This is a genomic window from Nocardia beijingensis NBRC 16342 (assembly GCF_001612785.1).
In the GTDB taxonomy this organism is placed as follows: Bacteria; Actinomycetota; Actinomycetes; order Mycobacteriales; family Mycobacteriaceae; genus Nocardia; species Nocardia beijingensis.
The window spans coordinates 1-57,209 of record NZ_BDBC01000045.1 but is presented as its reverse complement, the minus strand read 5'-3'; the positions used below and the strand labels follow the sequence as shown (position 1 = coordinate 57,209).

At 69.6% G+C, this 57,209-nt stretch carries 52 protein-coding genes and 1 pseudogene (1 of these 53 running past the window's edge); 27 read left to right on the top strand and 26 right to left on the bottom strand.

Annotation, left to right across the window (positions count from 1 at the left end; genetic code table 11):
• Positions 1 to 24, bottom strand: partial view of a helix-turn-helix transcriptional regulator gene (locus NB3_RS23755; RefSeq protein ID WP_067807610.1) — the 5' portion only. It extends 240 nt beyond the left edge of the window; the window shows 24 of its 264 coding nt (coding positions 1–24); its start codon is at positions 22 to 24; the stop codon falls past the left edge of the window.
• A gap of 103 nt (positions 25 to 127) precedes the next feature.
• Here NB3_RS23755 and map point away from each other — a divergent pair, with 103 nt between their 5' ends.
• Positions 128 to 892: a type I methionyl aminopeptidase gene (map, locus tag NB3_RS23750; RefSeq protein ID WP_067807606.1), complete on the top strand. Its 765-nt coding sequence runs from the start codon at positions 128 to 130 to the stop codon at positions 890 to 892.
• Between the two features lie 9 nt (positions 893 to 901).
• Here map and NB3_RS23745 read toward each other — a convergent pair whose 3' ends face one another.
• Entirely contained in the window at positions 902 to 1,618 is a 717-nt protein-coding gene (locus tag NB3_RS23745) for a DUF8817 family protein (protein WP_067807602.1), read from the bottom strand.
• Positions 1,619 to 1,732: 114 nt separating this feature from the next.
• Between NB3_RS23745 and NB3_RS23740 the strand changes: the two genes are divergently transcribed.
• Both NB3_RS23740 and NB3_RS23735 read left to right on the top strand, forming a co-directional pair.
• Entirely contained in the window at positions 1,733 to 2,281 is a 549-nt protein-coding gene (locus NB3_RS23740) for a PadR family transcriptional regulator (RefSeq protein ID WP_067807599.1), read from the top strand.
• 71 nt (positions 2,282 to 2,352) lie between these two features.
• Complete coding sequence (locus NB3_RS23735) at positions 2,353 to 2,736, top strand: PPOX class F420-dependent oxidoreductase (RefSeq protein WP_067807596.1); 384 nt, start codon at positions 2,353 to 2,355, stop codon at positions 2,734 to 2,736.
• Between the two features lie 12 nt (positions 2,737 to 2,748).
• On the opposite strand, the gene NB3_RS23730 is transcribed toward NB3_RS23735, so the two are convergent.
• Both NB3_RS23730 and NB3_RS23725 read right to left on the bottom strand, forming a co-directional pair.
• On the bottom strand, positions 2,749 to 4,065 hold the full coding sequence (locus tag NB3_RS23730) for a metallopeptidase TldD-related protein (RefSeq protein WP_067807823.1): 1,317 nt from the start codon (positions 4,063 to 4,065) through the stop codon (positions 2,749 to 2,751).
• Between the two features lie 68 nt (positions 4,066 to 4,133).
• Positions 4,134 to 5,663, bottom strand: a complete 1,530-nt coding sequence (locus NB3_RS23725; protein WP_067807594.1) for a TldD/PmbA family protein — start codon at positions 5,661 to 5,663, stop codon at positions 4,134 to 4,136.
• A 165-nt stretch (positions 5,664 to 5,828) separates the two neighbouring features.
• On the opposite strand from NB3_RS23725, the gene NB3_RS23720 reads away from it, so the two are divergent.
• Positions 5,829 to 6,476 carry a TetR/AcrR family transcriptional regulator gene (locus tag NB3_RS23720; RefSeq protein WP_244892046.1) on the top strand — a complete coding sequence of 216 codons (648 nt, stop codon included), beginning with the start codon at positions 5,829 to 5,831 and terminating at the stop codon, positions 6,474 to 6,476.
• On the opposite strand, the gene NB3_RS23715 is transcribed toward NB3_RS23720, so the two are convergent.
• Positions 6,477 to 7,244, bottom strand: coding sequence for a TSUP family transporter (locus NB3_RS23715; protein ID WP_067807591.1), 768 nt, complete (start codon positions 7,242 to 7,244; stop codon positions 6,477 to 6,479).
• Positions 7,245 to 7,341: 97 nt separating this feature from the next.
• Between NB3_RS23715 and NB3_RS23710 the strand changes: the two genes are divergently transcribed.
• From NB3_RS23710 to NB3_RS23670, 9 genes are all read left to right on the top strand, one after another.
• Entirely contained in the window at positions 7,342 to 8,514 is a 1,173-nt protein-coding gene (locus tag NB3_RS23710; RefSeq protein ID WP_067807588.1) for a sensor histidine kinase, read from the top strand.
• Between the two features lie 133 nt (positions 8,515 to 8,647).
• Positions 8,648 to 9,307 (top strand): response regulator, encoded by a 660-nt coding sequence (locus NB3_RS23705; protein WP_067807586.1) that lies wholly within the window; start codon positions 8,648 to 8,650, stop codon positions 9,305 to 9,307.
• A 92-nt stretch (positions 9,308 to 9,399) separates the two neighbouring features.
• Entirely contained in the window at positions 9,400 to 9,882 is a 483-nt protein-coding gene (locus NB3_RS23700; protein WP_067807584.1) for an FxsA family protein, read from the top strand.
• 55 nt (positions 9,883 to 9,937) lie between these two features.
• Positions 9,938 to 10,192, top strand: a complete 255-nt coding sequence (locus tag NB3_RS23695; protein WP_067807582.1) for a ribbon-helix-helix protein, CopG family — start codon at positions 9,938 to 9,940, stop codon at positions 10,190 to 10,192.
• 40 nt (positions 10,193 to 10,232) lie between these two features.
• Complete coding sequence (locus NB3_RS23690; protein ID WP_067807580.1) at positions 10,233 to 11,831, top strand: amidohydrolase; 1,599 nt, start codon at positions 10,233 to 10,235, stop codon at positions 11,829 to 11,831.
• 894 nt (positions 11,832 to 12,725) lie between these two features.
• Positions 12,726 to 14,408, top strand: a complete 1,683-nt coding sequence (gene lnt / locus NB3_RS23685; protein WP_067807818.1) for an apolipoprotein N-acyltransferase — start codon at positions 12,726 to 12,728, stop codon at positions 14,406 to 14,408.
• A 375-nt stretch (positions 14,409 to 14,783) separates the two neighbouring features.
• Positions 14,784 to 28,421 (top strand): non-ribosomal peptide synthetase, encoded by a 13,638-nt coding sequence (locus tag NB3_RS23680; protein ID WP_084823608.1) that lies wholly within the window; start codon positions 14,784 to 14,786, stop codon positions 28,419 to 28,421.
• Positions 28,418 to 29,410 carry an ATP-binding cassette domain-containing protein gene (locus NB3_RS23675; RefSeq protein WP_067807576.1) on the top strand — a complete coding sequence of 331 codons (993 nt, stop codon included), beginning with the start codon at positions 28,418 to 28,420 and terminating at the stop codon, positions 29,408 to 29,410. The genes NB3_RS23680 and NB3_RS23675 overlap by 4 nt, the downstream gene beginning before the upstream one ends.
• An 89-nt stretch (positions 29,411 to 29,499) precedes the next feature.
• Positions 29,500 to 30,282 (top strand): ABC transporter permease, encoded by a 783-nt coding sequence (locus NB3_RS23670; protein ID WP_067807812.1) that lies wholly within the window; start codon positions 29,500 to 29,502, stop codon positions 30,280 to 30,282.
• Positions 30,283 to 30,357: 75 nt separating this feature from the next.
• On the opposite strand, the gene NB3_RS23665 is transcribed toward NB3_RS23670, so the two are convergent.
• Positions 30,358 to 30,693, bottom strand: coding sequence for an RNA polymerase-binding protein RbpA (locus NB3_RS23665; RefSeq protein WP_039801823.1), 336 nt, complete (start codon positions 30,691 to 30,693; stop codon positions 30,358 to 30,360).
• 243 nt (positions 30,694 to 30,936) lie between these two features.
• On the opposite strand from NB3_RS23665, the gene NB3_RS23660 reads away from it, so the two are divergent.
• Entirely contained in the window at positions 30,937 to 31,257 is a 321-nt protein-coding gene (locus tag NB3_RS23660) for a hypothetical protein (protein WP_067807572.1), read from the top strand.
• On the opposite strand, the gene NB3_RS23655 is transcribed toward NB3_RS23660, so the two are convergent.
• Positions 31,229 to 32,287, bottom strand: coding sequence for a hypothetical protein (locus NB3_RS23655; protein ID WP_084823607.1), 1,059 nt, complete (start codon positions 32,285 to 32,287; stop codon positions 31,229 to 31,231). The two genes, NB3_RS23660 and NB3_RS23655, sit on opposite strands and share 29 nt — an antisense overlap.
• A 338-nt stretch (positions 32,288 to 32,625) precedes the next feature.
• Positions 32,626 to 33,339: a M23 family metallopeptidase gene (locus NB3_RS23650; protein ID WP_067807567.1), complete on the bottom strand. Its 714-nt coding sequence runs from the start codon at positions 33,337 to 33,339 to the stop codon at positions 32,626 to 32,628.
• Between the two features lie 183 nt (positions 33,340 to 33,522).
• On the opposite strand from NB3_RS23650, the gene NB3_RS23645 reads away from it, so the two are divergent.
• Positions 33,523 to 33,843, top strand: coding sequence for an ArsR/SmtB family transcription factor (locus tag NB3_RS23645; protein WP_067807564.1), 321 nt, complete (start codon positions 33,523 to 33,525; stop codon positions 33,841 to 33,843).
• Between the two features lie 58 nt (positions 33,844 to 33,901).
• On the opposite strand, the gene NB3_RS23640 is transcribed toward NB3_RS23645, so the two are convergent.
• Complete coding sequence (locus NB3_RS23640; protein WP_067807561.1) at positions 33,902 to 34,888, bottom strand: glycosyltransferase family 9 protein; 987 nt, start codon at positions 34,886 to 34,888, stop codon at positions 33,902 to 33,904.
• Positions 34,889 to 35,101: 213 nt separating this feature from the next.
• On the opposite strand from NB3_RS23640, the gene NB3_RS23635 reads away from it, so the two are divergent.
• Together NB3_RS23635 and NB3_RS23630 are read left to right on the top strand one after the other, a co-directional pair.
• Positions 35,102 to 35,665, top strand: a complete 564-nt coding sequence (locus NB3_RS23635) for an HdeD family acid-resistance protein (RefSeq protein WP_067807558.1) — start codon at positions 35,102 to 35,104, stop codon at positions 35,663 to 35,665.
• Between the two features lie 105 nt (positions 35,666 to 35,770).
• Positions 35,771 to 36,076: a hypothetical protein gene (locus NB3_RS23630; RefSeq protein ID WP_040871783.1), complete on the top strand. Its 306-nt coding sequence runs from the start codon at positions 35,771 to 35,773 to the stop codon at positions 36,074 to 36,076.
• Positions 36,077 to 36,189: 113 nt separating this feature from the next.
• On the opposite strand, the gene NB3_RS35260 is transcribed toward NB3_RS23630, so the two are convergent.
• Positions 36,190 to 36,366 carry a hypothetical protein gene (locus NB3_RS35260; RefSeq protein WP_157111977.1) on the bottom strand — a complete coding sequence of 59 codons (177 nt, stop codon included), beginning with the start codon at positions 36,364 to 36,366 and terminating at the stop codon, positions 36,190 to 36,192.
• A 916-nt stretch (positions 36,367 to 37,282) separates the two neighbouring features.
• Here NB3_RS35260 and NB3_RS23625 point away from each other — a divergent pair.
• Entirely contained in the window at positions 37,283 to 37,768 is a 486-nt protein-coding gene (locus NB3_RS23625; protein WP_067807554.1) for a DUF4383 domain-containing protein, read from the top strand.
• Positions 37,769 to 38,061: 293 nt separating this feature from the next.
• Positions 38,062 to 38,388 carry a hypothetical protein gene (locus NB3_RS23620; protein WP_067807551.1) on the top strand — a complete coding sequence of 109 codons (327 nt, stop codon included), beginning with the start codon at positions 38,062 to 38,064 and terminating at the stop codon, positions 38,386 to 38,388.
• A gap of 31 nt (positions 38,389 to 38,419) precedes the next feature.
• Here NB3_RS23620 and NB3_RS34465 read toward each other — a convergent pair whose 3' ends face one another.
• Positions 38,420 to 38,587, bottom strand: coding sequence for a DUF4236 domain-containing protein (locus tag NB3_RS34465; RefSeq protein ID WP_084823606.1), 168 nt, complete (start codon positions 38,585 to 38,587; stop codon positions 38,420 to 38,422).
• A 266-nt stretch (positions 38,588 to 38,853) separates the two neighbouring features.
• Between NB3_RS34465 and NB3_RS23615 the strand changes: the two genes are divergently transcribed.
• Positions 38,854 to 39,696: a patatin-like phospholipase family protein gene (locus NB3_RS23615; protein ID WP_084823605.1), complete on the top strand. Its 843-nt coding sequence runs from the start codon at positions 38,854 to 38,856 to the stop codon at positions 39,694 to 39,696.
• Between the two features lie 139 nt (positions 39,697 to 39,835).
• Here the strand turns inward: NB3_RS23615 and bfr are convergent, their stop codons facing one another.
• The 3 genes from bfr to NB3_RS23605 all read right to left on the bottom strand — a co-directional run bounded on the left by bfr (position 39,836) and on the right by NB3_RS23605 (position 41,207).
• Positions 39,836 to 40,315 carry a bacterioferritin gene (gene bfr / locus NB3_RS23610; protein ID WP_067807548.1) on the bottom strand — a complete coding sequence of 160 codons (480 nt, stop codon included), beginning with the start codon at positions 40,313 to 40,315 and terminating at the stop codon, positions 39,836 to 39,838.
• Between the two features lie 58 nt (positions 40,316 to 40,373).
• Complete coding sequence (locus tag NB3_RS34460) at positions 40,374 to 40,565, bottom strand: (2Fe-2S)-binding protein (RefSeq protein WP_084823604.1); 192 nt, start codon at positions 40,563 to 40,565, stop codon at positions 40,374 to 40,376.
• A gap of 177 nt (positions 40,566 to 40,742) precedes the next feature.
• Complete coding sequence (locus NB3_RS23605) at positions 40,743 to 41,207, bottom strand: winged helix-turn-helix transcriptional regulator (RefSeq protein WP_067807545.1); 465 nt, start codon at positions 41,205 to 41,207, stop codon at positions 40,743 to 40,745.
• On the opposite strand from NB3_RS23605, the gene NB3_RS23600 reads away from it, so the two are divergent.
• Complete coding sequence (locus tag NB3_RS23600) at positions 41,206 to 42,507, top strand: MFS transporter (RefSeq protein WP_244892044.1); 1,302 nt, start codon at positions 41,206 to 41,208, stop codon at positions 42,505 to 42,507. The genes NB3_RS23605 and NB3_RS23600 overlap by 2 nt on opposite strands.
• A gap of 73 nt (positions 42,508 to 42,580) precedes the next feature.
• On the opposite strand, the gene NB3_RS23595 is transcribed toward NB3_RS23600, so the two are convergent.
• Positions 42,581 to 43,033 carry a MaoC family dehydratase gene (locus NB3_RS23595; protein WP_067807540.1) on the bottom strand — a complete coding sequence of 151 codons (453 nt, stop codon included), beginning with the start codon at positions 43,031 to 43,033 and terminating at the stop codon, positions 42,581 to 42,583.
• 244 nt (positions 43,034 to 43,277) lie between these two features.
• Between NB3_RS23595 and NB3_RS23590 the strand changes: the two genes are divergently transcribed.
• Positions 43,278 to 44,873, top strand: a complete 1,596-nt coding sequence (locus NB3_RS23590; protein ID WP_084823603.1) for a GMC oxidoreductase — start codon at positions 43,278 to 43,280, stop codon at positions 44,871 to 44,873.
• Positions 44,874 to 44,900: 27 nt separating this feature from the next.
• Here NB3_RS23590 and NB3_RS23585 read toward each other — a convergent pair whose 3' ends face one another.
• The 3 genes from NB3_RS23585 to NB3_RS23580 all read right to left on the bottom strand — a co-directional run bounded on the left by NB3_RS23585 (position 44,901) and on the right by NB3_RS23580 (position 45,961).
• Positions 44,901 to 45,158 (bottom strand): cold-shock protein, encoded by a 258-nt coding sequence (locus NB3_RS23585; RefSeq protein WP_067807538.1) that lies wholly within the window; start codon positions 45,156 to 45,158, stop codon positions 44,901 to 44,903.
• Positions 45,159 to 45,180: 22 nt separating this feature from the next.
• Positions 45,181 to 45,339: a hypothetical protein gene (locus NB3_RS35255; RefSeq protein WP_157111976.1), complete on the bottom strand. Its 159-nt coding sequence runs from the start codon at positions 45,337 to 45,339 to the stop codon at positions 45,181 to 45,183.
• 202 nt (positions 45,340 to 45,541) lie between these two features.
• A complete protein-coding gene (locus NB3_RS23580; protein WP_067807801.1) occupies positions 45,542 to 45,961 on the bottom strand; it encodes an Hsp20/alpha crystallin family protein in 420 nt (139 codons plus the stop codon).
• A 145-nt stretch (positions 45,962 to 46,106) separates the two neighbouring features.
• Between NB3_RS23580 and NB3_RS23575 the strand changes: the two genes are divergently transcribed.
• Positions 46,107 to 46,484, top strand: coding sequence for a MerR family transcriptional regulator (locus tag NB3_RS23575; protein ID WP_067807535.1), 378 nt, complete (start codon positions 46,107 to 46,109; stop codon positions 46,482 to 46,484).
• 11 nt (positions 46,485 to 46,495) lie between these two features.
• On the opposite strand, the gene NB3_RS23570 is transcribed toward NB3_RS23575, so the two are convergent.
• The 7 genes from NB3_RS23570 to NB3_RS23545 form a co-directional block, all read right to left on the bottom strand.
• Positions 46,496 to 46,915, bottom strand: a complete 420-nt coding sequence (locus NB3_RS23570; RefSeq protein ID WP_067807532.1) for an ATP-binding protein — start codon at positions 46,913 to 46,915, stop codon at positions 46,496 to 46,498.
• 328 nt (positions 46,916 to 47,243) lie between these two features.
• Positions 47,244 to 47,690: a response regulator gene (locus NB3_RS23565; RefSeq protein ID WP_067807529.1), complete on the bottom strand. Its 447-nt coding sequence runs from the start codon at positions 47,688 to 47,690 to the stop codon at positions 47,244 to 47,246.
• Positions 47,687 to 49,312, bottom strand: a complete 1,626-nt coding sequence (locus tag NB3_RS23560) for a sensor histidine kinase (protein WP_067807526.1) — start codon at positions 49,310 to 49,312, stop codon at positions 47,687 to 47,689. The genes NB3_RS23565 and NB3_RS23560 overlap by 4 nt, the downstream gene beginning before the upstream one ends.
• Positions 49,309 to 50,550 (bottom strand): PP2C family protein-serine/threonine phosphatase, encoded by a 1,242-nt coding sequence (locus NB3_RS23555; RefSeq protein ID WP_371855934.1) that lies wholly within the window; start codon positions 50,548 to 50,550, stop codon positions 49,309 to 49,311. Before NB3_RS23555 ends, NB3_RS23560 begins: the two co-directional genes overlap by 4 nt.
• Positions 50,551 to 50,793: 243 nt before the next feature.
• The gene (locus tag NB3_RS35250; RefSeq protein ID WP_157111975.1) at positions 50,794 to 50,958 is read right to left on the bottom strand and encodes a hypothetical protein; all 165 of its coding nucleotides are present in this window, start codon (positions 50,956 to 50,958) and stop codon (positions 50,794 to 50,796) included.
• A 162-nt stretch (positions 50,959 to 51,120) separates the two neighbouring features.
• Positions 51,121 to 52,173: a fused (3R)-hydroxyacyl-ACP dehydratase subunits HadA/HadB gene (locus tag NB3_RS23550; RefSeq protein ID WP_067807523.1), complete on the bottom strand. Its 1,053-nt coding sequence runs from the start codon at positions 52,171 to 52,173 to the stop codon at positions 51,121 to 51,123.
• Positions 52,174 to 52,286: 113 nt separating this feature from the next.
• Entirely contained in the window at positions 52,287 to 52,604 is a 318-nt protein-coding gene (locus NB3_RS23545) for a DUF732 domain-containing protein (protein ID WP_067807520.1), read from the bottom strand.
• Positions 52,605 to 53,021: 417 nt separating this feature from the next.
• Here NB3_RS23545 and NB3_RS23540 point away from each other — a divergent pair, with 417 nt between their 5' ends.
• Positions 53,022 to 53,309, top strand: a complete 288-nt coding sequence (locus tag NB3_RS23540) for a hypothetical protein (RefSeq protein ID WP_067807518.1) — start codon at positions 53,022 to 53,024, stop codon at positions 53,307 to 53,309.
• 50 nt (positions 53,310 to 53,359) lie between these two features.
• Here the strand turns inward: NB3_RS23540 and NB3_RS23535 are convergent, their stop codons facing one another.
• Positions 53,360 to 54,727 (bottom strand): hypothetical protein, encoded by a 1,368-nt coding sequence (locus tag NB3_RS23535; protein ID WP_067807516.1) that lies wholly within the window; start codon positions 54,725 to 54,727, stop codon positions 53,360 to 53,362.
• Between the two features lie 111 nt (positions 54,728 to 54,838).
• Here NB3_RS23535 and NB3_RS36365 point away from each other — a divergent pair.
• The 3 genes and pseudogenes from NB3_RS36365 to NB3_RS34450 all read left to right on the top strand — a co-directional run.
• Positions 54,839 to 55,039, top strand: a pseudogene (locus NB3_RS36365) (transcriptional regulator); the annotation flags it as partial.
• Positions 55,040 to 55,104: 65 nt separating this feature from the next.
• Positions 55,105 to 56,649: a recombinase family protein gene (locus NB3_RS23530; protein WP_067807513.1), complete on the top strand. Its 1,545-nt coding sequence runs from the start codon at positions 55,105 to 55,107 to the stop codon at positions 56,647 to 56,649.
• Between the two features lie 233 nt (positions 56,650 to 56,882).
• Positions 56,883 to 57,209 (top strand): helix-turn-helix domain-containing protein (locus NB3_RS34450; protein WP_157111973.1); only part of this gene is annotated, 327 nt, incomplete at its 3' end.

The following is a 57,209-nucleotide window of genomic DNA, read 5'->3' as shown; positions in this document are numbered from 1 at the left end:
GGGAGTCAACGGAAGGCGGACCATGCGCTCAGGCTACGGACGGCGGTTCGGCGTCGCAAGACCGGATTGGTATTAAAATACCGTCGCCGCTAGGGTGGTATAAAAATACCGGCGTACTGGAGGAACGATGGTCGAGTTGAAAAGCCCCGCGGAGATCGAGCGGATGCGAGTGGCGGGGCGCTTCGTCGCCGACGTGCTCGCCGAGTTGCGCGAGCGGGCGCGGGTGGGGGTGAACCTGCTCGACCTGGAAGCCCACGTCCGCGAGCGCATCAGCGAGCGCGGCGCCCAGTCCTGCTACTGGGACTACGCGCCCTCGTTCGGGCGCGGACCGTTTCGCAACACCGTCTGCCTGTCGGTGAACGACGCTGTGTTGCACGGGCTTCCGTTCGACTACGCGCTGTGCGACGGCGACGTGCTGAGCATGGATCTCGCGGTGGGCATCGAGGGCTGGGTCGCGGACGCGGCGACCACGGTCGTGGTCGGCTCGGCTGCGGCGGAGGACGTGCGGCTGGTGCGGGCCACCGAGGAGGCGCTGACCGCGGCGATCGCGGTGGCGTTGCCCGGCAACCACATCGGCGACATCTCCGCCGCCATCGCCGAGGTGGCGCGTGCGTATGGCTATCCGGTGAACACCGAATTCGGCGGTCACGGCCTCGGCCGCACCATGCACGAGGACCCGCACGTGCCCAACGACGGCCGCCCGGGGCGCGGCTACCGGTTGCGCCCCGGGCTCACCATCGCGATCGAACCGTGGTTCGCGCGCACGACCGACCGCATCGTCACCGATCCCGACGGCTGGACCATCCGTTCGGCGGACGGCTCCCGCACCGCGCACTCCGAGCACACCGTCGCGATCACGCCGGACGGCCCGCGGGTGCTGACGGCGGCCTGACTCGCCGCGTTATGCCTCCGACAGCCAGGTCGACAGGTCGTCGGAGGCGCGCAATTCGTCGGCGATGGACGCGCGCTCGTCGGCCGACAATTCCATGTCGCGCAACCGCGTCCGGAATCGGCCGGCGCCGTCCGGGTCGCCGGTCGCGACGGACAGTTCCGCGAGTGCCGCCAGGGCGCGCGCCACGTCGAGCCGGGGCGCCTCGGCGCGGAACCGGCCGAGGCCGACCTCGAGCACGTGGAACGCGGCCTTGTCGTCGTTCTTGAAATCGCGCAGGATGCGGGCGTTGTCCAGCACTCTGGCCAGCCCGTTCAAGTCCTTCGATCCGCCGTAGTCAACCTCGGGGGGTTCGTCGCGCTGGATGTAGATCACCTGGTTGCCCGCCGGATCGGTGACGGTGAACCGGGACTGCCCCTCCCGGAACCGGGTGATCCGCGGCAGTCCCTTGGCGGGCACCTTGCCGTAGCGGCTGCGCAGCGCCGCGGTGAAGGCCTGATGCCTGCTCGCGACGTCGTCGACCATCACGATGCAGCCCGCGCGTTCGGCCGGGACGTCCGCGTCCTTCGGCGCCGGCACGAAGTGCAGGGCGCAGCCGTGGTCTTCCACCGCGCCGTAGACGTAGGGGCGGGTCTGCTCGTGGGTCACCGTGTAGCCCAGTGTCCGGTAGAAGTCCAGCGTGCCGGTCAGGTCACCGGTCCAGAGTTGCGGCACCGCCGTGTCGGCCATGAAAAGCTCCCGATCGCCCGTGGTAGTCAAATTTGATTAGCTACAAACTAGGGCTGGTCAGCGCGGGAAGTCAAACTTGACTACTATGCGATCGCGGAGTGAGAGGAGTGCGCGATGTCGGTGGTTCGCCTGCTCGTGCTGGGGGTGATGCGCCTGCGTCAGCCGGTGCACGGCTACGCGGTGCGCCAGGAACTGTTGTCCTGGCGAGCCGAAACGTGGACGAACGTCAAGCCCGGCTCGATCTATCACGCCCTCAAGCAGCTCACGCGCGAAGGCAAGTTGAGCGCGTTCGCCACCCAGACCAGCGACCAGGGCCCGGGGCGCACGCTGTTCGAGCTGACCGAGGCGGGCGAGGCCGAGTTCCGCCTGCTCATGGACGAGGCGCTGGTCAGCATCGACATGGAGGAGCTGGGCGCTGCCATCGCCTTCATGGACGCGCTGCCGCGGGCCCACGTCATCGCGAAGTTGCGCGAACAGCGCCGCCGCAGCGCGGAGGTGCGCGCCGACCTGCTGGCCATGATCCCGGACTACCCAGGGCGCTACGAAGCGCCGCACGCGACCGACCTGCTGGAGCTGTGGAGCGGGGTGTTCGAGAACCTGTCGAATTGGACCGACGGAGTGCTGGCCCGTCTGGAAGCGGGGGAGTACCGGATGCCGGAGTGAACATCCGGCGAACGAAGCGGCCGCCTTTCCCGCGTCGCTCACCGCGCCGTGATGCGGGATACGCTGCCCGCATGACGAATTCGCTGGACGCCGTCGCCGGGGCCGACTACGTGCTGCTGACCACCTTCCGCAAGGACGGGACGCCCGTCGGCACCGCCGTGTGGGCGGTGTCCGAGAACGGCAAACTGTATGTCTGGACCGTGACCGACAGCTGGAAGGTCAAGCGTCTGCGCCGCAATCCGGCGGTCACCGTGCAACCGTGCAGCGCGACCGGCAAGCCGCACGGTGCGGTGATCGAGGGAACCGGGCGCATCCTCGATGCCGAGGGCACCGAGCGGGTGCGCAAGCTGCTGCGGCGCAAGTACTGGCTCACCGGTCCCCTGGTCATCCTCGGCAGCAACCTGCGGCGCGGCAAGGCGGGGACCATCGGCATCGAGATCAGCCCCGCCGCCTGAGCCGGGCCGCGCTCAGGTCGCCTGGCTGACCGAGGACATGTGGAAGTCCGGAATCCGCAAGGGCGGCATGGCGGTCCGGGTGAACCAGTCCTTCCATTCCCGCGGCAGCGTGAGCTCGGTCGCGCCCGCCTCGCTCACCCGCCGGAGCAGATCCAACGGGCTCTCGTTGAAGCGGAAGTTGTTCACCGCGGCGGTGACCTCGCCGTTCTCCACGAGATACACCCCGTCCCTGGTGAGGCCGGTGAGCAGCAGCGTCGCCGGATCGACCTCACGGATGTACCACAGGGTGGTCAACAGCAAGCCGCGCTCGGTACGCGCGATCATGTCGTCGATGGTGGCCTGCGAACCGCCGGTGAGCAGCAGGTTGTCGCCGGGAACCGTGGCGGGCGCGCCGAACTCGGCGGCGGTGGCCCGCGGGTAGATCAGCGCGGAGATCACGCCGTCGCGCAGCCAGTCGACGCGTTCGGCGGTCAGGCCGTTGTCGAACACCGACATCGATTCCGACGACGCGGTCGTCGCGACGAAGGGCTGGTATTCCAGCCCTGGCGCGTGCGGATCCGAGTAGAGCGTGAGGGGGATCTCGCTCAGGCGCTCGCCGACCCGGGTCCCGCCACCACGGGCGAACGCGGTATGACCTTCGTGCGCGCCCCTGCCCTCCATCGACCAGGCCAGGTAGATCATAAGATCGGCCACGGCGGAGGGCGGCAGCAGCGTCTCGTAACGGCCCGCGGGCAGCTCGATCTTCCGTTTGGCCCAGTCGAGGCGGCGCGACAGGTCCGCGAGCAGGCCGGAGACGTCGACGTCGGTGAAGTCCGCGGTACCCACCCCGACCCACGCGCTGGCCAGGTCCGCGCCCTCACCGCGTTTGCCGTTGATCTCCACCGAACCGGTGGGTTGCACGAAGCGGCGCCGGATGCCGGTGGACGTGCCGAGCCAGGTGGTGTGCATCTGATGGTGGGCGAAGCCGTAGAGGCGGTCGGCGCTGTCGAATCCGGCGGATAAGCCCTCGGCCAGATCGGTGAACACCTCGATGCCGGTGCCGTCCGCTGGGGCGCTCCAGTCGTCGTCGACGGCGTCGGGCTCCAGCAGCGGCATCGCGTCCCGCGCGGGTTCGGCGCCGCGCGCGGCCTCCTCGCTGGCGCGCACGACGGCCTCGATGTCGTCGGGGTCGACGCTGGTCGAGGCGATGGTGCCGACGCGGGCCAGGGTGGGGCCGTCGCGGAACACCGAGATCACCGCCCATTTGCGGGACACCGACGACCCGTTGGTGGTCATGGAGTTGCCCGCCCAGCGCAGCGACGCCTCGTGCTCGTCGCGGACGATCACCATCGCCTCGTCGGCGCGGGAGAGGGCCAGTGCGCGCTCCACGGTCACGCCTGCGGGGAACAGATCGTCGCTCACTGGCCTGCCTCCGTCCGGGTGTTGAGGATGTTGACGCCGCGCACCAGGATCGACGGGCAGCCGTGGCTGACCGCGGCGACTTGGCCCGGCTGCGCTTTCCCGCAGTTGAACGCGCCGCCGAGCTGCCAGGTGGACGGGCCGCCGACCGCTTCCATCGCGCCCCAGAAATCCGTGGTGGTGGCCTGATAGGCGACGTCGCGCACTTGGCCGTCGAGCTTGCCGCCGCGGATGCGGAAGAATCGCTGGCCGGTGAACTGGAAGTTGTAGCGCTGCATGTCGATCGACCACGACCGGTCGCCGACGATGTAGAGACCGTCGTCCACGCGGGAGATGAGTTCCTCGGTGCTGGTGTCGCGGTCGGGGTCCGGTTGCAGCGACACATTCGCCATCCGCTGGATCGGCACGTGATGCGCCGAGTCGGCGTACGAGCAGCCGTTGGACCGCTCCAGGCCGAGGCGCGGCGCGAACACCCGGTCCAGTTGATAGCCGACCAGGACGCCGTCGCGGACCAGGTCCCAGCGCTGCCCGGCCACGCCCTCGTCGTCGTAGCCGACCGTGGCGAGCCCGTGCGCCTGGGTGCGGTCGCCGGTCACGTGCATGATCGGCGTGCCGTAGCGCAGCGACCCGAGCTGATCCGGGGTGGCGAAAGAGGTTCCCGCGTAGGCGGATTCGTAGCCGATGGCGCGGTCGTACTCCGTGGCGTGGCCGATGGATTCGTGGATGGTCAGCCACAGGTTGGTCGGATCGATGACGAGGTCGGTCGGCCCCGCCTGCACGCTGGGCGCTTTCACCTTCTCGGCCAGCCACTCCGGGATCCGCGCGAGTTCGCCGTCCCAGTCCCACACCCCGTCGGCCCCGGTGACGTACTCCCATCCGCGGCCGACCGGTGCGGCCAGCGTGCGCATGGTCTCGAACACCCCGGCCGAAGCGTCCACCGTGATCGCCTCGAGGCTCGGGTGCAGCCGCACCCGTTGCTGCGTGATCGAGGACCCCGCGGTGTCGGCGTAGAAGGTCTGCTCCTTGACCTGCAACACGCTCGCGGTGACGTGATCCACCCCGTCGGCGTGCGACAGGCGCTCCGAGTAGTCCTGCAGCAGCGCGACTTTCTCGCCGGTCGGCACGGCGAACGGGTCGATGTCGTAGGCCGACACCCAGCGCGCGTCGGCGTAACGCGGCTCGTCGGCCAATTCGACGCGTTCGCGATTGAGTGCCCGCAGCGTGGTCGCGACGGTGACGGCGGTGCGCGCCACTTCGGCGGCGGTAGCGGGAGTGAGCGCGGCATGCGATGCGAAACCCCAGGTGCCGTCCACGATCACCCGGACGGCGAAACCGAGTTCGGTGCTGTCGGTGACGGCCTCGACCCGCCCGTCGCGCAACCGGATCGATTGCGTCACCAGGCGATGCACCCGCAGGTCGGCGTGCTCGGCGCCGGCTGCCGTCGCCGCGGCCAAGGCGGCGTCGGCGAGCGCGGCCAGCGGCAGGTCGAGGAACTCGGCGTCCACGTCTCTGGAAGTCGCGATGCTCACCCGCACCAACCTAGTCGGTCCCGCCGCCCGTGCGCGGTGAGCACACGCCGTGCGCAGGCGCATCGCATGCGGATTTGCACGGGCTGCCTGATGGCACGGTGTGAACGGCGCGCGCGACACTCGTGCTTACCGCGTGTTGCTCGCCGGATGCCGTACTGTGCCCGCGTGCCGCCATCCGCCCTCCGTGACCGTAAACGCGAACGTACCCGCCGAGCCATCCTGGAAGCCGCAGCCGAGCTGTTCGAGACGAACGGCTACGAGGAGACCACGGTGGCCGACATCGCCGCGGCGGCGGACGTCGGCACGCGCACGTTCTTCAACTACTTCGCCAGCAAGGAGGAGCTGCTCTTCCCGGAATCCGACGAGCGGGTGCGCGCCGCGGTGGCGGCGATCGCCAGCAGGCGTCCTGGCGAACGGCCGGTGGAGGTCATGCTGCGCGCCTTGCGCGCCGCCGGTGACAATCCCGGCGAGCATCTCGTCGACGATCTCCACGCCAGGATCGGCGCGCTGCGCGCCCAGGTATCGCGGACCGTGCCCGCGGTGAGCGGTCGCGCCGCGCACGCGCAACTGGTCACCCAGCGCGAGATCGCCAGGCAGTTGCACAAGGCGTTCCCCGCCGAACTCGACGAGGTCGGCGCCGCCGCGCTGGTCGGCGCGGTCGTCGGCGCCGTGTCCGGCGCGCTGACGGTCCTGTTCCAGCGGCCGGTGGCGGGTGCGGAGGACGGCGAGCGCTTGCAGCGCGAGATCCACGAGACCGCCTCGCGGGTGCTGCAACCGTGGCTGTCCACCCATCACGCGCAACCGGTGGGCTGATCAGCCGAACTGCTGCCAGCCCAACCGGAGCACCATCCCGATCACCACCACCAGCAGCACGACGCGGACGAACTCGGCGCCCTTGCGCAGCGCCATGCGCGCGCCGACCACGGCGCCGACGACATTCGCGACGGCCATCCCGGCGCCGAGCGCGAAGAGGATGTGCCCGGTCGCGCCGAAGAAGACCAGAGCGCCGAGGTTGGAACCGCAGTTGATCACCTTGGCCATGGCGGCGGCCCGGACGAACTCGGTGCCGAGCAGGGTCGCGAAGGTAATGATCAGGAACGTTCCGGTGCCGGGCCCGAGCAGGCCGTCGTAGCAGCCGATCAACCCCGCCGCCAGCGCCACCGTGAGCACGACCTTCCGTCGGCTCGGTGGCCGCGTGGCCAGGGTGACCCCGATCGAGGGACGCAGCGTGACGAACACCGCGACGCCGACCAGCACCACCATGACGATCGGAATGAACAGTTCGCGGTCGATCAGCGAGACCGCGGCCGCGCCGAGCGCCGCGGCCACCGCGGCGATCCCGGCCGCGGGCAGCAGGAGCCGCCAGCGCATCGGCACCTTGCGGGCGAAGGTGAGCACCGAGGCGCTCGTCCCGGCGACCGCGGCGAGCTTGTTGGTGCCGAGCGCGGTCTGCGGCGCGATCCCGGGAGCGACCACGAACAGGGTCGGCAGCACGATCAGCCCGCCGCCGCCCACCACCGCGTCCACCCAGCCCGCGGCCGTCGCCGCCGTCAACAAAACCGCCCAGTCTCCGATCTGCACCCGGCCAGACAACCAGATCCCCGGTCCGGAGCTCGCCCGCCCGGGTGTCCACGGGGGAGAACCGTCGGCCCACCGGGGCGCACCTACCCTGATCCCCGTGCGTCGTTTCAGTCTGTGGCTCCGAGGCAAGCCCGTCGTGGCCGATTCGGTGCTGGCGGCGATCTTCGTGCTGCTCGAGATCATCGGTGTCGGCAACGCGCACAACAAGCTCGCCTATCTGGCCGTCGGTGTGCTGCTGCCGCTGCCGCTGGCCCTGCGGCGGGTGTACCCCAGGGCCATGGCCGCGACCACCTTGGCGTTGTCGCTGACGCAGACGCTGGTGGCCTTCCTGTTCCAGGACGACGCCGACCACATCGGGCAGCTGGCGCACGGCATCATGCTCTACACCCTGGTCGCCTACGTCGGCAGGCGGGACGGCCTGTGGTACGCGCTCGGCCTGGTGGTGGACCTGGTGCTCTCGATCGTCGCGATCGGGAAGCCCGCCGGGTCCGACAGCGTGTTCACCGCCATGTTCTACGCCTTGTGCTGGACGCTCGCGGAGTTCATCGGCGCGCGGCACGCCTACGACGCCGAAGTGGCGGCCCGGCTCGCGGTCGCCGACTACGACAGGGAGCGTCGCGCGCACGACGCCGTCGCGGCCGAGCGCACCCGCATCGCGCGGGAACTGCACGATGTGGTGGCGCACGCGGTGAGCGTGATCATCGTGCAGGCCGACGGGGCGAAGTACGCGCTGCGCCGCGACCCGGACGCGGCCGAGCAGGCGCTCACCACCATCGCGAGCACCGGCCGGGAGGCTTTGCGCGAACTGCGCCGAACCGTGGCCCTGCTGCGGACCGAGCACGCGCCCGACCAGCTGCCCCAGCACGGCACGGCCGGTATCGCCAGGGTCGTGGAGATGATGCGCGGCACCGGTCTGGCCGTCGAGCTGGAATTGACCGGCGAACTCGACGACATCGCGCCGGAGGTCAGTCTCGGCGTGCATCGCATCGTGCAGGAGTCGCTGACCAACACGCTGCGGCATGCCGGGCCGCACCCGAAGGCGTGGGTGCGGGTGCGCCGCACCGATGCCGATGTGCTGATCGACGTCACCGACACCGGCGGCGCCCCACTGCCCGAGCCCGGCGCGCGCATCCAGGGCAGCGGACTCGGCCTGGTCGGGATGCGCGAACGCGTCGCCGTGCTCGGCGGCAGCCTGGACGCGGGCCGCGACGCGGACGGAGCCTGGCGGGTGCACGCCAGCATCCCGCTGCGATCCGAACCAGGGGACTGAGCCGGTCGTCGGTCAGGCGTGGCACGAAATGTATTGTGCCACAGAAATATCGAGATCAAATCCGCCGAATGGACGTGGCCGGGGCCGCCCACGCCGCCCGGCGCGTCGAAGCGGCCACGTTACATTGGGGAACGTGCCGATCACCGTGCTCGTCGTCGATGACCAGGAACTCATGCGGATGGGATTGAAGATGGTGCTCGGCGCGCACCCCGACATCGAAGTGATCGGCGAGGCGGCCAACGGCGCCGCCGCGGTAACCACGGCCGCCGAACTGCGCCCCGATGTGGTGCTGATGGACGTGCGCATGCCCGTGGTGGACGGGGTCGTCGCCACCACCCGCATCGTGGAGGCAGGCCACGGCAGCCGGGTTCTCGTCATGACGACCTTCGACCTCGACGAGCACGCGCTCGGCGCGCTGCGGGCGGGGGCGAGCGGATTCCTGTTGAAGGACACCCCGCCGGAGGACCTCGTCTCGGCCATCCGCAGCGTCGCCGCCGGTGACGCGGTGGTCTCCCCGAAGGTCACCAAACGCCTGCTCGACCGGCTCATCGCGGAGGACCCGGCGCGCACCCGCGATCCCGGCGTGCTCGACGTGCTCACCGCCCGTGAGCGTGAAGTGCTCGAGCAGATCGCCGCCGGGCGCTCCAACGCGGAGATCGCCGAGCAGCTGTACCTCTCGGAGGCCACGGTCAAGACGCACGTGGGCCGGGTGCTCACCAAACTCGGCCTGCGCGACCGGGTTCAGGCGGTGGTGCTGGCGTACGAGACCGGGCTGGTGCGGCCCGGCGGCTGACGGCGACAGCGCTCACAGCGACCTGTCAGCGCGGCCGGGAGAAAAATCCGGGCGCGGGACGTTGACCGGGTAGATCGTCCGAAAGGATCGCCATGCCCGCCTTGTTCTTCGTGCTGTACCTCGTCGTGGAAGTCACCGCGCTGGTCGCGGTCGGCCAGCTGATCGGCGCACTGCCTGCCGTTCTGCTGCTGATCGCCGGATCGGGCGCGGGCATGCTGCTGGTCGGTGCGCAAGGGCGGCGGGTGTTCGAGCAGTTCCGCCGGGCCGCGCGCGGGGAAGTCGCGCCGGGGACCGCCGTGGCGGACGGCGCCATGGTCGCGGCGGGCGGTGTGCTGATGTTCGTGCCCGGCCTGGTCACCTCGCTGTTCGGTCTGCTCCTGCTGCTGCCGCCCACGCGGTTGCTGGCGCGTCCGGTGCTCGCGGCCTTCGCCGCGCGGCGCTTCCGCAGGCTGGTGGCGGCCGCGCCTTACCGCGGGGTGGTCGTCGACGGTGGCCACGTGGTCGACGGTGTCGTCGTGGAGCAGTGGTACGACGACGGCCAGGGCAACGCGCGCCGCTCGATCACCTCGGCCTGAACCGAACCCGCCGTACCCGGTTCCGCGCGACGCCGCGAAGGGCTATCGTGACGCGATGGCCACCGAGCAACTCACCGTGACGGTGAGCGAAGAGCTGGCCGCCGCGGTGAAACGAGCGGCGGCGGCTGCGGGACAGTCGATTTCCGGATTCACGGCCGCGGCGCTGCGGCTGGAGCTGATCGCCGTCGAAGCGGGTTGCCTGCCCGCCCCGGCCGGGGCGACCGGTGGTGCGCCGCCGGAATACGCGGAGGTGATGGCCGTGCTGGCGCAGCCGGAAGACCTGGCTCACCATCCCGTACTGAACGGCTGACCGGAACCGCCGAATCGGGCATGGGGCAGACTGGTGCCTCGTGAGTACCCAGTTGCTGATCGGCGGCCGTTTCTACAGTGCCAGTTCACCCGACGCCACGGCGATGGCGGTGAGCGACGGGACCGTCGTGTGGCTGGGCGCCGAGCAACCGGGCCGGGCGCTGCATCCGGACGCCGAGATCGTCGATCTCGACGGCGCCTTCGTCGCGCCTGCGTTCGTCGATCCGCACGTGCACGTCACCGCGCTGGGCTTGAAGCTGACCGGGCTCGACCTGTCGGCCGCCCGGTCGCTCGAGCACTGCCTGCGGCTACTGCGCGAGTTCGCCGCGGCGCACTCCGACGGCGCGGTACTCGGCGACGGCTGGGACGAGACCGCATGGCCGGAGGGACGGCCGCCCACCGTCGAGGAGATCGACGCGGCGGCCGGGGCGGGCAGGCACGTCTACCTCTCGCGCGTGGACGCCCACTCCGCGGTGGCGTCCTCGGCGCTGCTGGACGCGTTGCCCGAGCTGGCGGCGACCGATGGCTTCACCCGCGGCGAGCCCGTGCGCGCCGCCGCCCATCACATGGTGCGCGCCGCCGCGCTCGCGGCACTGTCCCGCGCGCAACGGGATCGAGCGCGCGCCGCGGCGCTGGACCACGCCGCCGCGCGTGGTGTCGTCGCGGTCCACGAATGCGCAGGCCCCGAGATCGCGGGCCGCGCCGACGTCCGCGAACTGCTCGAATTCGAGCACGGCGTCCAGGTGCGGGCCTACTGGGGTGAGGCCGTGCGCAGCGCCGAGCAGGCCCGCGCCCTGATCGACGAACTCGGCGTGCACGCCCTCGGCGGCGACCTGTTCGTCGACGGCTCCTTCGGATCGCGCACCGCCTGGCTGCGCGCGCCCTACGCCGACGCAACCGGCTGCGGCCGAAGCTATCTCGATGCCGACGCGATCGCGGATCACGTTCGCGCCTGCACCGTCGCGGGCATCCAGGCCGGTTTCCATGTGATCGGCGACGCCGCGATGGACGCCGTGGTGGCCGGGATCGAACGGGTGGTCGCCGAACTCGGCGGCCCCGCCGTCGCGGCGCTCGGGCATCGGGTCGAACACGCCGAACTCGTCGACGGCGAGCACATCGCCCGCTTGGCTCGCTGGGGTGTGATCGCCAGCGTGCAGCCGGGCTTCGACGCGGCGTGGGGCGGACCCGACGGCATGTACGCGGCGCGGCTCGGCGCCGAGCGCGCTGCGGCGCTGAATCCGTTCGCCGCCATGGCCTCCGCGGGCGTGGCGCTGGCGATCGGTTCCGACGCCCCGGTCACCGCCCTCGATCCGTGGGCGGCGGTGCGTGCCGCCGCCGAGCACCGCACCCCCGGCCACGGCCTGTCGCCGCGAGCCGCCTTCGCCGCCGCCACGCGCGGCGCCTGGCGGGCGGGCGGAGTTCGCGACGGTGTGGCGGGCACCCTGGTGCCAGGGGCGCCGGCTTCCTACGCGGTCTGGGATGCGGGCGAGCTCGTGGTCGCCGCGGCCGCCGACTCGGTGCAGCGCTGGTCGACCGACCCCCGGTCACGCGTCCCCGGATTGCCCGCGCTGGAATCGGGCGCACCACTACCCACCTGCCTGCGCACCGTGCACCGGGGAGTGACCATCTATGCGAAATGAGCGGGCGATGACGGAGTCCGCTGCGGCTGCCGCGCGCCCCGCGGCGGCTCGGCGGGTCGCGCGTCGGCACCGGGACAGCTGGAGGTCCACCGCGGGGGCTGCCGTGGCCGGATATCACTCTCGCAACGGCCGGGTCCGCGGTGCGGTGCCCGCGGAGCGGTTGATAACCGGGTTTCTCTCGCGTGAGCGGCACCGAGAACAATGCGGATCTGAATCGACGTTGGGCGGGTGGTGCGCGTCGGGTGGGCGACCTGGGCACGCGACAGGCCGCGTGCCGGATGCGCGCTATTTGCCGGGATTTCTCACATTTTCGCGCGAGGCGAACGACATACGGAATGGAGCGTCTTCCGCCTGTCGATGGTCGTGCGGCGTGGCACTGCGTGCCAGGTTTCGTGCTTCTCCGTTTGCCGGACGGATTCCCGGCAACCCCGGACTTGGCGAGAATCCGCGGCAGCGCCCGACCTGGCACATTGCTCGGGCGGCGGGTTCGCGGATCGCCGATTCGCGTGAAACGGCTGGAAGGAATCGGTTCGTTCGACGCGGCGCGCCCGGAAAAACGATATCCGGCGTCCGGCGGTTAACGATCCGGCGGCGTCCGGCGATGAACGAATGGACACCCGGTAACTCGGCGGTCCGCGGTTTCGCATGCCGCGTCTCCGTCCGGTCGGCCGTGCGGTGCGGATTCGCCGCAGGGTCGATGCGGGTCGGCTGGCGCGACGCGTTTCGTGTGCTCAGTCGGTGCATGGCGGACTTCATATTTCGTGTGACAAATATCACGGCTGCGACGTGGCCGGACTTCGTTGTGCCACGTCTTCCGGCGGCGGGCCGATCGGCGATCGCGTGGCCGACGGCCGATTGGCGGTGGCCGGTGCGATGGCGGACAGTGGCCGAGTGATGGTGCGGGAACAGGTGCTCGGGTCGGTGCGGCAGGTGCCCGCGGTGGTACGCCGTTACCCGGTGGCGACGCGATCGGCGGCGGCGGTCGCCTCGGGCCTGTTGCTGTTCGGCAGCTTCCCGCCGCGGCCGTGGTGGTTCCTCGCGCCTTTGGGCGTGGCGGTGCTGACCCTCGCCGTTCGCGGCGAGGGCCGCCTGCGCGCGGGCTTCGGATACGGATTGCTGGCCGGGCTGGCGTTTTTCGTCCCGCTGCTGCCGTGGACCGGCATCTACGTCGGGCCGCTGCCGTGGCTGGCGCTGTCCACCGCCTGTGCGGTCTACCTCGGCCTCTTCGGTCTGCTCGCCCGGCTCGTCGGAGCGCTGCCCGGTTGGCCGCTGTGGGTGGCGCTGGCTTGGAGCGCGGCCGAGTGGGGCAGATCGAACTTCCCGTTCGGTGGTTTCCCCTGGGGCCGTTTGGCCTTCGGCCAAGCCGACGGATGGTTCCTGTCGCTGGCCGCGGTCGGCGGCGCACCGCTGGTCGGGTTCGCGGTCGCGCTCACGGGAACCGGCATCGCCGCGGTGGCGTCCTCGCTGTGGTCGGTGCGCGCCGCGGGCGACGAGCGCGAAACCACTGTCTCCGACCATGACGTGCCCGGACCGGCCGCCGTCGGCCGGCCCGCCCCGGCGACCCGACTGGGATACGCCGCGGTCGCTTTCACCGTCCTGGTCATGCCGCTCAGCGGTCTGCTGCTCCGATCCGCACTGCCCGATCCGGACGCGGGGGACCGGACGGTCACGGTCGCGGCGATCCAGGGCAGCGTTCCGCGCCTCGGGCTGGACTTCAACGAGCAGCGGCGGGCCGTGCTGGACAACCACGTCCGGCGCACCGACGAACTGGCCGACGAGGTGGCGGCGGGCCGCGCGCCGCGTCCGGATGTGGTGATCTGGCCGGAGAACTCCTCCGACATCGATCCGCTGCGCAACGCCGACGCCGCAGCCGTGATCACCGCCGCTTCCGAGCGGATCGGCGCACCCATCCTGGTCGGCGCGGTGCTGATCAACCCGGATCGCACCACGACCAATTCGGTGATGGTGTGGAACGGCGCCGCGGGTCCGGGCGAACGGCACGACAAGAAGATCATCCAGCCCTTCGGTGAGTATCTGCCGATGCGGAGTTTCTTCCGGCTCTTCTCCGAATACGCCGATCGCGCCGGGTATTTCGTTCCGGGAAATGGTGACGGAGTTGTGCACGCGGCGGGTATCGACATCGGCGTCGCGACGTGCTATGAGGTGGCCTTCGACCGATCGTTCGAGGATGCAATGCGCGCGGGCGCGCAACTGCTGACCGTGCCGACGAACAACGCGACCTTCGGCGACAGCGAGATGACGTATCAGCAGTTGGCCATGTCCCGCATCCGTGCCGTCGAGCACGGCAGAGCGCTGGTCGTCGCGGCCACCTCCGGTGTGAGCGCCATCATCGCCGCCGATGGCAGCGTGCGGCAGGAATCGGCGTTGTTCGTGCCCGCCGCTCTGGTCGCGGAGCTGCCGTTGCGCGACGACGCCACTCTCGCGACGCGAATCGGCCCTGCGCCGGAGCGGATTTTCGTTATCCTGACGGCTGCTGCCGCGCTGGCCGCGGTCCGCGCGCGCCGATCCGCGCGCGCGGGTGTGTCCCCTGGCCGTGCAGCCGTCGGCGACCGGTAGCTCCTGCCGAACCAGCTTTACCTAACACGCGGTATGTTCTTGCCCCCATCGCCCCGAAAGCGAAGGTGCGTAATCAAGTTGCGTGCTGTTCGCCAGACAGCGGACGCGATCTGCGGAGTACCATCGAACAGTCTGGTCAGGACCCGTTTTGCTTCGGTTCGACCTAGTTGAGTCGCAATGTTTGCGGAAATGTAACCAACCAAAGTGGCCTTCTGCCAAGGACGTTGGATGTGAAACAAATCCAAAACGTCGGCAATCCGGCTGATGCGACGCTCCGAATCATAGGGCGTGGATCACGTCCTGCGGCTGGCGCGCGTGCGCTTGCTGGGACGGTGCTCGGGGAGTTGCGTCAACAGCGGCAGAACGGAGTGATTGATGAGTTCATTGGCCACGGATCGCGTCGACCAATGTTCATCCGGCGAATTCTCGGCCCAACCGTTTGCTCTGTCACCCGCGCAGACAGCTCTCTGGTACGCGCAGCGAATTCGCCCCGACGTACCGCTGACGATCTCCCAGTACGTCGAGATACACGGTGACCTGGACGGGGGGCGGCTGCTCTACGCGATCGAGCGTTTCGGCGCCGAGACCCAGGTGGGGCAAGTCCGCCTGGTGGAAATAGATGGCACTCCGTATCAGGTCGTCGACCCGGTGCACCGGCCCGGGTGGGAGCGCATCGATCTGCGCGGCGAACCCGACCCGTACGCCGCGGCCCTGCGCTGGATGCACGAGCACACGAGTTCGCCGATCGATCTGGAGCGCGACCCGCTGACCTCCAACGCGGTGCTGCGGATCGGGGACTCCCACTACCTCTGGTATTCGTTCGCCCACCACATCGTCATCGACGGCTACGGTGCGATGAACGCGCTCACCCGTACCGCGGAGATCTACACCGCGCTGGAGAACCGGACCGAGCCGGTCGCCTCGCGCGCGACGCCGCTGGCGGAGATCTACGCCGACGAGGCGCGCTACCACGATTCCAGCCGTTTCCAGAGCGACCGCGAGTACTGGCTCGGGCAGCTGTCGGGCGTGGGGGAGCCGGTGAGCCTCGGCGGCGCCCGGCTCGGCGCGGCCACCCACGACGCGGGCCGCAGGCTGGCCACGGCGGTGCTCGACGACGAATACCACGCCGCGATCGAGGCGGCGACCAGCGCCAGGAACACCACCGACGCGGCGCTGTTCGTCGCGGCGATGGCCGTCTACGTGCGCTCGGTGACGGGCAACGCCGACGTGGTGCTGAGCCTGCCGGTCTCGGCGCGCACCACGGTGTCGCTGCGCCGTTCGGCGGGCGTGATCTCCAACGTCGTGCCGATCCGGCTGCGCATCGACGCGGCGACCACGATCGCCGACCTGGTGAAGGCGGCCGAGCTGCAGATCACCGGCGCCCTCCGGCATCAGCGCTACCGGCACGACGACATCCGGCGCGACAGCGGCTACTCCCGCGACGCGCGCGGCTTCTTCGGTCCGATGGTCAACCTGATGCTGTTCCACGACGAGCTGAATTTCGGCAGCCTGGTCGGGTCCATGCACGTGCTGGCCACCGGCCCGGTCGAGGACCTCTCGGTCAACGTCTACAACGGCGCGGGCGGCCGCCTGCACGTCGACTTCGAAGCGAATCCACGCCTCTACGGCGAGGCCGAAGTGAGCGTGCACCACGCGCGCTACCTGGATTTCCTCGGCCGATTCCTGGCCGCCGATCCCGCGGCGCCCGCCGAGTCGCTCGGCGCCATCACCCATGCCGAGCGGGAACACGTGCTGCACAGGTGGAACGCCACCGCCGCGCCCCGGCAGGACGGCACCCTGGGGAGTCTCTTCGCCGAACGCGTCGCGTCCGACCCGGACGCGATCGCGCTGGAGTTCGGTGACGAGTCGCTGACCTACGCCGAACTCGACGCCCGCGCCAACCGCCTGGCCAGGCTGTTGATCGCGCGCGGCGCCGGACCCGATACGACGGTCGGCCTGTGCCTGCGCCGCAGCCTCGACCTGGTGGTCGGCATGTACGCGATCGTGCAGGCGGGCGCTGCCTACCTGCCGCTGGACACCGAGCACCCGGCCGAGCGGATCGCGCAGATCGTGCGTCAGGCCGAGCCGTTGTGCGTGCTCACGGCGAGCCGCGACGACGCCGAGCTGCCCACGACGGTCACCAGGCTGGACATCGACACCGCCTCGGTAGCCGAATTCGACGACGCGCCGATCACCGACGCCGACCGCACGGCCGGACTGCGCCCGGACCACCTCGCCTACGTCATCTTCACCTCCGGATCGACCGGAAAGCCCAAGGGTGTGGGCGTGACCCATGCCGCCATCGTCAACCGGCTGCGCTGGATGCAGCACGAGTATCCGCTCGGCCGCGACGACGCGGTGCTGCAGAAGACCCCGGCCACCTTCGACGTCTCGGTATGGGAGTTCTTCTGGCCCCTACAGGTCGGTGCCCGCTTGGTGATCGCCGCTCCCGACGGGCACCGCGACCCGGCGTACCTGGCCCGGGTTATCGCCGAAAAGACGGTCACCACAGCGCATTTCGTGCCATCGATGCTATCGGTCTTCGTCGCCGAGGCCGATCTGAGCGGCTGCGCCTGCCTGCACCGGGTCTTCTGCAGCGGCGAGGCCCTGCCCGCCGCCGCCGTGCGGGAGTTCTACGCGGCCCTACCCGCCGCCGAACTGCACAACCTGTACGGCCCGACCGAGGCGGCCGTCGACGTCACCTACTGGGCGTGCCCGCCCGACGCCACCGCCGTGCCGATCGGCTCGCCGGTGTGGAACACACGGACCTACGTGCTGGACGACCGGTTGCAGCCCGTCCCGCCCGGCGTGGTCGGCGAGCTCTACCTCGCGGGAGTGCAGCTGGCCCGCGGCTACCTGAGACAGCCGCGGCTGACCGCGGACCGGTTCGTCGCCGACCCCTTCACTCCCGGCGCGCGGATGTACCGCACCGGCGACCTGGCGCGCTGGCAGATCGGCCGCTCGGGCGCCGAGCCCGGCGTGCTGGAATACCTCGGCCGCAGCGACTTCCAGGTCAAGATCCGTGGCTTGCGCATCGAGCTCGGCGAGGTCGAGGCCGCCCTGCTCGAGGACTCCAGGGTGGCCCGCGCGGTGTGCGTCGCGCACACCGGACGCACCGGCGACGAACTGGTCGCCTACGTGGTCGCGGCGAAGCAGGACGACGACGATGCCCCGCTGGACACGGCCGCGCTGCTGACCGGACTGCGCCGCACGCTGCCCGGGTACATGGTGCCCTCCGCGCTGATGGAACTCGACGAGCTGCCGCTGAGCGCCAACGGCAAGATCGACCGCAAGGCGCTGCCCGCGCCCACCCCCGGCGCGCGACAGATCCGGCCGATCGCCGAACCCCGCACCGAAGTCGAACGAGTGCTCGCGGGCATCTTCGCCGAGGTGCTCGACACCGAGGTCGGCATCGAGGACAACTTCTTCGATCTCGGCGGTAACTCGCTCATCGCGGCACGGGCGGTGTCCAGGATCAACGCCGCGCTCGGCACCGCGCTGACCATCAGGGACCTGTTCGAGTCCGCCACCATCGAGGCGCTCACCCGCCGGTTCGCCACGCAGACCACCGATGTCTCCTCGCCGCGGCTGACGCCGGCCGAACGACCGGAGCACATCCCGTTGTCGCAGGCGCAGCAGCGGCTGTGGATCCTGAACCGGTTCTCCGAACACGCCGCCGCGTACAACATGCCGCTCGCGGTGGAGGTGGAGGGCCCACTGGACGTGGCCGCGTTGCGGGCGGGCCTGGTGGACGTCATCGAACGGCACGAAAGCCTGCGCACCACCTTCCCGGAGTCGCCGGAGGGGCCCTACCAGCTGATCCATCCGGCCGACGCGATCCCGCTGACGCTCGACCCGATCGATGTCACCGCCGCCGACGTGGCGGAACTGGCGGCCGAATACGCCGGGTACGGATTCGATCTGCGCAGCCAGGCCCCGATCCGGGTGGCGCTCTACCGCACCGGCCCGCAGCGGCACGTCTTCCTCGTCGTGCTGCACCACATCTGCGGTGACGGCTGGTCCATCACGCCGCTGGCCAAGGACCTGATGACGGCGGTGGCCGCGCGCGCGAACGGCGTGGAGCCGCAGTGGACGCAACTGCCCGTTCAGTACGCCGACTTCGCCCTCTGGCAGCGCGAATTGCTCGGCGACGAGTCCGATCCGTCCAGCGCGCTAAGCCGTCAGCTCACCCACTGGCGCGCGGCGCTGGCCGGGCTTCCCGAGCAACTCGATCTGCCGCTGGACCGTCCGCGCCCGCTGCGCAGGTCGACCGTCGGCGGCCGGGTCGAGTTCACCATTCCGGCCGAGATCCGCCGCGCGGCCATCGAGCTCGCGGCCAGCCGCGGCGTGAGCATGTTCATGGTGTTGCACGCGGCGCTGGCGACCCTGCTGTCGCGGTTGTGCGCCAGCGGTGACATCGCCATCGGCACCCCGATCGCGGGCCGCTCCGATCCGGCGCTCGACGATCTGGTCGGCATGTTCGTCAACACCCTCGTCCTGCGCACCGCGGTCGACCCGGCGGCCGGGTTCGACCGGATGCTCGACGTGGTGCGCGAGACCGACCTCAACGCCTTCGCCAACGCCGACGTGCCGTTCGAGCGGCTGGTCGAGGTGGTCAACCCGGAGCGCTCCCCGTCGCGGCACCCGTTGTTCCAGGTGATGCTGTCCTACGACCACGCGCCGGACCTGCGGATCGAGCTGCCAGGGGTCCGCGCCACGGTGCTGCCGATCGCCTCGGACGTCGCCAAGTTCGATCTGCAGCTGGTCGTGCACGACGACGCGGGCGACGGACCGCTGTCGGCCGAATTCGGTTACACCACCGACGTGTTCGATCGGACCACGGTGCAATCGTTCGCCCGCCGGTTCATCGCGGTGCTTGCGGGCGGCGTGGCCGCTCCCGAACTGCCGGTCGGCGACCTGCCGATCCTGGACCGCAGGGAGACCGAGAACCTGGTGCCCATCGCGGGCGCGCCCGCCGAGCCGTCGATCACCCTGGCCACCTTGCTGTCCGGCACCGCGCGCAGGCTGCCGGACGCGGTCGCGGTCCGTTACCTCGGCGCCGGCGTCACCTACCGGGAACTGGACGAGCGATCGAACGCGCTGGCGCGCGTCCTCATCGAACACGGCGCCGGTCCGGAGACGGTCGTGGCGATCGCGCTGCCGCGCGGGCTCGACGCGATCACCGCGGTGTGGTCCGTCGCCAAGACCGGTGCGGCCTACGTGCCGATCGATCCGAACTACCCGGCCGAGCGGATCGCGCACATGATCGGGGACTCCGGCGCCATGCTCGGTCTCACCGATCCCGCATGCCTCGCCGCCATGCCCGCGGTACCCGCCACCCGGGGCAAGCACCGCAAGACCCAGGTCGACTGGCTGGTGCTCGGCTCGGGCGAACTGACCGCGGAACTGGCCGGGCGGTCGACGGGCCCGATCACCGACGCGGAGCGGCACCACCCGATGCGGGTGAGCCACCCGGCCTACCTCATCTACACCTCCGGGTCCACCGGCACGCCGAAAGCGGTCGTCGTGACCCACGCGGGCATCGCCTCCCTGGCCAGTGAGCAGAACTACCTGTTCGGCATCTCGGACGCGGCGCGCACACTGCACTTCTCGTCACCCAGCTTCGACGCGTCGGTGCTCGAGCTGCTGCTCGGCTTCGCCGCGGGCGCCACGATGGTGATCGCCCCTCCGGGCACGTACGGCGGCGCCGAGCTGGCGGCGCTGCTGCGCGAGGAGCGGGTCACCCACGCCTTCGTGACACCGGCGGCGCTGGCGACCGTGCCGAACGAGGGACTCGACGAGCTGGAGACGGTCATCGTCGGCGGCGACGCCTGCTCGGAGGAACTCGTCGAGACCTGGACCGCCGGGCACCGCATGCACAACATGTACGGTCCGTCCGAGGCCACCGTCGCGGCGACCGCGAGCGGACCGATGCGGCCGGGCCGTCCGGTGCCGCTCGGCGCGCCGGTGCGCGGCATGCGCCTGTTCGTGCTGGACAACCGCCTGCATCCGGTGCCGCCGGGCACGCCGGGCGAGCTGTACGTCTCCGGTCCCGGCGTCGCCCGCGGCTACCACGGCCGTTTCGGCCTGACCGCGGCGCGTTTCGTGCCCAACCCGCACGGCAGGCGCGGCGAGCGGATGTACCGCACCGGTGACCTGGTCGTCATGGAGCGGTCCGGACAGCTGCGGTTCCTGGGGCGCGTGGACGATCAGATCAAGATCCGCGGCTTCCGCATCGAACTGCGCGAGATCGACAACGTGCTGCGCTCGCATCCCGGCATCCGGTTCGCGCTCACCGTGGTGCACACCGACGAGCAGGGACAGGTGCGGCTGGCGTCGTACGTGACGGCCGACCGGCCGGTCGAGGGGCGGGCCGTGCTGGAGACCGCACGCAGGCGGCTGCCCGGCTACATGGTGCCCGCGTCGGTGGCGGTGCTCGACGAGCTGCCGATGACGCCTGCGGGCAAACTGGATCGGAAAGCGTTGCCGCAGCCCGTTTTCGGAGCCGAGGGGACATCGCGCCCGCCGAGCACCCCGCTGGAACTCGGCGTGGCGGGCGTGTTCGGCGGGGTGCTCGGCCGCCCGGTGACCGGAGCCGAAGACAGCTTCTTCGATCTCGGCGGCAACTCGCTGCTGGCCACCCGCCTCGCCGCCGCGCTGCACGCGGAGTTCGGGGTGGAGCTGCCGGTGCGGTCGATCTTCGAGGCGCCGACGGTCGCGGCGGTCGCCGGACAACTGGATCGAGCGCCCCGGACGCAGCGGCCTGCGCTGGCGGTGCGGACGCCGCGTCCGGGACGTATTCCATTGTCACTGCCGCAGCAGCGTTTGTGGTTCATCAACCGATTCGCACCCGAATCGAGTGCGTACAACATCGCTTTCGTGATCCGCGTCGCGGGCGATCTGGACGTGCCCGCGTTACGCGACGCGATCACCGACGTGGTGCGACGGCACGAAGTGCTGCGCACCGTCTTCCCGGAGGATGCCGAAGGCGCACAGCAGGTGGTGCTTCCGGTCGAGCGGGCGGTGCCGGAGGTGGCGGTCACCGACATCGACGACGCCGGCGCGAAGGCCGCGCTGGATGCGCTGGCGCACAGCGGTTTCGATCTGACCAGGCAGCCGCCGCTGCGGCTGGCGCTGCTGCGCACCGCGCCCGAGCGCTACCTGCTCGGGGTTGTGCTGCACCACATCGCCGCCGACGGCTGGTCGCTCGGTCCGCTGACCAGGGACTTGGCCGCCGCGTACGCGGCGCGGCACGAGGGCGCGGCGCCGTCGTGGACGCCGCTTCCGGTGCAGTACGCCGATTTCGGGCTCTGGCAGCGTGCCTGCCTCGGCTCGGAGAGCGATCCGGACAGCGCGGCGGCGACCCAGCTGGAGTACTGGCGCACCGCGCTGGCCGGCATTCCCGACCAGTTGCCGCTGCCCTACGACCGGCCGCGGCCCGCCGAACCGACGCAGCAGGCCGGGACGGTGCGCTTCACGGTGCCGGAGCAGGTGCGCCGCGGGATCGACGCGCTGGCCCGCGACCGCGGCGTCAGCAAGTTCATGGTGCTGCGTTCGGCGTTCGCGGTGCTGTTGCGCTGCGTCACCGGCGGCCGCGACATCGTGATCGGCACCCCGGTGGCCGGGCGTACCGACACCAAGCTCGACGAACTGGTGGGCATGTTCGTGAACACGTTGGTGCTGCGCTCCGACGTCGACCCCGACCGCGCCTTCACCGATCTGCTGCGCGCCGACCGGGACACCGAGCTGGCCGCCTTGGCGCACGCCGACATCCCGTTCGAGCGCATCGTGGACGAATTGGGCGCAGAGGCCCGCTCCACCGGCCGTCATCCGCTGTTCCAGGTGGCGCTGAGCGTGCAGGACGGTCCGGTGCCCGCCCTGGAACTGCCCGGTCTCGCGCTGCGCGCGGAGGCGTTGGACATCGCGCTGGCGAAATTCGACCTGGAGTTGCGGGTCGCCAACGATGCCGCCGCGCCGGGACCCGGCGCCGCCGAGACGGACAGCGCCTACGAATTCGTCTATGCCGCCGAGCTTTTCGACCCGATGACCATCGAGACGCTCGCGGATCGGTTCCTGCGCGTGCTCAGCGCCGTCACCGCCGACCCGCGCGTGCTGATCCGCGACGTCGACGCGCGTACCGACCACGAGCGCCGCACTCTCGCCCCGGCGTGGGGGCCGATGGCGGCCGAGCCGCGCACGCTGGCCGCGTATTTCACCGCCACCAGTCAGCGGTTCCCGCACAACACGGCGCTGTGCGCGGGGACGACGGCACTGACCTACGCCGAACTCGATCGGCGTTCCAACCGCCTGGCGCGCGCGCTCATCGCGCGCGGACTCGGCCCGGGAACCCGGGTGGCGCTCGGGCTCACCCGCTCGATCGATTCGGTGGTGGCGCTGCTGGCGGCCGCGAAATCCGGCGCGACGTTCGTCCCGGTCGACCCCAAGTACCCCGCCGAGCGCATCCGGCACATGCTCGCGGACTCCGGTTGCGCGACCGGCGTCACGGTCACCGCGCACGCGGAGCAGCTGCGCACGGGCGCTCCGGCCGGCCGTGACATCGAGTGGCTGCTGCTGGACCGGCCCGAATTCGCCGCCGAACTCGACGGCCACGACGACGGGCCGATCCACGACCGCGAGCGCTCGCGTGCCATCCAGGTGGAGGACCTGGCCTACCTGGTCTACACCTCCGGGTCGACCGGAACACCCAAGGGCGTCGCGGTGACCCACAGCGGCCTGTCCAACCTGGCCGACGAGGTCCGCGACCGCATCGGCGTCGACGAGCATTCCCGCACACTGCATTTCGCGACGCCGAGTTTCGACGCGGCGATCCTGGATCTGCTCATCGCGCTGGGCGCAGGCGCGGCGATGGTGATCTGCCCGACCGACATCTACGGCGGCGACGAGTTGGCCGCGCTGCTGGAACGCGAGCGCGTCTCCCACGGCTTCATGACCCCGGCCGCGCTGGCCACGATCGACCACGAGCGCTGGCCGTTGCCGCACATGCGTGCGCTCATGGTCGGCGGCGAGGCGGTCGCGCCGGATCTGGTGGCGCGCTGGGCGCCGGGACGTGTGCTGTGCGATGTGTACGGGCCCACCGAGACCACGGTGGTCATCACGATCTCCGGCCCGATGCGCTCCGGCGAGCCGGTCACCATCGGCAGCCTGGTGCGCGGAGCCAGGGCTTTGGTGCTCGACGAGCGATTGCGTCCGGTGCCGGTCGGCGTACCCGGTGAGCTGTACCTCGCCGGTCTCGGCTTGGCGCGCGGGTACTTCGATCGGTCCGGGCTCACCGCGACCCGCTTCGTGGCAGATCCGTGCGGCCCGGCCGGCACCAGGATGTACCGGACCGGCGACGTGGTGCGCTGGAATACCTCCGGCGAGCTGGTCTATCTCGGGCGCACCGACCACCAGGTGAAGCTGCGCGGGTTCCGGGTCGAGCTCGGCGAGATCACCGCCGTGCTCGGCGAACACCCGTCGGTGCGGTTCGCGCACACCGAGGTGCGCCGCATCGCGGGCGCCGACCGGATCGTCGCGTTCGTGCAGCCCGCCGACCGGACGGCCGGAGTGGACATCGAGGCCTTGCGCGCCTTCGTGGCCCGCAGCCTGCCCGCGCACATGGTGCCCTCCGGCATCACCGTGCTGGACACCATCCCGCTGACCCCGGTCGGCAAACTGGACGTCGGCGCGCTGCCCGAACCGCGGCTGCACGCGGACGCGGGCGGTCGTGCGCCGCGGACCGACGCGGAGCGCTTGGTGGCCGCGGTGATGGGCGAGCTGATCGGGGCCGACGGCGTCCGCGCCGACGACAGTTTCTTCGACATCGGCGGCAACTCACTGCTGGCCACCCAGCTCGTCGCGCGGCTGGCCGCGGCGACGAACGTTCGCCTCGCGGTGCGCACCGTGTTCGCCACGCCGACGGTCGCCGGGCTGGCCGAACTGCTGGACGCGGGCGCGGCGTCCGACGCCGACCGCCCCGCGCTGGTGCGCCGGGAGCGCCCGGAGCGGATTCCGTTGTCGGCCGCCCAGCGGCGGCTGTGGTTCCTCAACCGTTTCAACGCCGGTTCCGGCGACGGGCAGTCGGCGGGCGCCTACAACGTGCCGCTCGTGCTGCGCATGACCGGCCGCCTCGATGCCGGAGCGCTCGTCTCCGCACTGCACGCGGTGCAAGCCAGGCACGAGACGTTGCGCACGGTGTTCCCCGAGACCGACGGCGAACCGGCGCAGGTCGTGCTCGACCCGGCTGATGCGGCCATCACCCCCGCGCGGATGACGGTGCGCCCGCACGAGGTCGAGTCCGCCGTGCGGCGTTTCGCCGCACCGGGATTCGATCTGGCCACCACCGTGCCGATCCGCGCGGCGCTGATCTCGGTGCCGACCGCGGACACTCCGGAGCACGTGCTCGTCGTCGTGGTGCATCACATCGCGATGGACGGCTGGTCGCTGGAGCCGTTGGCCGCGGACGTCGCCGTCGCCTACCGCGCGGCCTGCGGCGGCGGCGCGGCCGATTGGGCGGAGCCCGAGGTCCAATACGCCGACTACACCCTGTGGCAACAGGAGGTGCTCGGCAGCGAGGACGACCCGGACTCGGCGGTGAGCAGGCAGCTGGATTACTGGCGCCACACCCTCGACGGCATCCCCGAGTTGCTGACCGTGCCCGCCGACCGGCCGCGTCCGCCGGTTCCGTCCTACCGGGGCGGCACCGTGGAGTGCGCGGTGGACCCGGTCACCCACCGCGAGCTGCAGATGATCGCGGGCAGCAACAACGTCAGCCTCTTCATGGTGCTGCACGCCGCGCTCGCGGTGCTGCTGCACCGGATGACCGCCACCGACGACATCACCGTCGGCACGCCGATCGCGGGCCGCGGCCATCCCGCACTGGACCGGCTGGTCGGCATGTTCGTCAACACGCTGGTGCTGCGCACGCGGATCGACCCGGGCGCCAGGTTCACCGACCTGCTGCACGCGGTGCGCGACACCGACCTGGACGCCTTCGCCAACGCCGACCTGCCGTTCGAACGCCTGGTGGAGGTGCTCAACCCGGCCAGGTCCCAATCGCACCATCCGATGTTCCAGGTGATGCTCTCGGTCCGCAACGAGCCGGTCGGCGGCCTGGACCTGCCGGGCCTGCACATCGAGGCGGCCGACATCGACACCGGGATCGCCAAGTTCGATCTCCAGTTCACCCTCACCGAAACGCAGACCGCGCACCGCGATCCGGCGGGCATCACGGTGGCGGTGAACTACGCCGAGGATCTGTTCGACGAGCCGACCGCGCAGCGGCTCGGCAAGCGCCTGACCCGCTTGCTCGCCGCGATCGCGGCGAACCCCACCACCGCGGTGGGCGATCTGGAGCTGCTCGATCCCGCCGAGTGGTCGGGGCTGGCTCCGGTGCGCGGGGGCAAACCGGATCGGCCGATCACCTTCCCCGAGGTGTTCGAGCAGGCGGCGAGCGTCGACCGGGCCGGCGTCGCCTTGGTCGCCGACGGCACCGAGGTCACCTACGACGCGCTCGACCGCTGGACCAACCGGCTGGCGCGCGTGCTCATCGCCCGTGGCGTCGGCCCGGAAAAGCTGGTGGCGCTCGGCATCCCGCGATCGATCGAGTCGGTGGCGACGGTGCTCGCGGTGGCCAAGGCCGGAGCGGCGTTCGTGCCGGTCGACCCGCTGTACCCGCGGCAGCGCATCGCGCACATGCTGTCGGACTCCGGTGCGGCACTGGGCATCACGCTGGCGGGCTACCGCGGCGAGCTGCCCGAGGACACGGAGTGGATCGTGCTCGACGACCCGGCGTTCCGCCGCCAGGTGCTCGACGCGCCGGACGTGCCGATCGCCGACACGGAGCGGCTCGGTCCGTTGCGGATCGACAACCCCGCGTACGTGATCTACACCTCCGGCTCCACCGGCACGCCGAAGGGCGTGATGGTCACCCACGGCGGATTGTCGAACTTCGCCGCCGAGACCGCCCACCGGTTCGACGTCCAGCCCGGCTGCCGGGTGCTGCACTTCGCCACTCCGAGCTTCGACGCCGCGATGCTCGATCTGCTGCTGTCCCTGGGTGGCGCGGCGACCTTGGTGATCACGCCGAGCGGCGTGGTCGGCGGCGACGAACTGCGGCAGGTCTTCGCCGCGGAGGGAATCACCCACGCGTTCATCACCACCTCCGCGCTCGGCACGGTCGACCCCAAGGGCCTGCCCGAGTTGCAGCACGTGCTGGTCGGCGGTGAGGCGCTGCCACCGGACCTGGTGACCCGGTGGGCGCCGGGCCGCAATCTGTACAACGTCTACGGCCCGACCGAGACCACCATCGTCACCGTGATCTCGCAGCCGATGTCGCCCGGCGAGCCGATCACCATCGGCGGACCCATCCGCGGCGTCAACGCGGCGATCCTCGACGCGCGGCTGCATCCGGCTCCGTTGGGGGTGACCGGCGAGCTGCACCTCTCCGGTGACGCGCTGGCCCGTGGCTACCTGAACCGTCCCGGCCTGACCGCACAGCGGTTCGTCGCCAACCCGTTCGGCAAACCGGGGGAGCGGATGTACCGCACCGGCGATCTGGTGCGCTGGTGGTCCGGTTCGCGCGAGCAAGGGTCGCCGGGGGACGCCGCGCCGGAGATCCAATACGTCGGCCGCACCGACCATCAGGTCAAGATCCGCGGTTTCCGTATCGAACTCGGTGAGATCGATGCCGCGCTCGCCCGCCATGGCGGGGTGGCGTTCTCCCTCACCATCGGGCATCGCACCCCGGCCGGCGCGACAGCGCTGGTGTCGTATGTGAAGGCGCGGGACGGAGTGTCGCTCACCGCGGCCGAGCTGACCGGGCACGTGGCCGGACTGGTGCCGAACTACATGGTGCCGCAATCGATCATGCTGCTCGACGAGGTTCCGCTGAGCCCGGTGGGCAAGCTGGATCGGGCGAAGCTGCCGGAACCGGTGTTCACCACGGGCGAGGGCTACCGGGCACCGTCCACGCCGACGGAGGAGGCGCTGTGCGCGGCCTTCGCCGAGGTGCTCGGTGTCGAGTCGGTCGGCGTGGACGACGGCTTCTTCGAACTCGGCGGAAACTCGCTGCTGGCCACGAAAGTCGTCGCGCACGTGCGGGAGCAGGGCATCGACCTGCCGGTGCAGTTGATGTTCGGCGACGCCACACCCGCGGCCATCGCGGCGCGGCTGGACGACGCGGGCGCGACCTCGGGCGCGGCGGTGGCGGCGATGCTGGCGCCCGTGCTGCCGATCCGGCCGGGCGCCGCGGCAGGCCGGGCGCCGCTGTTCTGCGTGCACCCGGCGATCGGTTTGGCGTGGTGCTACTCCGGATTGCTCGCGCACCTCCCGGCGGATCGTCCGGTGTATGGGTTGCAGGCGCCGCACGTCGCGGGGCAGGAGGGTTACGGGTCGATCGACGAGGCCGCGAGCCGCTATGTGGCGCTGATCAAGGAGATTCAGCCGGAGGGCCCATACCACCTGCTCGGCTGGTCGCTCGGCGGACTCATCGCGCAGGAGATGGCGGTGCAGCTGCAAGAGGCGGGCGAGGAGGTCGCGCTGCTGTCGATGATGGACAGCTACCGGCTGTCGGACGAACTGCTCGACCAGGCGACCCCGAGCGTCGCCGAGATCGTCGGCGAGTTCGGCAGCGACGACCTCGGCGCGCAGATCGATCCGGGCATGAGTCTGCGGGAGGCGGCCGAGCTGCTGCGCGCACGATCGGGACCGTTCGCGGCGCTGACCGTCGAGCATCTGGAGCGGCTCTACGCGGGTTACGAGAACGGCACCGTGCTCGCGCACAGCTTCCGGCCCCGCCCGTTCGACGGTGACCTGCTGTTCTTCAGCGCCGGCGACGATCCGGTCAACCGGGCCGATCCCGACCGCAGCGCCGACGCCTGGGAGCCGTACGTCACCGGCGCCGTCCACGACCACGAGCTGCGCTGCGCGCACTCCGCGATGACCACCCCGGAGGCGCTGGCGGTGATCGGGCCGGTGCTGCGGAGGTGGCTGGAGACGAAGGAGACGCACAGGTGAGCTTCGCGGTGGAAGTGACCGGCCTGGTGAAGAACTACGGCCGGGTCCGCGTGCTGGACGATGTCGACCTGCGAATTCCCTCCGGCACCGTGATGGGCCTGCTCGGCCCGAACGGCGCGGGCAAGACGACGACCGTGCGGATCGTCACCACGCTTTTGAAGCCGTCCGCCGGGTCGGTGCGGGTGGCGGGCATCGACGTGCTGCGCGATCCCGCGGCGGCGCGCAAGCGGATCGGCCTGTCCGGCCAGTACGCCGCCGTCGACGTCAACCTGTCCGGGTACGAGAATCTGCGCATGGTGGCCCGGCTGTACGGGATGTCCCCGCGCCAGGCGACCGCGCGGGCCACCGAACTGCTCGGCGCCCTCGGCCTCGACCACGCCGCGCATCGCAGAGCGGGAACCTACTCCGGCGGCATGGCCCGGCGGCTGGACCTCGCGGGGGCGCTGGTCGCCCGGCCCGCCGTGGTCGTGCTGGACGAGCCGACCACCGGCTTGGACCCGCGCGGCAGGCTGGACATGTGGCGGGTGATCGGCGACCTCGTCGACGACGGAACCACGGTGCTGCTCACCACGCAGTATCTGGAAGAGGCCGACCTGCTGGCCGACCGCATCACCGTCATCGATCACGGGCGGGTCATCGCGCGCGGCTCGGCCGACGAATTGAAGACCTCGATCGGCGGTGACCGGCTCACCGTCACGCTGGCCGCCGGGCAGGCCGCCGCGCCGGCGCTGGCCGTGCTGGCGCAGGTCGGCGTCGGCGAGCCCGGCCACGAAGCGGGCTCCGACGAGGTGTCGGTGGTGGTCGGCGACGGTTCGCGCACGATGGTGGAGGCGCTGCGCAGGCTCGACGACGCGGGCGTCTGCGTGGTCGACGCGAACGTGCACCGGCCGAGCCTCGACGATGTATTCCTTTCCCTCACCGGCAAGCCGGGCGGCGCGCACGCCACGGAACCGGAGACCGACGACGTACAAGAGGAGATCATGTCGTGAGCACGGCAATCGCCGGGGAGTCCGCCCCGAAGGCGGAGCCGAAGCCGAAAAAGGCCGCGGCGCACCGCGATATCGCCCCACGGCTGCGGTTGTTCCGGGACAGCGCCATCGTGGCGCACCGCAATCTGCTCACCATCCTGCGCGTGCCGACGCTGCTGGTGACGGCCACGATCCAGCCGCTGATGTTCGTGTTCCTTTTCGCCTACATCTTCGGCGCGTCGCTGGGCGGCGGCCAGTACCGGGAATTCCTGCTCGCGGGCATCTTCACCCAGACGGTGGCGTTCAACGCCGCGTTCACCACGGTCGGCCTGGCCGGGGACCTGCAGAAGGGCATCATCGACCGGATGCGGGCGCTGCCGATGTCGCGGCTGGCCGTGCTGATGGGCCGCACGCTGTCGGACCTGGTGGTCAACATCCTCAGCCTGGCGGTGATGGTCGGGTGCGGGTACATCGTGGGCTGGCGCATCCACGGCAGTGTCTCCGACGCCGTGCTGGCGTTCGCGGTGATCCTGCTGTTCGCGTTCGCGATGTCCTGGGTGGGCGCGTTGACCGGTCTGCTGTCGCCGACCGTGGAGGTGGCGCAGAGCGCCGGGTTGATCTGGCTGTTCCCGCTGACGTTCATCTCCTCGGCGTTCATCTCCGCCGAGACCCTGCCCGGCCCGCTGCGCACGATCGCGGAGTGGAATCCGATCACCGCGGTGTCGGCGGCGGGACGCAAGTTGTTCGTCAACGACTCCCCGCCCACCTTCGTCCCGCCCAGCGGCTGGGCCGCCGATCACTGCGTCGAGTACGCGGCGGCTTGCTCGGTGGCGATCCTCGTGGTGGCCGTGCCGCTGGCGCTGCTGCGGTATCGGAAGGTGGCCAGTCACTGACCCGCGTGCCCACGCGCACAGCGAACGGCCGCCACATCCGGACGATGCGGCGGCCGTTTCGGTATTCGCGAGCCGTCAGGCGCGGCGGCGGGTCTTGAGCAGCTCCAAGCGCTCCTTGAGCAGCTCCTCGAGCTCCTCCTTGCTGCGGCGTTCCAGCAGCATGTCCCAGTGCGTGCGCGGCGGCTTGACCTTCTTGGTCTCCTGGGTGGTGCCTTCGACCAGCACGCCCTCCTGGCCGTTGCGGCACAGCCAGGTCGGCGGGATCTCGGCGTCGTCGGCGAAGGGGACGTCGAATTCCTCGCCGTTGTCGGTCCGGTACCGGGCGATCCGACGCGGAGCCAGGTCGTGGTCGCGATCGGTCTCGTAGCTCACCGCTCCGAGCCGACTGCCTCGGAGTACGCGATCTGCCATGGTGTGCCTCTCCCTGTGTGCTCGAGTCTTCGTGCGCTGCGACCGTGTCCGCGCGAGTGCGCGCAGCACCCGCCGGACCTGATGTACAACGATCGGGCCTGCGCTGATAGTTCCCGACGCGGCCGCGGTGAACCGTTCCATTGTAGTGCCACCGTCGCATCGGACCCGCCGCGCCCGACGGCGGGTGATTCGCCGGGGGTCGCTGAGCGGATCGTGGTTGGTGAGCGATTAGTGTTCTGCGTCATGTCGCGCCGCTTGTCCTGCCAGTGGTGTGGGCGGGAGATCGTGGAATCGGAGGCCGGCCGCCGTCGCCGGTACTGCCGCCAGTCCTGTCGCCAACGCGCCTACGAACACCGCAACAGTCTGAAGGGAACGGGAATTCCCGACGACGCGGTCGTGCTCAGCGCCAACGAGGCCGCCGACCTGGCCGATCGCTGGTTCGCCGCCCGCTGCGCCGCCGAGGACGTCGCCACCGCCATCGCGGAGGGAGCCACGCCCGATGAGCTGGCCGCGCTCGGCGAGACGCTGGTCGCGCTCACCCGTGACGCGGAACGTCTGCGCTGATCGGCTCCGGCGTGGTCTCGGGTGTCGCGCCGCGATGGCGTAGATACACCGCGCCGAGCAGTACGACGACGGTCGCCGTGAGTCCGGAGGCGGCGTACCAGGTGGCCGGGTCGGGATGGACCAGCGACTGGCCGCGCATCGCCTGCCAGAAGACCAGCGCCAGCAGGCCGGCGTAGCCCGCCGCAAGGACGCCGACGACGGCCGCGCGAGCGCGTTGCGGGCGCAGCCAGCGATACCGCGGAGCGAGCCGGGCGAGTGCGACGGCCGCCAGCAGCAGGACCTGGATGCCGTGCAGCCCGACGAAGTGCGGAACGCGCAGGTCGCCGCCGATGGTGCTCCAGTGCGTGATCGGCATGGCGCCCATGGCGTCCCGCGGGGCGAGATCGCCGGCGCCGGGCGAGACCGTGTGCCCCGCGGCCAGTTCGACGACTCGTCCGGCGCTGTCGCGGACGAGTTGCTTGCCGGTGAAACCCATCAGATAACCCAGCGCCATGCCAACGACGGCCAGCGCCAGACCGGCATGGACGGCGCGCGCGGTCGGGCGGTCCGCCAATCGCTGCCAGGACAGGATCAGCACGATGAGCAGGTTGGCCAGGAACAGGCCCGGCACGCCGGAGGCGAAGACCACCTGCCCGATCGAGTTCACCGGGTCGGTCTCGGTGTTGAAGTGGCTGAACGTGCCGCGTGCGGCTTGCAGCACGATGAATCCCACATCGACGAATCCGGTCACCGCGAACACCGTGCCCAGCCACCAAGTGACCCGGCTTCCCCTGTGCGGCAACGACAACAGCCACGCCAGGGTGAGGCTGTAGACGGCGAAGGCCAGGCCGAATTTCATCGGCTTGAGCCAGACGGATTCCCCGAGCAGTGTGCGGTCGTCGACGAGCGTCGCCGCGAGGGAGAACAGGACGAGCGCGGCCATCGCGGTGACTGTGCAGAGCAGTGGCCGATGCAGCCGCCCGCGCGTCACCGTCCGCGTGTCCGCACGCGACCCGCCTTCGAATGCGGCGACGAAATGTGTTGTGGACATGGACCGAAAGTAGAAATCGCGGACCCTGGTCGGCGTCCCGCCGGGGCGCTATTCGCGTCTAGTACCCCGGTATCGGGGACCACCCGTGGACGGTACCGGCGACCCACATGCCGTCGCATACGGCTGCGCCCTGGCGCGCCGTCGCAGCTGGCCCGCCGGTGACTCATTGGGATTCGATCCCGCGGCGAGATCGCGGGCCGTCGCGCTCGGTATGTCCGCGCCGATCAGGCGGACGAAGCGGGCCGCGAACGCGTCGTTGCATTCGCGGCCCGGAGCGGGCGACGGCGCTGTCGCCGGGTTCGTTCGCGAGCCCTCATGTCCCGCGAGCCGGATCGGGGTCAGTCTTCCTGGGCGTACCCGACGTCGATGCCGCGTCCGGCGAGCCAGGGGCGCGGATCGATCGGCGTGCCGTCGGCCAGATGGACCTCGTAGTGCAGGTGGGGACCGGTGGAATAGCCGCGGTTGCCCACCGTGGCGATGACGTCGCCCGCGCGGACCGGCTGGCCGACGGTGGCGAGGATGTCGTTCACGTGGCCGTAGACGCCGACGGTGCCGTCGTCCTGTTGCACGCGCACCCACAGGCCGAAGCCAGAGGCGGGACCGGCCTCGATCACGACGCCGTCGGTGACGGCGGCGATCGGCGCTCCGAGCGGGTCGCCGAAATCGAGGCCGGCGTGCATCGCGCCCCAGCGCATGCCGAAATTCGAGGTGAGTACGCCCGCGGCGGGCCGGACGGTCTGGGGGCGGGTGAAGTCCTGCGCGATGCGGTTCAGGTCCCAGGGCGCGGGCGCAGGGGCGGCCTGCGGAGCCGGGCTCTGCGGCGGGGTGAAGACGGCGAATCGAGCCATGCCCTCGGCGGGACGGATCTCGCCAGAGGCGATCTTCCCCGCCACGAGGCGGGCGGAGTCGGTGTCCTCGTCCTGCTGCGCCGCGGCGAGGAGGCCGAACGATGCGGTGACGACCGCGGAGGCGGCGACGACGCGGGCGGCGACGCCGTCGCGGCGCAACCGCGTCCCGGCGCGACGGATCGGTAACGGAAAGGTCACGGGCATGCGTCGAACGTACGGCAGCCGCCGTGGGCGTCCGCAATCCTGTGGCAACCATCACCGCGCGGGAAAAGCCCAGCTCGACGATCACGGGGAGGTAACGAAAACGCTCAGATTCCCATCCGAGCTGGGAGGACGACGCGACGCCCGCGGTTGACCGTCGGAATGCCGGATGCCCACACTGTGTGAGTGGCGACTAATGGAGTTCGTGCCATCGCGGCGCTGGCGGACCCGACCCGCCGCGCGATCTTCGAGGCCCTTCCGCAGGCCGCGCGCTCGGTCGGCGAACTCGCCCAGGAACTCGGCGTGACCAGTTCGGCGGTTTCGCAGCATCTGCGTGTGCTGCGCGAGGCGCGATTGGTGATGATGCGGCCGGATGGCAATCGCCGGTTGTATTCCCTCGACCCGCGTGGCCTCGCCGATGCCCGCGACTACCTCGAACAGTTCTGGCCGAGCGCGATCGCCGCCTATTCCGCCGCGCTGAAGACCGCCGCGACGGCGAACGCTTGACCGCGGCTGTAGGCCGCACCGGCCCCTCGGCCTGCCGTGGCGGCGGCGTGAAGTGCGGTCATCCCACCCGCCGATATGCCGTCTTGCGGCGGTCGGCCCCCGTGCTGGGCCAATTGCGCTTGCTCAGCTGTTTGTCGACGGCGTTGATCACCTCGGTGACGCCGATCTGCAGCAGGCCCGGGTCGGGGGTGTCGGCGTCCGCGTCGCCGATCTGGCCGGTCCACAGCACGGCATGCCGGCCGAGCAGGTGCGCGGGTGGACCCGCCCACCGTGGCGGCGTTGGGCCGAACAGCAGGACGGTCCGGGTGCCGAACGCCGTGGCCAGGTGGGCCACGCCGGTGTCTCCGCAGATCACGAGCGCGGCCTCGGCGACGGTGGCGGCCAGCTCGATGAGGGTCTGCTGTCCGGCGAGCACCCGGCCGACGGGCAGGCCCGCTCGTGCGGCGATGCCGAGCGCGAGTTGGCGTTCGTATTCGTCGCCGGTGAGCACCACCTCTCGCCCGAGGGCGAGCAGGTGCCGGACCACGGCGGCGAACCGGTCGGGCGGCCAGCGGCGCGCCGGCGCTCCCGCGCCGACGTGCACGACCACGCAGTCGCGGCGGCTGGTCGTCGAGACCGGCGGAACCAATCCCAGGTTGCGGCGATCGGCGCCGATGCCGTCGTACTCCAGCAGGTGACACCAGCGGTCCACCTGGTGGGTGTCCGGATCCCACTCCGGGCCGGACAACTCGGGAAACGCGGGATTGCGGAAGGTGAGTATGCGCTCGGCCCCGGTCTTGGACAGGGCGACGATGCTTTCGGTGCCCGCGCCGTGCAGGTTGACCGCCAACTCGGGCGCGGGCGCGTCCCAGCGGAGGCTGCCCGGATCGGGGGTGGGCAGCAGAGTGTCGACCGAGGCGATCAGATCGACGATCGGCTTGAGGCGCAGCGGCGCCGCCAGGACGATGCGATCGTGCGGTCTGGCCCGGCGCAGCGCGCGAAGAGCCGGGATCGCGGTGAGTAGATCACCCAGCCCACGCGACTGCAACACGAGCAGAACCGCCACCCTCTTCTCCTAGCCACCCGAGCCTCACCGAACCCCGACCCACCCGTTCAGCCCAGGGGCGCCGACGAAGAGTCACTATGGACTAACTACCCGGCCGGTCGAATGGCGAAACGTGAACGCGGGACAACGTCGTGACGCCGACCGGGCAACCCGGACGCCTCCTGCATAGCAAATATGCAGAGAACATATGCGCAGCGGCTATAGCATCGGGGAATGACGACAAACAGCGTGGTAGAGGGTCCCCTGAAGTCTCTTGCCCGCCGTGCGTGGCAAACCATCCTGCTCACCGGCGTCCTCGCGGTGATCCTCGGCATCCTCATCCTGGTCTGGCCCGATATCACTCTGGCGGCGGCGGGCATCATCTTCGGGGTCTATCTGGTGGTGACCGGCTTCCTGCAGCTGCTCGCGGCCTTCGGCGCGCCGGTCGGCACCGGCCTGCGAGTGCTGTCGTTCATCATCGGCGTGCTGTCCATCGTGGTCGGCGTCTTCTGCTTCCGCGACGAACTCGCCTCCTTGCTGCTGCTCGGGTTGTGGATCGGCATCGGCTGGCTGTTCCGCGGGATCGCGCTGCTGGTGGCCGCGATCTCCGAGCCGGAACTGCCAGGGCGCTGGTGGCAGGTGCTTTTCGGTCTCGTGACCGCGGTCGCCGGTGTCGTGCTGATCGTCTGGCCGGTGCGGTCGGTGGCCACGTTGGCCCTCCTGGCCGGAATATGGCTGATCATCGTCGGCATCATGGAGATCATCGTGGCGTTCGGTGTGCGCAGGGAGGTCGCCTGACCAGCACGGTTCCCTCCGGCTGGAACTCGTGACAGAATCACAGGCGCATTTTCACCAGACGTCGGCTTCGGGGTTGGTCGACATCGAAAAGAACTGGAGGCACGAATGATTCGTACTGCTGGGTTTGTCGGTGCGCTGGCCCTGGCCGGGGCTGCGGCCATGCTGTCGGCGGGGACGGCGCAGGCCGCGGTCGGCACGCTGTCCATCAACGGCGAACTGCACGCGGACCCGGTGGGCTGCTTGAACACCGACGGTACCTTCTACACCACGTTCCAGATCACCGTCGTCAACAGCACCGATCGTGCCGTCACGCTGTACTCCGGACGGGACTGCACCGGTTCGGTGGTCGGCGAACTGCCCGTGGAGAAGATCGGCTATCTGCCCAAGGGCGGCAGCGTCTCGGTCAGCTGAGCCGACCGTAGCGATCACGGCCGAGGCGTCGCGTCACCCATCGCACGAATTTCGTCGGGGTGGTGCGCGACCGCCTCGGCCGTTTCCGTGTTCGCCTCGCCGCGCCGCCCATCTCACCCGCCGACGTCGGTGGGAATCGGTTCCGATGCCGCCACGGTGTCGCGCGCCCACACCGCGTGCAGCCGGGCGTAGCGCCCGCCGCGCCGCAGCAGCTCGATGTGGCTGCCGTCCTCGACGATTCGGCCCTCGTGGAACAGCAGCACCCGATCGGCGGTCTCGGCGTCGCCCATGCGCCGGTTCGCCGCGCGGGAGGCGGGGCGGCCGCCGCGAAACGCTCATCTGCCGATCGCCGATGCCGAGGGTGCGCACCGTCTGCCGTCCGACGACGGCCTCGTGTGCCAGCCCGCTGACCAGCGCCCGCTGCGGCTGCGCCGTGCGCGCTCGCGGTGCGAGCAACCGCCTGCCCACTCCGGACAACGATGCCGTGGAACATGGACCGACGGCAATGAACTGGATCAGTGTGATCGGAAAGTGGGAGTGATGATCTGCGGATACGCCTGTGGTGCCGGGGATCGCGCTACCGCGCGCGTGAACTCGTTTCCATCGTGCGGGCCGGACGCCGGGTGTCCTGTGTGCGCGGCCAGTCGCTCGGGTTCACCGCGGTGGATTCCGAGATCGCCGTTTCCGGAACCGGCGGGGCGGCAGCCGAGCGGCGGCGCCCCCGCGGATCCCATGCCATCGCCGACGCGGCTGCGCCCAGTAGAACGACCACGATCATCGTCACAACACACCAGACCAACATGGCCTTGCCTCCCTGGCATCACCATCCGGTTGACAGACTGCGTCGGCTTACCAAGGCGGACAGTTGTTTTCGAGTCGCTGACAGTATTCACCGACCGGATGGCGCGCGCGAGTCCTCGGCGGTGGGCCGAGGCGTCCCGGCTTTGTCCGAAACCCGCCTTTGATCCCGCGGCGGCCGGTGTACCTGCGCGAACATCGCCGACTCCGGTGACACGGGGTCCGGTGCGGCGATCAGAAGAGATGGGGATCACGGTCACGCCGTGACCGCACGTGTGTGGGTGGCGTCTCGGTGGTCCCACACGTTCGTCGCGCACAATGGCCCGAGGGCTCGCTGTTTGCCTCGTTTTCGCCCGGGTAGCACGGTGGGGACGGAGGTCAACCCACAGCGAAAGGGCTGGTTCGGCGATGTCCAATTCCACATCCGGCGCGACTACGGATCGGCGGTCTCCGCTCCAGGTCGCCGCCATGGCGGTCGGAGCGACGTTCCTGCTGGTCGGAATCCTGGGGTTCATTCCAGGAATTACGACCGACTACGGCGAACTCGAGTGGGCGGGGCATCACTCCCAGGCCCAGTTGCTCGGTCTGTTCAGTGTGTCGGTGCTGCACAACGTGGTCCACCTGGCTTTCGGCATCGCCGGAGTGCTGGCCGCCCGCACCGCCGCGTCGGCGCGCGCGTTCCTCGTCGGCGGTGGCGTGCTCTATCTCGTGCTGTGGCTGTACGGACTGGTCGTGAACCCCGACAGCGACGCGAACTTCGTGCCGCTCGATACGGCCGACAACTGGCTGCACTTCGTGCTCGGCGCGGGCATGATCGCCCTCGGCGTGGTCTTGGCGCGCCGGCCCGTGACCCAGGCGCCAGGAGCGGGAAGGCAGACCGGAATCCTGGAGTAGCTGACGTCCCATACCGGGCGGTCCGGGCAGTAATTACCGAATGTTGCTGGAGTTCAACGAGTCTCCTAGCCGAATGGCTGCACCGGTACCGCCGGGTTCCTCGGCGGTACGCTCGATCCGGGTGGTGCCGGAAAGCTGGTCCGCCGAACGCCGAACATGTTGACATCGACTGCTGTTGACAACATATGATGTCAATAACTTGCTCAGCCTGCACTCCGCGCCGACACCGCGTGAGCTGTAGGAGTGCAGGCGCTTTCGACTACTTCGGCAACGATCGCGGCAAGGGAGCACCGATGAGGGCCAAACCACCCGCGCTGGGATATCTCCGCAAAGACGTCTCGGGTGTGTCCCAGGATTGGGACGAAGCGCAGATGCGGAGTTTGGCCAAGCGACTGGGCTACGAGCTGTGCAAAACGGTGACCTTCGGCGCCGGTACCGACGCGCCGGTGGAACGCCTCGTCGACGTCGTCCGCACCTTCGGCGTCGACGCCGTGATCGCTCCCGGTCTGCACCACTTCGGCAATGTGGTTCCGGCGCAACTGGTCGAGGTCTGCGACCTGATCACCGTGACGCCCCAGCAGACGTATTCCCGTTCGGCGCTGTCACGGATCTGGGCCTGAACCGGTTTCGCCGGACCGAGTCCGGCGCAGTTCAGCGCTGACGCCAGCCCAGCGGACCCGGCAGGTCCACACTGTTCTTCTTGGTTCGGGAGTTCCACGACCAGGGGCCGATTTTGATACTCCACGACGACAGCCCCGCCTGGGTGAAGTTGAGCTTCAGCGGTCCGAACGATTTGCGCTGACGATATCTGATGGGCATGACCAGCCTCCCTGCCTCGACCCCAGGGTAACGGATTCGGTTATCCCACAGGGTTTTCGCTGGTCGGGGCATCCCTTGGTCAGCGTCGCGATCGAATCCATGCCCTCGAGACCGCCGGGCAGGCACTGCGACCCAACCGCGTGTATCCATTCGGGTAGCCGTGGAACAGTTGCGGCACGAGGTGGTTGACGAGGGCTGTGGAGCCGGTCGTCGAGTCGGCTCGGCGAGCAGCGGACGGTCAGGGCCGGTGCGGATACGCTGGCGGCATGTCGGACTCGGTGGTTCCCAACAGTGTGTCGATAGCGCTCGTGCTGGGTGGAGGTGGTCCGGTCGGTATCTCGTGGATGGCCGGATTGGCGATCGGGCTGCGGGACAACGGCATCGACCTGGCGCTGGCCGACCGATTCGTGGGAACCTCGGCCGGGGCGGTGGTCGGCGCGGTCCTGGCCGATGGCGGTGATCCGGCGCGATTGCTGCGGCCGCCGTCCACGCCCGCGTCGCCGGCGCGGGCGGATCCGGCGCGCATGGCGGAGATATTCGCCGTACTGCGTGCTCCGGGACAGGACCCGGCCCAGGCACGCCGCCGGGCCGGGGAACTGGCGCTGGCCGCGCAGGTCGGCGATCCGGACGAGCACATCGCGCGCATCGGTGGGCTGGCCGGTGTAACACGCTGGCCTGCGCGCGATCTCGTCGTCACCGCGATCGACATCACCACCGGCGAATTGCGGGCATGGACCAAGGATGGCGCGGCGTCGTTGCCCGCGGCGCTGGCGTCGAGCACGGCGGTGCCGGGAGTCTTCCCGCCGATTCCGATCGACGGTCGCCACTACATCGACGGCGGCTTGCGCTCACCGGTCAACGCGGACCTGGCCGCCGGCGCGGACGTCGTGGTGATCCTCGAACCGCTGGCACACATGTTCCCGCGCATTCCCAGCGATCGCCGATTGGGCTCCGCCACAGAGATTTCCATAATCCCCGACGACGAAGCCGTCACTGCGATCGGACTCGACGTGTTCAACCCGGCGGCGCTGGTTCCCGCCCATGCGGCGGGCGTGCGCCAAGCGGCCGAGGCGGCGTCGTGCCTGAAGGATGTCTGGCCGAACGGCTGAGCGGGCCTGAGGGCTCACCACCGAAACGGCGGTACGCCTCGCCGAACACCGGCGACGACCGGCCGGGCGATACGCCCGGTGTAGGGAGCGCGGGGCGTATCGCCGGTCGGCCGCTTCGAGCGGACCGGGAAGAAGAGGATCAGTCGTCCGGAGTCTCGGTGAAGCGCTGCAGATACAGCGGCTCGCCCAGCTTCTCCACCAGATCGAGTTCGGTTTCCAAGTAGTCGACGTGCTGCTCCTCGTCCTCCAGGATGTGCTCGAAGATGCGAGCGGAGGTCACGTCGCCACGCGAACGCATCAACTCGATGCCACGGCGGAGCCGTTCGACCGCTTCCAACTCGATCTGCAGGTCGGCCCGCAGTTGCTCGGGCACGGACTGCCCGATGCGCAGTGGGTTGAGCTTCTGGTAGTTCGGCAGGCCCTCCAGGAAGAGGATCCGGTCGGTGAGCAGCTCGGCATGTTTCATCTCATCGATGGACTCGTGCCGAGTGTGTCGCGCCAGCTTGGTAAAGCCCCAGTTCTCCTGCATCTTGGCGTGCAGGAAGTACTGGTTGATCGCCGTGAGTTCGGCCGTCAGCTGCTCGTTGAGCAGCGCAACGATGTCCTTGTCGCCGTCCATAGCAGCGATCGTGGCACAAAATGCGCGCAGCGGCGGGCAGACCGCCTGGTGTGTCGGCTCAGGCGGCCGATGGCTGCGCTCCCGCGGAGGCCCGTGCGCGGCCGATCGCCTCGGCCAGCCGCGCCGTACAGCTGCCGCAGCCGGGCTTCCAACCGCAGGCGTTCTTCACCTGACGGATGCTCTCGGCGCCCGCCGAAACGCAGGTGTGCACGTCACTTTCGGACACCGCGTTACAAATGCAGACATACATGAAGCCTCACAGCCAGGTCGCTCTATCATTGAGGTTAGCCTCGACTAACGAGGTAAGCCTCCCCTAATGTATAGCAGCTCGGTCCAGCGGTGTGAAGCCCGCCTGCGCGAGTGGGCAAGCCGACGCGCGGTCAGCTGCCTCGGCTGCGTACGTACCGCCGTATCGCGACAGCCCCACCTAGGATTCGCGGGTCTTCTGCACCCGGGTGTTGCCGGTGCCGAGGATGATTCCGTCGGCGCTGGTCGGAGCGATTTCCGGGACGCGGGTGCCGTGTTCGTCGACAAGGATGGAATGGGGCTCGCCGGGGGCGAAGGCGTGGCGCTCGCCCCACTGCCGCAGGGTGAGGACGACCGGGAAGAGGTCGCGGCCCGCTTCGGTGAGTACGTACTCCTGACGGCGACCCGACGGGGCGGTGAGCTGCTCGAGCAGCCCGTGAGCGGTGAGCTTGCGCAGCCGGTCGGTGAGGATATTGCGGGCGATGCCGGTGCGCCGCTGGAACTCGGTGAACGATCGTGCCCCGTCCATCGCGTCGCGGATGACGAGAAGACTCCACCTGTCGCCGACCAGGTCGAGGGTGCGGGCGACCGGGCAGTCCGGGTCGGTCCAGTCCCGGTCTGTTGCGCGCATGGCGGTGCGCGGCATGACACCTCCCAATGAGTTGCAGAGTGAAACCATTATGTCGTACCGTCCAATTGGTTGCAATCTGCTACTGATTGGGAGAGTGATGAACGGGTGGCGGCGGCTGCTGCTGGCGGTGGTGTGCGGTGTCGCGGTGGCGAGCATCTATGCGGCACAGCCGATTCTGGAGCCGATGGGACGCGATCTCGGCGTGCCGGCGGAACGCGCCGGATGGATCGTCGCCGCCGCTCAAGTCGGCTATCTGGTGGGGCTGGTGCTGCTGGTGCCGCTCGGCGATGTGGTGGCCGACAGGCGCAGGCTCATCGCCGCGCACTTGGCGCTCACCGCGGTGGGCATGATCCTGACGGCCTCGGCGCCGGCCGCATGGGTGGCGTTCGCCGGGCTCGCGGCGACCGGAATGTTCGCGGTCGTGGTGCAGACCACGGTGGCCTACGCGGCATCGGTGTCGCCGCCCGCCGAACGCGGCCGCAACATCGGGGTGGTGACCTCGGGCGTCATGATCGGCATCCTGGGTGCCCGGATCGTCACCGGCATGGTCGCGCAGATGTGGGGGTGGCGCGGTGCGTATGCGGTCTGCGCGTTCCTGGCCCTCTGGCTCGCGGCCGCGGTGCTGCTCGTCCTGCCGCCGGAGCAACGACGCGGCCGGCCCGCAGCGTATCGGCGGGCCCTCGTCGCGCTCGGCGGCCTGTTCGGGCAGCGCCTCTTCCTGACCCGCGGGCTCATCGCGTTCTTCCTGTTCGCCTCGTTCGCGACCCTGTGGAACGGGCTGTCCCTCGTCCTGGCGGGCGCGCCGTGGCAGCTGAGCGAGAGCCGGATCGGACTGTTCGGCCTCGCCGGGCTCGCCGGCGCACTCGGCGCGGCCCGTGCGGGCCGGTGGGCCGACGGGGGACGCGCGGCGCCGGTCACCGGGCTCGCGCTCACCCTGCTCATCCTGTCGTGGTCGGCGATCGCCCAGCTCCCGAGATCACTGTGGCTGCTCGTCATCGGCATCGTGGTTCTCGACTTCGCGGTCCAAGCCGTGCATGTCAGCAACCAGAACCTGCTCACCGCAGCGCATCCCGACCGCGTCAGCGGCGTGATCGGCGGATACATGGTTTTCTACTCGTTCGGCTCCGCCGTCGGCGCGGCGGCGACCACCGCCATCTGCGCTGCCGGCGGCTGGGTTGGCTCCTGTCTGCTCGGCGCCGGGTTCGCGTGTTGCGCGCTGACGGTCTGGGCGTTCGGCGGGCGACCACCTCTCGAGCGCGCCACCATCCGATCCGGGAAGCCGGGCTCGCACCAGGTGCGGGCGGCAATGGACTGACCACGCTGGACGGGCTTCACGCGCCGCGGGTCGAATGGTCGACTCCGCTCGGAGGGATGCCCGCATCTGTCGGTCAGTTCAAGTACCGGACCACGTGCTCGGCGACGCACGCCGGCTTGTCCGCGCCTTCGGCGGTGATCGTCACGGTGCGCTCGACCTGCACCCCGCCGGGCACATCGGTGACCGCGGTGATGGTGACGGTGCCGCGCACCCGGCTGCCGACGCGGACCGGGCTGATGAAGCGGACCTTGTTCAAGCCGTAGTTGATCGCCATCCTGGCCGAGGTCACCGACGTCAGCTGCTGGCTGATCGGGGCGAGTAGAGCGAGGGTGAGGAACCCGTGCGCGATGGTGGCGCCGTACGGGCCGTCCGCGGCGCGCTCGGCGTCCACGTGGATCCACTGGTGATCGCCGGTCGCCTCGGCGAACCGGTCGATGCGCCGCTGATCGATCTCGAGCCACTCACCGGGCCCGAGCACCGTGCCCACCGCGGCGCGCAGGGCGTCGAAATCGCGGAACTCGGTCATGGCGGAATCCTTCCTGCGGGCGACGTGTGCACGATAGCCCGCGCGCGAACGCGTTACCGCAGCTGGTCTTTCCTCCGCCGCCTGCTCGACCGCGGGAAGCTCAGGACCACCTCCGCATGAACTGTGACCTGTGCTACACATCCGGGCACCACCGGACATGCGTGTCCGGTTAGATTACTGTCCCGTAGCGGCCGTGGTCGGCCGCGCGAGATCCGAGCTCGCGTCTGATCTTCGAGGGTGTGTGATGTCAGCATTTTCGCGCCGGTCACTGTTGACCGGGGCAGCCGCGGCGGGCGGCCTCCTGGTCGCCTCGCGCTACGCGAACACGACGAGTCCGATTGCCGCGCGGGTGAACAGCGTTCCGCTCACCCGGGAGGAACATCGGGTGGTCGTCATTGGATCGGGGTTCGGCGGTGGCGTCACCGCGCTGCGCCTGGCCGAGGCCGGTGTCCGGGTCCTGGTGCTCGAACGTGGCCTGCGCTGGCCGACCGGCCCCAACGCGGAGACCTTCCCGCGTGCATCGGCGCTGGACAAGCGGGTCCTCTGGTACAAGTCCAGCCCGGTGTTGTTCGGCAAGCCCTTGGTCTTCGAGCCGTACACCGGACTCGTCGAATCCGTGCCCGGTACCAATATGACCGCGCTGTGCGCCGCGGGCGTCGGCGGGGGATCGCTGGTCTATCAAGGGATGTCCCTGCAGCCGACGCGGGAGGTGTTCGACGCCCACTTCCCGGAAGCCCTGGACTGGGCGACGATGGATCGAGTGCACTACCCGCGAGTGGCACGCATGCTCGGCTTGGCGGTCGCGCCGGACGCGCTGATCGCCAGCCCCAACTACGCGGCCTCGCGGGTCTTCGCCGAACATGTGCTGCGCGCCGGGCTTCCGCTGTCGAAGATCCCGATGCCCATCGACTGGAACTTCGCCCTGGCCGAACTCCGGGGCGAGATGAAGCCTTCCTACACCAACGGCGACGGCGCCATGGGGGTGAACAACGGCGGCAAGCATTCGGTCGACGTCACCTACATCGCCGCCGCCGAGGCGACCGGCCTGGTGACGGTCGAGCCGTTGCATCAGGTCACCGACGTCGAGCGCGCCGCCGACGGCAGGTGGATCGTCCACGTCGAGCGCCTCGACACCAGCGGCGCCGTCCTGGAGAACAAGATCATCACCACCGGTGCGCTCGTGCTGGCGGCCGGGAGCCTGAACACGACGAGGCTGCTGGTGCGCGCCTCGGCGAAAGGCCTGATCCCCGATATGCCCGACGGACTCGGACAGGGCTGGGGCACCAACGCCGACCGCATCTACCTGTGGACCGACCCGACCGCGAGTTTCGGTTCGGAACAGGGCGGCCCGGTCGTCTACGGAAGCAAGAACTGGTCCGACCCGCACTCCGCCCACACCCTGATCCAGGCGTCCGTCCCACCGATGGGCGCCGACGCCAGTAGCACCATGATGGTCGGGTACGGCGTCAGCGACGGTCGCGGGCACTTCGTCTACGACGCGGCCCGCGACGACGCCATCCTGCAGTGGCCGCAGGACGGTGACAGCTACATCCAGGACAACTACATCGGCCCCGCCGCCCACCGGATCGCCGGTCCCGGAAGCATTCTCACCGACACCAACCTGTTGTTCCCGTCGACCTGGCACCCCTTGGGCGGCGCGAGCGTGGGAGCCGTCTGCGATCTGGAGGGCCGAGTGCACGGCCAGCGGGGCCTGTACGTGCTCGACGGTGCGCTCATGCCGGGGAACACCGCGGCCTGCAACCCGTCGATGACCATTGCCGCAGTCGCCGAACGTGCCTGGGACAACTTGGTCGCACAGGACGTCGGCACGGTCATCTGACCGTTTCCGCCATGCCGGTGGTGGCGCTCAATCCCCGGGCCGGACCGGACGCACCGCGGTGGCTTCGGGGCCGCGCTTGCGCATCGTGGCGGTGAACAGCACGGGCTGGCCCGCGTGCAGCGATTTGTATCCGGTGGTCTCGATGCTGGTGTACTCCACGAAGACCTGCGTGGGATCGTCGGCGGGCTGCAGGAATCCGAAGCCCTTCTCGATGTTGAACCAGACCACCGTGCCGCGGCGCCAGTATTGCGCCGCGCCACGGTGGTGGTGGGGCTGATCGGTCACGGAGTCGAGGATAGGGGCCGGATCACGCGGCGCCGCGGCGCACCGGATCGGAGTGCATGATCCGTCGCCACCAGGCGTCCAGCGGGCTCGGATCGGGCCAGATGACCGCGGCTTCGGCGGAAACCCCGGCTCCGGCCTCGGTCGCGGCGAGTTCGGGGTGGCGTACTTCGGTTGATGCCATGATCGGATGCTCCATCAGGTGCGTGCGCAGGAAAAACTCCGTGCGACAACGTCTTTCGTGCCTGAGTCGGGTGCGGGCCCGGCCTTCCGGGCCCGCCCGGAAATGGTGAGACGACACTCGTCGCGGATTGGTACCGAGATCACCGGCTTCGACATCACCTCGCTTCCGCTTCCCTCGAGGATTCGACAGCGGCTCGGGCTGCTCAGGCGTCGATCGCCTTGTGCCCGTTGCCGCGACCGATCTCGATCTTGCGCGGCTTGGCCTTCTCCGCCACCGGAATGGTGAGGCGCAGCACGCCATCGGTGTAGTCGGCGCGAATCTTGTCGGTGTCGAGGTTGTCACCAAGGAACAGCTGCCGGCTGAACACGCCGCGGGCGCGTTCCGCGGCGATCATCTCGCGCCCCGAGTCCAGTTCCGGACGACGCGCGCGCACGGTCACCACATTGCGCTCGATGTCCAGGTCGAGGGATTCGGGGTCGATGCCGGGCAGGTCGAACTCCACGACGAACTCCTCGCCCGCGCGCCAGGCATCCATCGGCATCACCGCTGGATGCGCCTTCGTGCCGAACACCTGCTGCGTCAGACGGTCCAGATCGCGGAACGGATCGGTGCGCATCAGCATGGTCGCCACCTCCAACTCACTCCATTCTCCGTAGTAGGGGTCAGATAACCTCTGTCATCTGACATAGATTTTTTGTACCACCGGAGCAAGTTGAGTGCAAGGCGCTAAACTAGGAAATCTCTCGTAGGAAGTGAAGTGAGGATGGATGGCGCAGGAAAGGGGTGACTCGGGGCATCTGCCGGATCCCGGACAAGCGGTGTACGGGATCTCGGTCGCCGCCGGGCTGGCCGGAATCGGTGTGCAGACGCTCAGGCTCTACGAGCGGCACGGGTTGCTGAGTCCCGCACGCAGCGACGGGGGCACCCGCCGCTACAGCGGCAACGATCTGGCCCGGCTGCGGCGGATCACCGACTTGGTCGCCACGGGCGTGAATCTGGCGGGCATCCGCCGCATTCTCGACCTGGAGGATGCGAATGCCGACCTGCACGCGGACAACGACCGGCTGTACGCGGACAACGACCGGTTGCAGGCCGACAACGTCCGCCTGCGGGACGCGCGAGACAAACGGCCGGGTCCGGCGTAGGTGTTCCGGGACTATCCCGAGAAGGGCGTACGCAGATCGACCACCGTGCCGGTGTCGCCGGTGGTCACGGTGACCTCTGGAATCAGTGCCCGGATCAGCGGCATACCCCGCCCGCGCAACGAATCGGCCTGCGGATCGGGCTTTTTCCAGCGACCGCTGTCGGCAATGGTCACCCGGAGCTGGTCGCCGTCGATCGATGCGCGCAAGCGGACGAGGCCGCCGTCGCCGTGGTGGCCGTGCTCGACGGCGTTGGTGCATGCCTCGCCGACTGCGAGCAGCACGTCGTAGGCCGGTGCCGCGGCCATGCCGCACTGGGCGAGCCATTCCTGCAAGGTGTGCCGAACGGTAGCCAATTGCACCGCCTCGGCGGGAAAGTCCAATTCCAGCGGAGCCACGGCGTTGGGTAGGGGAACCCGCTCGCCCGCGTTCACGTGCGCGTACCAGCCGCCGCGATCGCGATGCGTCTGTCGCAGCCGACTCTTGCCGTCATGCCTCTCCGATGGCGTTGATGCGCCGTCACCTCGTTACCTCCCTGTCGGGGATCGGTGCGCTGCACTAGCGCGGGGCCGAGCACGTCGACCGCCGTTGGGCTCGGTTGTCGTGTTCGCCGTGCGTGTGCCGTTCTTCCCGACGCTATACCCGGTTGATCATGCCCCATTCATGGCTGCGGCCGGCGTCGGTGAGATCTGCGGCACCGGCCACCACCGTAAACCGTGGCGCCGCGGACCGGCGAACCGGGCGGCGCCACGGCGAACGCCGTCACGGGTTCTGCCGCGGCAGCCGGACGACCTGGACGAAGAAATCATCGATCTGCTTGATGGCGGCGACGAACTGGTCGAGGTCCACCGGCTTGGTGACGTACGCGTTCGCGTGCAGCCGGTAGCTGCGCAGGATGTCCTCTTCGGCCGCGGAGGTGGTGAGCACGACCACCGGGATGTGCGACAGGTCGGGGTCGGCTTTGATCTTCTCCAGCACCTGCCTGCCGTCGTACTTGGGCAGGTTCAGGTCGAGCAGGATCAGGTCGGGCCGGGGCGCGTCCGGGTACCGTCCCTGGCGGTAGAGGAATTCGAGCGCCTCCTCGCCGTCTCTGGCGACGTGCAGGGTGTTGCCGATCTTGTTGTCCTCGAAGGCTTCTCGCGTCATCAGCTCGTCGCCGGGGTCGTCTTCGACGAGCAGGATGTCGATGGGCTGGCCGGGCGTGCTCATGCGGTGGCTCCTTCGTGGGCGGGGAGGTCGGCGGTGCGGGCGGTGGCGTCGGAATCGGCCGTGCGCAAAGTGAACCAGAAGCGGGCGCCGCCCGTGTATTCGGTGTCGATCCAGATCCGGCCGCCGTGATACTCCACGATCTTCTTGCAGACGGCCAGTCCGATGCCGGTTCCGCTGTATTCCTCCCGGCTGTGCAGCCGCTGGAAGATGACGAACACCTTCTCGGCGAATTCGGGTGCGATTCCGATGCCGTTGTCCGAGACCGACAGCAGCCAGCCGTCGCCGTTCTCATCCGGCGCACAGGTGATCTCGATCCGCGGGGCGCGGTCGGGCTCGCGGAACTTGATGGCGTTGGCGATCAGGTTCTGCCACAGCATGGTCAGCAGGGTGGGATCGCCGACGATCTCGGGCAGCTCGTCCGGCCGCAGGATGCTCGTGTCGGTGTCGTCGATCGCCGTGGAGAGGTTGGTCAGGGCCTTGTCCAGGGACTGGCCGAGGCCGGTGGGCTCGGTGCGATCGGTGATGCGCCCCACCCGCGAGAAGGTGAGCAGGTCGTTGATCAGCACCTGCATCCGCTTGGCGCCGTCGACGGCGAAGTCGATGTACTGTTTTCCGCGCTCGTCGAGCTTGTCGCCGAAGCGCTTCTCCAGCAACTGGCAGAACGAGGCCACCTTGCGCAGTGGCTCCTGCAGATCGTGCGAGGCGACGTAGGCGAACTGCTCCAGCTCCGCGTTGGATCGGCGCAGCTCGACGGCTTGCAAATCCAGATCGGTCTTCTGCTCGGCGAGCACGGCTTCCTTTGCGCGCGAGGATTCCAGCTCGGCGACGATGCGGCGGCGCATGCTCTCCACCGCGTTCGCGACGGTCGCGAGGTCGGCCGGGCCGTGCGCGTCGATGTGATGCTCGAAGTCGCCGCCCGCCACCCGCAGCGACGCGTCCGTCAGAGAGCCGAGGGGGCGAACGATCAACCGCCGGATGAGCACGGTCAGCAGCACGCCGGTCAGCAGGAACGCAACGACCAGCCCGGCCAGCACGGCGTCCCGGACCGTGCGCGTGTGCCTCAGCTCGTCTCGGTCGTGCGCGATCGCCGCGGCGAGACTGCGGTTCTGGACGTCGAACAGGGTCCGGATATTGTCGAACAGCGGCTTGCCGCGCAGCGGGCCCGCGGGGTCGGCGCCGGGAACCGATCCGGACGCCAACCCGGCGACCAGCGGCTCCGCGTACTCGTCGCGCCACCGTTGCGCGGCCTGCTCCACGGCGTCGAGTTCATCGAGCAGCTGCTGCCGGCCGGCCAGCAGTTCGCGCAGACGACCGGCCGACTGTGCCTCGTCTCGGGTGCCGTCCCGGTAGGGCTGGAGAAACTGCGGGTCGGCGGTGATCCGGTAGCCGCGCAGACCGGTCTCCTGGTTCACCAAGGCTCCCTGTAACCGATACGCTTCCGCCGCCGCGGGCAGCGACTTGTCGATCAGCCGATCGGTCACGCGATTGGTCTGCGCGATCACCTGAGCCCCCGCCACGGTGCCGATGATCACCACCAGCACCATCGCGGCCAGCACCAGCTGGAACCAAGCCTGGGCGGTCCACCGCGCGCTCAGCGGCGGTCGCCCGGTCTTCGTCGTCATCGGTTCTGGTCCTGTCCTTGCCCGTCGTCGTTCCATCCCAGATAGAGGATGGCGACATCGTCGTCCAACCCGCCGGACGCACCCGCCAGCGCCTCCACGCGCCCGATCAGTTCGTCGACGAACCAGTCGGGATCCGCTGCTTGCACGGCCTGTGCGACCTCCATCAGCCCTTGCTCGCCGAGTCGTTCCTGGTCCGTCCCGACTCGCCCTTCGAACAGGCCGTCGGTGAACACCATCAGGCCAGAGCCGAGCGGCAGGTCCAGATCGTGGACGGGCCAGTCGGCGCGACCGGGCAGGAAGCCGAGGGCGGGCCCGCCGGGCACCTCGACCCAGGTCAATCCGGACGCCGAGCGCAGCAGCATTCCCGGGTGCCCGGCCCGCAGCACCTGCGCGCGGCGCTCGCCCGGATGCAACATCAGGCTCGTGACCGTCGCGAAGGTCTGCTTTCCGGTGCGTTCGGCCAGCAGCACCTGCTCGAGCAGCCGCAGTTGCCGTGCGCCGGTCACGCCGCTCAGCACCAGGGTGCGCCAGGCCAGCCGCAACGCCACTCCGGTCGCCGCCTCGTCCGGCCCGTGGCCGGACACGTCACCGATGACGGCGTGCACCGTGCCGTCCGCGTCCTGCACGACGTCGTAGAAATCGCCGCCGAGCAGCGAATGGGCGCGGCCGGGACGGTAGCGCGCCACGACGTCGACGACCCGCTGCCCGCGCAACAGCGGGGTGGGCAGCAGGCCGCGTTCCAGCCGGGCGTTCTCCTGTGCGCGCATAATGCTCGCCTGCAGGGCCGCGCTGGTGCGCTCGGCCTGCTTGCGCTGGATCGCGTAGCGCACGGCGCGTCCGAACAGTTCCGGCTCGACCCGGCCCTTGACCAGGTAGTCCTGGGCTCCCGCGGCGACCGCCGCCAACCCGGTCTGCTCCTGATCGAGGCCGGTCATCACCACGATCGCGACCTGGTCGGTGTGCCTGCGGATGCGTTCCACCGCCTCGAGCCCGTTGGCGTCGGGCAGATGCAGGTCGAGCAGCACGCAGTCGGGCTCGGCGGTGGCGAGGTGCTCCGCGGCCTCCGCCAGTGACCGCACCCAATCCAGCCGCAGGCCGGGCGCGCCGTCCAGGACCAGTTCCTCCACCAGGAGGGCGTCCCCCGGGTCGTCCTCGATGAGCAGCACCGAAGGTTGCTGCCACGGCCAATCCGCCTCCACGATCACCTCGGGATCGTCGTGTGTCCCGTCACGCCGCACGGAAACCACCGGTCGTTGGTCCGAGTGTGGTGGAACGACCGACAGCACTGATGCCGTCGTCGGCGAACACCGACAACCCGGCCTCCGATCACCAAGGGCGGCACCAGCGCACGCCGACTGTCTCAGCGGCCGTTTGCTGGACCGAGAGGCAGCCAAGATCGTATCCGATCCGCGACCGGACCGAGACATGACGGTGCTCACCTGGGCATATGTCAAGCCGGACGCGGGAGGGGCGTCGGAGGATCAGACCGTGGTGCCCGTCAGCCGCGCGGTGCTGCGCTCCTGGTGCCCGGCCGCGCTGCCACGGCGCGGAGAGCGGAGTTCCGCCAAGCTGCGGGCGACGACCGTGGCATGGACCGCGATGACGGCAAGGGAAGCCGAGCCGATCACAGCAAGAAGCACAACCACGACAGATACCGGTCCTTTCGGGTGCGAGCGGGCCGGTTGCCCGCTCGATCGAGTGCCGAGTTCGCGTCCGCCGATCGCGGCGGGCGCGTGCTCCGCCTCCAACGTGCCCCCGTCGCCGCGGACCAAACACACCGATCGCGGCGGCGCGAACGGGTGGGGCGATCACGCGAGGGCGACCTCGGCCGTCGCGCGACCGAAGATCTTGTGCCCGTCGTGCACGGCGGTGATCGCGACGGTGGCGGTGCGCGTGTCCTCGTCCAGGTGTTTCACCCGGCCGGAGAACTCGATCCGCCCGCCGGTGGGGCCGACGTGCACGGGATTGGTCAGGCGGACGTTGTACGAGCGCAGCGCCCCAGGGTCGCCCAGCCACGAGGTGAGCAAATCCACACTGAGCCCGATGGTGAACATGCCCTGCGCGACGACGGTCTGCATTCCCATCCTGGCGGCCGCCGTAGTGCTCCAATGGATGGGATTCGGGTCTCCCGCCACCCCGGCGTAGTTGACCAGGTCGCCTCGACTGACCGTGAGCGCGCGTGCCGGAAGCTCCGCTCCGGGACGCACGGTCTCCCACCGCCGTCCGCGCGGGTTCGGCGGCGCGGGCGGCGGGGTCGCGCGAGCGGACTCGCTGCCGTTCCCGACGTAGCGCGGATGCGGGACCCGGCGCTGCTGCTTGGCCTCAGGGCGTACCCCGTGCATCACCATCGCGTCCAACCAGCCGGGCAGTGCCTCGTCGGCCCGCCCGACCAGGCTGGTCCGCGACGTGAGGACCGGCCGATCGTCCTGGTCGAGGATGGTCTGGCGCAGGACGATGAGGTCGCCGCCGAACGCGTGCCGGAACGAGTCGAGGCACATCTCGAAATCGATCCGGTCGCCGGCCAGCAGTGGGCGGTGGAATTCGATCATCTGATCGGTCTGGATGGCCCTGCTCAGGTCGTAGCCGGGCAGGATCGTGTCGAAGACCTCGGCGTAGGCCAGATACCCCGGCACCGCGCCGAAGGTCGGCGGAGCGACCAAGCCGGCGTAGCCGAGGTCCGCGGCGGCGTTCTCCGACCGATGCGCCGGGTGCTGGTTGCGCACCGCGCGGGCGTACTCGCGGATCTTCTCGCGGCCGACCTCGTAGTGATCGCCGCTGCGATACCGGCGCCCGACCATCGTGGCGGGCGCCGCGGTGTCGGTCGTGTCGTTCGCACCTGATGTGGCAGGGATTCTGGACATCGCGGGGGAATCTACCCAAGCCGTGGCGAATTTCCGGTCAGCCCGCACCGCTCGCCGTTTCGTGGCCGTGAGGTCGGTGGACGAGGGCCCGGCCCGGCGTCGATCGTGGCGGTTCAGCACAGGTTCCGCTCGGCGGCCACCACCACGGCAGCGGCGTCGTCCACCGATTGGTGCGCGCTCACCTCGACCACGATGTCGGCTTCGGACGTTCCGGCCGCCAATTCCCGGCACACCGCGTAGCCCAGGTCGAGCAGTGCCGCGGTCACGCCGTCGCCCGCCGTCCGCACACCGAGCCGATGTAGATCGGCGAGATAGCCTTTGGCGGCGCCGCGCGGAACGTGCGCCCGCGCTTCGGTGACGATGAACGCCGCCGCGACTGCGGAGACGGACAATGTACAGACGACCAGCACCCCGCACAGCGCGAGCTTCATTCGTTTCCCATCGAAACAATTTGTGGTCGGACGGAATTCGGCATGCGACAGCCGACGCAGCCTAGCCGGGCGGCGGCCGCCGCGCCAAAGAGCCCGGGCCCGTCGGCGAAAGCGGTCACCGACGTTGGACCGCTACCGCTGCTGGGCTCGAATCGAGTGGAAACGGCAGGCTTCACCCGGAATGGGTGGCCGAGCGCAAGCCGTATGCGAAAGATGGCGGCGCCGCTCGGTCCGTTATCACTTCGTTATCTAATCGTCGTGTGTCCCGTGCGCGCTGATCGAGGGGTGCGGGGAGCATGACTCTCCGGATCCTGTGGACCGTAGGCACCGTGGTGTTTCCAATTCGAGGCTCGGCGACCTCCCGCGGTACGGGAAGGGTCGTGCCGGGTCGGCCGACGCAGATCGGAGGACCGCATCATGGCATTCGACGACGTTTCCAGTGATCGATGCTCGCACCGTGGGGCGTGGCAGGCCTGGGCGGTCGCCGCGCTGGCGGTCGCCGCGGCGGCGACGATCGCCTGCGGTCCCGCCGCCGCGGAGCCGTCCGGCAACGGACCCGATGTCCCGGTGGAAGTGCCCATTCCCGGCGGATTCCATGGATTCTCCGAGATCCTGCGATTCGTTCCGCCCGCTCCGCCGGTACCGCAGATGCCGCTCGGCCGACCGGTGCCGCACCACGGCGGCGCGACCGGTCACACGACGTAGGAGTAGGTCCAGGGGCAGCAAGCGAGCGGTTCCAGTGCCCTGCGCATCGCCTAACTCGGCTCCGCGTGCCCATGCCGAGCCGTCGACGCCTCGGCGAACAACTGCCGCATTCCCGCCCGGCGTGCCGGAATACGACGAGGCGCGGGGGCCCTTCGCTTGGGCAGAGCGCGGAGCGCGAGTCCGGCGCCGCAACCCACCGTGATGGCGAACGCCGCCCATTCCGAACCCGTAACCACGGTGACCGGACCCCAGTCGTGGAGATGGCGCGGCGACACCATCGTCCAGTCGAACGATTCGGTGCGAATAGGCGCCACCGTCGAGGGGCGCCAGAGGATGGCGATCGCGAGAATGCTGCCCGCTGTTCGCGGCTGGATGCAGGCCGCGCAATACCCCGCTGCCACGGCGAGCGCGGCCGCGACCATGTTGCGCATGCCACCGGCGGGAGCAACGGCGGCGAACAGTGCGACCGTCGCGAGCAATCCGGCGCCCACCAGCGGATTCGACGGCCGGATTCGGGTTCCGGCCAGATAGCCCAGAAGGATCAGGCCGAGCAGCAGCGGCACGCTCCATGCCGGTCGTGGCCCGTTGCCCACCGCGCTGCCGGTGGCGCTGAGCCCGACCGCGAGGAAGATCGCGATCCCGTCCCGGCGGGGAAGCAGCCAGGCGGCGACGGTCGTGGCCAGCAAGGTGCACACTGCCGTCACGACGAGCTCGATGCTGCCGTCGCCGTGCCGGAAGCGCCACTCCGCGACGCCCAATTCGGTCATCACCAGCACGATCGCGGCGACCACGGGGCTGAGCGGCAGTTCCGGATAGACCGGCTCCGGTGTGAACCGGTGCCGGGTGGCCGCCTGGCACGCCAGGATGAGCCCGGCCACCGCCGCGAGCAACCACAGCGGCTGTGTCTCGAACACCGACCACACGCGAGGCTCGGCTGTCGCCCGATGCGGATTGCCCAGCAGCCCCGACGCCTGCGAGAGCGTGATGACCACGAAACAGCCGACGGCGCCCAGCACCAGGCCCATCGCGGGCACGCGGCGGCCGAGTACGGCCACGCCCGTCGCGCCGAGCAGAACACCGCTGCCGATCGCGTCGAGGTAGGCGGTGGTGGTGAGGATGTCGGGCGAGGCGCTGTGCGCTTCGACCGTGTGCGTGACGAACAGCAACGCCGTCGCCGCCAGCGCGATCCACCACGCCGTGCGCGCACGAGCCAGGCTGACCGCGACCACCGCGGTGACCGCCGCCACGAGCACGCCGATCGCCGCCTCGCGCGGCACGCTCAGAACCAGCTGATTCACCTGATAGGGCGTGCAATGGCAGGTCCGGCCGAAGCTGAGCGGCACGACCAGCAGCAGCCCGGCCACCGCGGTGGCCAGGAACGCGGTGACGCCTTCGAGTGCCTCACGCCAGCGCACCATTCCCCAGGCGTACCCAGCCGGGACGAACCGAACATCCCCGCGCCGCGCCGTTCCGAAACGGGTACCGGCAGCACCTGGATACTTGTGTCACGGTCCGGGATGATCTCTGGAATGACCGATGTAGTCGACGTGCGGGCGGTGCGCAAAGCGCGGCGCGCCGAACTGGGAGCCTTCCTCAAGTCCCGGCGAGCCCGTATCTCGCCGGAGGATGTCGGAATTCCCACGGGAACCCGTCGACGCACACCGGGACTGCGTCGCGAAGAAGTCGCCCAATTATCGGGAATCGGCGTGACGTGGTACACGTGCGTGCAGTGCAGTTAGGGGTATCTGTTGCTTAGCCTGGGGTTATGCCTCTGAGTCCGAAGGATTTCCCTGGTTTGGCGGCCGTCATCCAGGCCCGTGTGTCGAAGGTGGGGAAGCATAAGAACGAGCGTTCCCCGAAGGAGCAGATCGCGTGGGGGCGGGGTGAGTGTGCCCAGTTCGGGTGGTCGGTGTGCAAGGTGATTGATGAGGGTGCGGTGGGGGCGACGCGTCACGCGCGTAAGGATCGTCCGGGTCGTGAGGTGCTGCGTCAGGAGTTGGCGGCGATAGCTGGCCGGGTGAAACGCGGTGAGGTGCCTGGGGGTGTGTTGGTCAACTGGTCCTCGTCGCGGGCCAACCGGAAGGTCGGCGACATGGCCGAGCTGCGTGAGTTGTGTGCGGAGTTCAGGGTGTACTGGTATTACGGCGGCGTGCTCTATGACATGAACGATCCCGACGATCGCAAGCGGGTCGCTCAGGACGCGGTCGAGGACGAGCACGCGCCGGAACGAAACCGGTTGGACTCGATGCGGGCTCTGGCGCAGAACTTCGCTGAGGGTAAGCCGCATGGCCCGGAGGCGTTCGGCTTCCAGATCGTCTATCAACGAGGCCGTGCCGTGCGACGGGTGCCGTGTCCTCAGAACGGTCCGATCTTTCGTGAGATGGTCCGGCGTGCGCTGGACATGGAGCCGACGTACCAGATCGGACGTTGGCTGACGAGGGAGGGCGTGCCAGTTCCGAGCCATGACAAGTCTTTCCCGTGCAACCGGTGCTCGGTGAAGGACGGGCGTCGGGTGGTGCGGAAGGTCGATAGGCGATCGTGCCCGTGCCCGAAAACGTGGCGAACGCAATGGGATAGCAACATGGTCAAGCGCGTGCTGTTGAGCGAAGCGGCGGCAGGACTGCGCGTTCATGTCGATGAGAACGGCGAGCGCTTGACGATCAAGGCTGCTTGGGAAGGCCTGATCTCAGTCGATGAGCATGAGCGACTGAAGATGATCCTCAATGATCCTCGCCGGGGGACTTCTAACGGGAGTACGCCGAAGTGGTTGCTGTCGGGGCTTTTGCGGTGTTGGAAGTGCGATGGGCCGGTTGTGTCGCGGCGCAAGTGGGGTCCCGAAACTCGCTACTACGTGTGCAAGAAGAACAGCTGCGTTGGCCGCAAGGCGAAGTTGGTCGATGCCCTGGTCGAAGAGGTGGTCCTGCGGCGGCTGGAGGATCCCGCACTCCTCGGTGCTCTGGCTCGCACGGACGAGGACGCCGTGGCTGCGTTGACGGAGGCACGTGAACTGCGTGTCTCGTACGAGAAGTGGTTGAACGATGCTATTGACGCGGACCTGTCGCCAGCGGAAATCGCCGTCTACAAAGCGAGGAAGGCGCCGCTGATCGAGGCGGCGGAGCGGAGAGCCCAAGCGGCTCTGCCCATGCCGCACGTCGCTGCCGCGGCAGGCCCGGATGCGCGGGCGAAGTGGCACGATCCGGAGCTGACCCCGTTGGAAGCGAAGCGCGACATCATCCGGTCGCTGGTGCGGGTGACGATTCTGTCCGCCGCGGGAAAACGACGCGGGTTCGGTGTGGGCGCTGGCGTGGACACTATCGAGATCGAGCCACTTGTCTCGTGACGCGGCCGTGGACTCCCACTCAGGCTCCCGGTGCGACGACGCTCGCCGCACCGACCGGGCCACATATCGATCCAGTTAGTGAACGTGACCGATGCAAAGCCGCTAGGCCTGGTCGGTCTCAGGAGAGTCCTCACCTATGCCGACACCGGGTCTGGCGGCCGTTGGCCGGTGGCGGCCGAAACTAGTACTGACAACAACTGGATACCTGTGGCATGGTGCGGAAGGATCAGAGGATGACCGATGTAGTCGACGTCCGGGCAGTGCGGAAGGCCCGCCGCGCGGAATTGGGTGCCTTCCTCAAGTCCCGGCGAGCCCGTATCTCGCCAGAGGATGTTGGAATTCCGACAGGGACACGTCGGCGAACTCCCGGATTGCGCCGCGAAGAAGTCGCCCAATTATCCGGAATTGGAATAACTTGGTACACTTGGCTTGAACAAGGTCGCGAAATCAACGTTAGTGTGCAGGTTTTGAATTCGGTGGCGCGGACGTTGTCGTTGGATGCGGCGGAGAAGGCGCATTTGTATCGGTTGGCAGATGTGCCGACGGTGCCTTCGGTGGAT

Coding starts and splice junctions, on each gene's coding strand:
- NB3_RS34465 (WP_084823606.1), bottom strand. CDS start 38,587: ATGCCCATCAGATATCGTCAGCGCAAATCGTTCGGACCGCTGAAGCTC.
- NB3_RS23695 (WP_067807582.1), top strand. CDS start 9,938: ATGGCCACCGAGCAACTCACCGTGACGGTGAGCGAAGAGCTGGCCGCC.
- NB3_RS23540 (WP_067807518.1), top strand. CDS start 53,022: ATGGCATTCGACGACGTTTCCAGTGATCGATGCTCGCACCGTGGGGCG.
- NB3_RS23745 (WP_067807602.1), bottom strand. CDS start 1,618: ATGGCCGACACGGCGGTGCCGCAACTCTGGACCGGTGACCTGACCGGC.
- bfr (WP_067807548.1), bottom strand. CDS start 40,315: ATGGACGGCGACAAGGACATCGTTGCGCTGCTCAACGAGCAGCTGACG.
- NB3_RS23605 (WP_067807545.1), bottom strand. CDS start 41,207: ATGCCGCGCACCGCCATGCGCGCAACAGACCGGGACTGGACCGACCCG.
- NB3_RS23700 (WP_067807584.1), top strand. CDS start 9,400: ATGCCCGCCTTGTTCTTCGTGCTGTACCTCGTCGTGGAAGTCACCGCG.
- NB3_RS23560 (WP_067807526.1), bottom strand. CDS start 49,312: ATGACGACGAAGACCGGGCGACCGCCGCTGAGCGCGCGGTGGACCGCC.
- NB3_RS23565 (WP_067807529.1), bottom strand. CDS start 47,690: ATGAGCACGCCCGGCCAGCCCATCGACATCCTGCTCGTCGAAGACGAC.
- NB3_RS23535 (WP_067807516.1), bottom strand. CDS start 54,727: ATGGTGCGCTGGCGTGAGGCACTCGAAGGCGTCACCGCGTTCCTGGCC.
- NB3_RS23615 (WP_084823605.1), top strand. CDS start 38,854: ATGTCGGACTCGGTGGTTCCCAACAGTGTGTCGATAGCGCTCGTGCTG.
- NB3_RS23655 (WP_084823607.1), bottom strand. CDS start 32,287: ATGTCCACAACACATTTCGTCGCCGCATTCGAAGGCGGGTCGCGTGCG.
- NB3_RS23580 (WP_067807801.1), bottom strand. CDS start 45,961: ATGCTGATGCGCACCGATCCGTTCCGCGATCTGGACCGTCTGACGCAG.
- NB3_RS23660 (WP_067807572.1), top strand. CDS start 30,937: ATGTCGCGCCGCTTGTCCTGCCAGTGGTGTGGGCGGGAGATCGTGGAA.
- NB3_RS34460 (WP_084823604.1), bottom strand. CDS start 40,565: ATGTATGTCTGCATTTGTAACGCGGTGTCCGAAAGTGACGTGCACACC.
- NB3_RS23545 (WP_067807520.1), bottom strand. CDS start 52,604: ATGAAGCTCGCGCTGTGCGGGGTGCTGGTCGTCTGTACATTGTCCGTC.
- map (WP_067807606.1), top strand. CDS start 128: ATGGTCGAGTTGAAAAGCCCCGCGGAGATCGAGCGGATGCGAGTGGCG.
- NB3_RS23680 (WP_084823608.1), top strand. CDS start 14,784: ATGAGTTCATTGGCCACGGATCGCGTCGACCAATGTTCATCCGGCGAA.
- lnt (WP_067807818.1), top strand. CDS start 12,726: ATGGTGCGGGAACAGGTGCTCGGGTCGGTGCGGCAGGTGCCCGCGGTG.
- NB3_RS23625 (WP_067807554.1), top strand. CDS start 37,283: ATGTCCAATTCCACATCCGGCGCGACTACGGATCGGCGGTCTCCGCTC.
- NB3_RS23575 (WP_067807535.1), top strand. CDS start 46,107: ATGGCGCAGGAAAGGGGTGACTCGGGGCATCTGCCGGATCCCGGACAA.
- NB3_RS23600 (WP_244892044.1), top strand. CDS start 41,206: ATGACACCTCCCAATGAGTTGCAGAGTGAAACCATTATGTCGTACCGT.
- NB3_RS23635 (WP_067807558.1), top strand. CDS start 35,102: ATGACGACAAACAGCGTGGTAGAGGGTCCCCTGAAGTCTCTTGCCCGC.
- NB3_RS23730 (WP_067807823.1), bottom strand. CDS start 4,065: ATGGTGATCGTCCGCGACGAGCACGAGGCGTCGCTGCGCTGGGCGGGC.
- NB3_RS23650 (WP_067807567.1), bottom strand. CDS start 33,339: ATGCCCGTGACCTTTCCGTTACCGATCCGTCGCGCCGGGACGCGGTTG.
- NB3_RS35260 (WP_157111977.1), bottom strand. CDS start 36,366: ATGGGCGACGCCGAGACCGCCGATCGGGTGCTGCTGTTCCACGAGGGC.
- NB3_RS35255 (WP_157111976.1), bottom strand. CDS start 45,339: ATGGCATCAACCGAAGTACGCCACCCCGAACTCGCCGCGACCGAGGCC.
- NB3_RS23595 (WP_067807540.1), bottom strand. CDS start 43,033: ATGACCGAGTTCCGCGATTTCGACGCCCTGCGCGCCGCGGTGGGCACG.
- NB3_RS23665 (WP_039801823.1), bottom strand. CDS start 30,693: ATGGCAGATCGCGTACTCCGAGGCAGTCGGCTCGGAGCGGTGAGCTAC.
- NB3_RS23735 (WP_067807596.1), top strand. CDS start 2,353: ATGACGAATTCGCTGGACGCCGTCGCCGGGGCCGACTACGTGCTGCTG.
- NB3_RS23620 (WP_067807551.1), top strand. CDS start 38,062: ATGAGGGCCAAACCACCCGCGCTGGGATATCTCCGCAAAGACGTCTCG.
- NB3_RS23590 (WP_084823603.1), top strand. CDS start 43,278: ATGTCAGCATTTTCGCGCCGGTCACTGTTGACCGGGGCAGCCGCGGCG.
- NB3_RS23630 (WP_040871783.1), top strand. CDS start 35,771: ATGATTCGTACTGCTGGGTTTGTCGGTGCGCTGGCCCTGGCCGGGGCT.
- NB3_RS23740 (WP_067807599.1), top strand. CDS start 1,733: ATGTCGGTGGTTCGCCTGCTCGTGCTGGGGGTGATGCGCCTGCGTCAG.
- NB3_RS23550 (WP_067807523.1), bottom strand. CDS start 52,173: ATGTCCAGAATCCCTGCCACATCAGGTGCGAACGACACGACCGACACC.